Below are 57,671 nucleotides of genomic sequence, written 5' to 3' on the forward strand. Positions count from 1 at the left end.
TTACTTCGTAACTCTGCTTTGAGCTTATAAGAAGCAAATCAGAGTTTATTTACAAGCAAAAAAACTATTAAATTAAGCAAGAAGCCAACTAAAATACCAGATAAACCCATAAGAAAATTATATTGCTCGGCGGATATACCCAAATCAATCATTTAGATTTTTCCTTACGATATCTATACCAAGCGATATAAGCTTATAGGCAACAAAGGCTGAAAAGGTAGGAGCAAAGAAAGAAATCAAAAACTTTAACATCTTTGAAACTTCTATAAACTCATACATATTCAGCCTTGAGCCAAAGTTAAATTAGCCTGCTTTTTTAACCATTCTAAACGCTATCGTCAAAACAGCGATAGTGGCAAGAGCGGCAAAAACAGCAGCGCCAATCTTATAAACGTTTGCTAAATCAAACGTTCCAGAAACAACGCCTTGGTCAGACATTGTCAAAGTGTCAGCAAGGGCAACAGAACCTAGAGCAAAAAGGCTAAGAACTTTAGCTTTTAAGCCAGAAAGAAACTTAGGCATGATAGCCTCCTTTAAGAAATTTAAGACAGATAAACTGCTTATATAAAAGCTCTTAAAGCTCTTAAATAAGAAGTTAGAGCAGGCTTATCCTGCTCTATTCACGAATTAGATTTTTTAAAATTTGGGTCTTTCTTGTGAGTGTCGGTATCAGGCAAGAAATATTCAACCGGATTAATAAGAGTAACTACATTGTTATTGTCAGGCAATCCACCTAAGCAAAGAATAGGTTTTTTAAGTTTAAATTGCTCTCTGAAATACTTACCGACTTTACCAGCTGTAAGATCATCAGGACAAGAAATTTTAAAAGATACAACCTGCTTGACATCGTTAGTAAATTGTGTTTTTTCGTTTTCAACTTCGTATGTATTAGTGCAAGTAACACGAACGGAAGAACCATAAGCTTTGCCGTTTTGTAAAACACCTGCAGCAGTAGCCTTTACATCGCCATCTGTAATTTCATAAGTTACAGAGAATTGAGATTTGACAAGTTCCATCGATACACCTTTGTATTAAGATAAGGATACAAATTAACCCCCGCAAAGGTGTATCCAAGACCAAAACAGGGGAAACAGTTTAAAGCCATGTTTAGGGCAAAATTAAACAAATTTGTTATAATAAACACAAATTTTGAATAATTCTAAAAGCACATTTGAATTATTACAAAATAGAACTTAAATTTAAATAAAATTAATTGGAATATTCAAATGGATAAAAAAGAAATAGCAAAAATAATCAAAAAAGATATAACAACATTATACAATTGGGAAAAAAGAAACCCCGAATTATACAAAGCAGTATATGAATACTTTAACGGAATTCAATTAAATAATGATGAAAAAGAAATACTAGAATTATTCAAAAAATTGAATAAAACAGAAAAAGAGTATTATATTACAGATATAAAATTAAGAATTTTAAAAAAAGAATTAGGCTAATAAAAACTACAAGCAGGCGATGAATTACGATTATAAGTAAATTTTGTTTGTAATTTACCCTTACTATCATAAATTTTAAAATTTAATCTTATATTTGAATGTAAAGAAGCTTTAAAAACTGGGTCTTTGCAAATAGTTTTATTTATAGCATTTTCAGTCTGATTAACAAATTTAGTTAATTTTTTATAATTTTTTATGTCAATATCATCTGAATACGGTCTAAAATCAATGAAATAATTTTCGTTACTACAAGAATAAGTATATCTAAAACCATGATTAAAAAAATCATGATAAGGAGTATTTCTTTTTGTATGCAAGCAAACAAATTCAACAACTTTATCAGGAGTCATATTTAAAAATCTTTTTTTAAGATAATCAAATCTTTTATTAAAATCAGAAGCTTGAGAAATAGAAAAAATTAATATTAAATAAAATATAAATCTAACCATAATGAGAATTATATCAGAAAAATTAATTAAAATCAGTATTTTTTAAATAAACGAGAGTGAGAGCCTATACGAGCTAGTTCTATGTAGTTATCGTCTTTTCTGTAGATTACAATGCAATCAGGCTTTAAATGACAATCAAAAAAGCCTTTATAATCACCTTTTAAAGAGTGGTTTTTATATATTGCAGGCAATGGAATTTCATCAATAAGCTTTAAATGCTCTAAAAAGTCAATAAGTAAATTATCATCAAAACCTTGCTTTTTAAGTAGTTTATAATCAGTCTTAAATTGATTTAGAAATTTTATTTCAATCATTTAAGGCTTTCATCAAATCATCTAAGTTATTAAAAGGTCCGATTAAATTTTTACCTTCTTCGATATCCTTAATAGCCTTTAATGTTTCTTCGTTCGGCTCATACTCTTCATAAAGCTTAATATCTTTATTAAAGGCTAAAAGGGCTTTAATGACATTAAGCATTTCATAATTAACGTTTGTTAATGTAATAGTCATGTTTCATCCTTTAAAATTTAATGATTCGATTATACAAGAAAACAAAAATAAAAGCAAAATAGCGTTAAATACGAGTTTTTAAAGATATTTTTATGACTTTAAAAATATCTTTCAGGGTTCAAATCCCTCTCTGTCCGCCACTAAGCCCTAAACTACGGCATTTCAAAGCACTTTTTTAAAAACAAAAAATCCCTCTGCCTATGCCCCAGGTCAATATTATGTATATATGCTTATATCTCGATTAAAGTCATCTAAGTTTTGGTTAAGGTAATTTACATAGACATCATAAATCATTTTTGTGCTTGAATGACCTAATAAATTTGCGAGTTTAACCGGAGTAGCTAAAAAGTAATTAATTTTTTAAGAAATAAAGCTAAAAATTAATCATTTCCTAATTCTATATTTTTTCTTTTTAAAATGCTGATAATTATTATCTAAATTAAAATAATATGCTATAATTTTTGGAAATTTTATTTACAAAGGATTAAAATGAAAGAAAAAGTAAAATCTCTAATCGAGAAAAATCCAAAAATTTCACTAGGTGAGATAGGTAAAGAGCTTGAGCTTAAAGAGATGGAAGTGCTTTTGAATTTGCCTTGTGAGTTTTGCAAAGTCGCCGGCGGAGATAAATTTGATGAAATTATCGGCGAGATAGGCAATTGGGGAGAGGTTTTGTTTGTTAAAAACACACCTTCTTTCATAATAGAGTTCAAAACAAAAATTCCAAGCGGGCAGCACGCTCAGGGATATTATAATTTTAGTATGAAAGAGTCAAATTTCGGCGGACATTTAAAAGCAAGCGATATAGATAAGATATTTTTCGTGACTCAAACATTTATGGGTATGCTCTCAAAATCGGTTCAATTTTACGATAAAAACGGAGAAAATATCTTCAAGCTTTATATCGCAAGAGATGAAAAAAGAAATCTTTTAGAATGCCAAGAGAAGGCTTTTGAAGATTTAAAAGCAAAATTTTAGATTTTAAATTCTTTTGTTTTGCTGTATTGGCGGTAAGAATTTTGTTAAAATTTACCGCCAAATACTCCTAGCCACTCTTTAAAATAAGTCAAATTTAAAGAAGTGATATTCTCAATAAATTAAGTTTGATTCATTAGCCTAAAAAGTTTGTGCATAATTTAAAATTTATACTTAGGCGATAAAGCCACTTTTTAAATACAAAATAGCTTAATGATAATAAATTATTCCTACTATATTTATCTATGAAAGCTTTGTGTAAATAGTCATGTTGTGACTTAAGCTTAAATTTATTAAACAAATATTTACCGGCTTTAGAGCTTTTAACCCCTTTTTAAGCACTGTTTATATATTGTTTTATAAAATAAATTTTTAAAAATTATTTTTAATATTTTTTTAAATTTATAAGTTATTTATTATGTCTAAGAATGCCAATCATATTTATATATAGGAGAATACTATGAAAAAAGCTTTGCTTTTAAGCAGTTCAAGTTACAAGGATACAGGATACTTAAATCACTGCAGACCTTGGATAAATGAGTTTTTGCAAGAGTCCGGAGTAGCCGATGAGGAGATACTTTTCATACCTTATGCGGGAGTAAGACGCACAAACGATGAATATGAGCTAAAGGTTCAAGACTGCTTGCAAAACAAAAAAGTAAAATCAATCCACAAATTTAGCGATCTAAAACAAGCCGTAAAAGATGCTAAAGTGATATCTATAGGCGGAGGAAATACCTTTGTTTTACTTCACTACCTTTATAAATTTGACCTAGTCGATGCGATAAGAGAAAGAGTTGAGGCGGGAGTGCCTTACTTTGGCTGGTCTGCAGGCGCAAATGTGGCGGGAAGCACGATAATGACAACAAATGATATGCCTATCATCATGCCAAAGCTATTTGACGCACTAAATTTGTTCCCTCATCAGATAAATCCTCACTTCATAAGCGGCAAGATTGCGGGACATAACGGCGAAAGCAGAGAAGAGAGACTGGAAGAATTTTTAATCGTAAATCAGCAAAGCACCATATATGCTCTTCCTGAAGGCGTTGCGCTTAAGATAGCCGGCAATAGTGCAACCGTTATGGGAAATGATGCCGTCTTAAAGATGATGTATAAAAAAGATACAGAAAGTATCGCAGTGGGAAATAGTTTTACATTTTAAATAGATTTTAATTTTTATTTAAATTTATGGTGAATATAATCAAACAATAGATAAATTACAAAAAGACAAAATTTACAAGAAAGGTTGAATATGGCTACTTTTAAGCTAATATGCGCCGTTTTAGGTCTAGTTGCAGTTGTTTATCTGCTTATTAAAAAGCGAGAGACTAAAACCGTTTTGATCGGTGTAGGTCTTACCCTTTGCGTTATTTGTTTGACGCCGCTTGACGCGCTTGCACAATTTACCAAGTCGATGACTTCGGCTGGACTCATTAAGGCTATTTGTGCCAGTATGGGTTTTGCTTACGTTATGAAGGTTACTAAGTGTGATCAGCATCTTGTAGTGTTGCTTACAAAACCTATGAAAAACATAGGCTTTTTGCTTATTCCTATTACTTTTGTTATTACGTTTTTCGTTAATATTGCCATCCCTTCTGCGGCCGGTTGTTCTGCTGCGGTTGGCGCTACGATGATACCTCTTCTTATGGCCTCAGGTGTTCGTCCTGCGATGGCGGGAGCTGCTGTGTTTGCAGGAACTTTTGGAGGTGTTTTAAGTCCCGGTTCGGCTCACAACGCATACGTTTCAGAGATGGCTAAGGTAACTATTCCTGATGTTATCAAGGTTCAGTTTCCAAATGCAATGGCGGCATTTATAGTGGTTTTGGTTATATTAAGCATAACCGCACTGCTCTTTAAAGACTACCAAAAGGGTCAGGACTTTTCGCATAAGGCAAACGACGGCGTAGTCGCAGAGCCTATCAAAGTAAATTTGCTATACGCTCTTATGCCTTTAGTGCCGCTTGTCATCTTGATCATCGGCGGAACTGATCTGCATAAAATTTCATTTTTAACTTGGACTAAGATGGGTGTTGCCGAGGCGATGCTTCTTGGCGCGATTTTGGCGGTATTTGTTACTTGGACAAGCCCTGAAAAGATCACAACCGAGTTCTTTAAGGGCATGGGAAGCGCATATGCTGAAGTTATCGGTATCATTATCGCAGCGGGCGTTTTCGTCGCAGGTCTTAAAGCTTGCGGGGCGATAGATGCTATAACCGAGGTCTTAAAACACTCAGAAGAGTTCGTGAGACTGGGCGGAACGTTCATACCTTATCTAATGGCGGTAGTTACGGGATCGGGAGATGCTGCTACTATGGCGTTTAACGGCGCTATAACAGTGCATGCACAAGATCTTGGATTTGAGCAAACCAAATTAGGTATGGCTGCTGCTATCGCAGGCGCTCTTGGTCGCTCGTCATCTCCTATAGCCGGTGCTGCTATAGTTTGTGCCGGTCTTGCCATGGTAAGTCCTGTTGAGATTGCGAAAAGAACGGCTCCTGCTATGGCCGTAGCTGTTTGTATAATAGCGTTTTTTATGATTTAGTATTCAAAAGGTCGCATCTTGCGACCTTTGCTTTATAAATTTTTTAATTTCTCGCTCTAATCAAATTTACACATCAATACAAACAAGAAATTTTAACTAATTTACTTATGGACGCTTTTATATCGGGATTTGGTATAGGATTATCGCTGGTTTTGGCTACCAAAACTCTTTTGTGCTAAAGCAAGGCATCAAAAAGCAATATGTATTTTTAGTCTGTATCATTTGCGACGTTTCGGATGCCGTTTTGATCTTTGCGGGAGTTATGGGATTTGGGTATCTGGTATATAAATATAGCTATCTTTAATACATAGCCAGATGCGGTGGAGCGGCATTTTTGCTCTTTTACGCTATAAAGAGCTTTTATACGGCTTACACTATGAACCATGCGCTAATCTTAAAATAGCTTGCCACGCCATCTTTGGCTAAAACAGCCCTTTTGACGCTTGCCTTTGCTTGGCTAAATCCTCACGTCTATCTTGATACGGTCATCTTGATAGGGTCGGTTTCTACTAAATTTGGTGCCGATGCTTATGTTTTTGGCTTTGGAGCCATGAGCGCTTCTTTTGTGTTTTTCTTTTCTTTGGGATATGCTTCAAGGCTTCTTGCTCCTATATTTCAAAAAGCCGTAGCGTAGAAAATTTTAGAAATCGTAGTAGGTATTATCATGCTACTTCTAGCCGCTAAGTTGATTTTTGCTTAAATTTAAAGGAGAAATTCCCGCAAATTTATAGCGGGAATTTGTAAATTATTTGGCTAAAATTTTGATTATCTCTTTAACCACGTCGCTTGAAGCGCGCAGTGATTTTACGGGCAGATATTCGTAAATCGAGTGGAAATTGTGAGCTCCGGTAAATAAATTCGGACAAGGAATGCCTTTTTCTGAGATTACCGCTCCGTCATAGCCGCCTCTCATAGGTATGACTTTAGGCTCTATTCCTAAATTTTTGTAAGCCTCTTTCGCAGCTTGTATAGGCAGGCTATTTTCGCCGTCTTTTAGGTAGTTAAAGACGTTTTTGTATCTGTCGGCAAGCTTTATTGTTACTCTGTTTTCGCCCCACAATTTAGCGCATGCGTCTGTTAAATCCTGTAAAAATTGCATACGCTCTTCGTATTTTTTCTCGTTAAATTCTCTTATATCAAGCTTTAAGATAGTCTTTGCGCTGTTTCCGCTAAGCTCTTTTACCCAGTAGTATCCTTCGCGATTTTCGGTGTATTCGGGAGCTTCGCCGCCAGGCAGCATGGATATAAATTTATGCGCCATTAAAAGCGAGTTTATAAGCTTGCCTTTAGCGTTCATCGGGTGAGCCGATTGTCCAGTAAATGTCACTATAGCGTCTCCTGCATTCCAGTTTTCATAGATAAATTCGCCTATACCGCAGCAGTCTAAACAGTAGCCAAAATCGGCATTTATCTCGCTTGCTACAAGCGCTTTTGCACCTCTTAGTCCTTGCTCTTCATCTGGTAAAAATCCTACGATGATATCGCCATGCTCTACGCTTGGGTTATCTACGAAATATTTTACCGCATTCATTATGCTTGCGATCGCCGCTTTATCATCGGCTCCAAGCAGGCTTGTTCCGTCCGTTACGATTATATCGTCATCCACATAGTTTTTAAGCTCGGGGAATTCGCTCTCTTTCATGACGATATTTAACTCTTTGTTTAGCGTTATATCTCCGCCTTTGTAGGTGATTATTTGAGCTTTTGTGTCGTTTGTCTGCTCCGCGCTTGTGTCAAGGTGGGCAAAAAACGCAACCGAAGGAATTTTTTTACTTGAATTTGACGGCAAAATCGCAGTTGTTATCGAATTTTCGCGTCTTTTGATATTGCTTAATCCAAGCTCTTTTAGCTCGCTTTCAAGAAGCTTTGCAAGCTCCATTTCTACGGGATTTGAAGGCATGATGCCAGCGGCACCCGCTTCTCTATTTGTCGTAGTATTGATCTTAGTGTATCGTAAAAACCTATCTACTATATCCATATTAAGCCTCCTAGAATTGCTAATTTGATCATAAAATTATAGTGCAATAAAAATTAAAAAGTATTTAGTAAATTTAAGGATAGCCAAACTTTAAAATATCTGCTTATGGTTATGAGGCGTTTGTGAAATTTAATGCCCATTATCAAGTTTTTAAGGAGTTTTTATATTTTAACTGTAATAAATTTAAGAGTAAAGATAGTATTTTAGGGGCTAAATTCAAATTTAGTCAGCAAATTTTAGGCGGAAAATTCTCTAAGTAGAGTAGTAAGGTTATATAAATTTAGGCTTAAATTTAATGCTTCATGTAACGCTTTGATACGAAATCGATATAAATTTTTAAATTTATTTATGTCACATTTGTCTTTTTTACGATTTTAAAGAAAACAAAGATACAATAAAATTTGATTAAATGAAAATAAGGAGAGGGTATGCCTGATAAAAAAGGTATTTTAGACTTTTATTTTAAAAGCAATTTGCTTTTACGTATCCTTATCGGACTTGTTTTAGGTGCGATATTTGGTATGATTTTTCAAAACGCAGGCAGTGCGATAGAGATATTAAAGCCATTTGGAGATCTGTTTATCAGGCTACTTAAGATGATAGTTTTGCCTGTCATAGTCTGTACGCTAATCGTTGGAGCTAGCTCGATATCTCCTTCTCATCTTGGCAAGGTGGGTGTAAAAGTCATCGCTTTTTACATGTTTACTTCGCTTTGTGCCATTGTCATAGGACTTGCCGTTGGTTCCATCCTTCAGCCGGGTGTAGGTTTAGAGCTAGCTGCAAACGTAGCAAGTGCAGGAAAGGAGGCTAAAGCTCCGGGACTTATAGACATCTTGCTAAATATCATTCCGACAAATCCTTTTGAGGCTATAGCCAAGGGAGAGGTTTTGCCTACTATATGTTTTTGTCTATTTTTCGGGATTGCGCTTGCGTTTAGTCTTGATAGCGAAAATGAGCAGGTTAGAAATTCTGCCAAAATCGTATTTTCGTTTTTTGAAGGCATGAATAGCATAATGTTTAAAGTGGTTCATTGGGTTATGCAATATGCTCCTATAGGCGTTTTTGCTCTTATTTTTATCGTATTTTCAAAGAGCGGAGCCGAGGCGTTTGGGCCGCTTATAAATGTTACGGTAAGTGTTTATGTCGGATTAATTTTGCAAATTTTGCTTGTTTATTGTGTCATTTGTGTTTTTATTAGGCTTAGCCCTATTAAATTTTTATCCAAAGTCCGCCCGCCGATGATTACTGCGTTTGTTACCAGATCTTCAGGTGCTACTTTGCCTATTTCTATGGAGACGGCTGAAAAGGATATGGGTGTGCCAAGAGGTGTGTATGGATTTACTTTGCCCGTGGGCGCAACCATAAATATGGACGGAACGACTATCTATCTTGGCGTTTGTGCGATATTTGTAGCCAATGTCGTGGGTATGCCGCTTGATTTCTCTCAACAACTAACCGTAGTTATCACGGCAGTTCTAGCTTCCATAGGAACGGCCGGAGTGCCGGGTGCCGGAGCCATAATGCTTCTTATGGTTCTTGAGTCCGTCGGGTTAAAAGTAGAAGCAGGAAGCGTTATAGCCATAGCCTACGGTATGATTTTAGGAATTGACGCCGTGCTTGATATGGGAAGAACGTCTATGAACGTCGTTGGCGATATGATGGGTGCGGTATTTGTCGCAAAAAGTGAAAAAGAGCTTGATGAAAAGCTTTGGGAGTAGAATTAAAATTCAAAGAGAGCAAAAACTCTCTTTGAATTAGTAATGAACTTTTTTGTATAAAATTTACGCATGAAAATTAAACTCTTCGGGATGATTAAGAGCGTAATTAAATTTTTCCATATCCACCTTTTTATCCCATATTGAGATTATTAAGCATCCTACGGCATTTCCGCAAAGATTTCCTACTGCACGCATTTCAGACATAAATTTATCAACCCCTAACAATACCGCTACGGTAACTACGGGAATTCCTGCGCTTGGAAGAGCGGCTAGGGTTCCTGCAAGCACGATAAAACCGGAGCCCGTTACTCCGACTGCGCCTTTGCTGGTAACCATAAGGATGATTAAAATTTGTATGAGATGCTCTATGCTAAGCGGAATTCCAAACGCTTGAGCCAAGAATATTACGCTTAAGCTTAGATATATGTTGGTGCAGTCAAGATTAAACGAATATCCAGTAGGTATGATAAGACCCACGGCTCCGCGATGAATTCCTGCTGCTTCTAGCTTTTGCATAAGAGGAGCAAGAGCTGTTTCGCTGGAGCTTGTGGCAAATACCACTAAAACCTCTTTGGCTATAAAGCGCATAAATTTAAAGATATTAACCTTTACGAGATAGCATATCAGCCCAAGAACGCCGAATATAAAAAATAAGCTTGCTGCAGCCATTACAAAAAGCAATTCAAGCATACCAAGTAAAGAGTCTATGCCGAATTTTCCTATCAGAAACGCCATGGCGGAAAATGCAGCCACCGGACTAAATAGCATCAAAATCGTAAGCAGCTTTAAGACCCAATGCTGAACCACCTCAAGCGGCTTTAAAATTTTCTTTTTATGTTCGTGCTTTAAAAACGATATGATCACGGCCGTAACTATCGCCATAAATAGCACTTGAAGGGTGTTTGAAGTAAGAAACGGAGTGATAGGATCGCTTGGAACGGCACTTTTTAAGATAGCCCAAACCGAGCCCACATCTTTATCTATGTGAGTGTATTTTTCGACACTTCCCGGATCTAGCGTGGTGTAGTCAAGATGCATGTTATGACCCGGCTTTAAAACTTCTCCAAATAAAATTCCCACCGCAAGCGCGATTGTGCTTACTATTTCAAAATATATAAAGCCTTTAAGTCCTATACTTCCAAGCTCTTTCATGCTTTCAAGCCCGATTATGCCTGAAACTATAGTAAGAAAAATAATCGGTCCTATTAGTGCTTTTAAAGCCTTTATGAACCAATCAATTCCAGGTTTGCTCGCTACGCCTATATCAGGCAAAGCCATGCCTACTGCTATGCCTGCAGCTATACCCAAAACCACCCAAAAGGCGAGACTGGTAATGATTTTTGTGAATTTGCTTTTAGATTTTGGTTGAATTAGATGAGCTTCTGACAAGAAACCTCCTTTTTTCTTAAATACTTTCAAGGTGCTTATTTTATCAGAAACAATATTAAAAATAAAATTAAATTTTAAAAATTATAAAATTTTAAAGTAGTAGAAAGAGGGAGAAATTCTCCCTTTAAATAAGTATTATAAACTCTCTTTTATCTCGATAGATTCGATCTTGTCGCCGCCTCTTACGCTGTCAAGTACCTTTAGGCTGTCTTCGTCTATCGCTTGCCCAAAAACCGTATGAACTCCGTCAAGATGAGGTTGTGCGCTATGACATACGAAAAACTGGCTCCCTCCCGTATCAGGACCTGCGTGCGCCATAGATAGGCTTCCGCGTTTATGCTTGCTCTTTTGACCTCTGCATTCGCATTTTATCCTCCAGCCCGGACCGCCCGTGCCTGTTCCGTAAGGACAGCCGCCTTGGATAACGAAATTCGGTATAACGCGGTGGAAGTTTAGCCCGTCATAAAATCCGTCATTTGCCAAAGTGGCGAAATTCATAACCGTTTGAGGCGTTTCTTTGCCAAAAAGCTCAAGTTTTATATCGCCTTTTTCGGTATGGATAACGGCAAATTTAAATTTTGCCAACTCGTCTTGATTTATCTCGTAAATTTTTAACTCGTCATTTCTCATTTTTTTCCTTTATTCTATATTTGTATAAACGGCTTGCACGTCATCATCGTCTTCAAGCTTGTCAAGAAGCTTTTCTACTTCTTGCATCTCTTCTTCACTTAAGCTTATCGGCGAATTTGCTATGTATTGCAAGCTTGCCTTTTTGCTCTCAAGCCCAAGCTTTTCTATACCCTCGTGAAGCGTGCCAAAGCTTGTATAATCTCCGTATATGTAAAGCGTATCGCCTTCGCTTTCAAGCTCGGTAAGTCCGAAATCAATTAGTTCTAGCTCAATCTCGTCAGGCTCGATTTGAGGCATGTCTAGCTCAAAGACGCTCTTTCTGGTAAACATAAAGCTTAAACTTCCGCTTGGAAGCACCTCTCCACCGTTTTTGCTAAATATCGCCTTGACGTTTGCTACGGTTCTGGTAGGATTATCAGTGGCGCATTCTACGATTATTTGCACTCCGTGAGCGGCTTTTCCGTCGTAAAATATAGTCTTGATATCGGCGCTATCTTTGCCGTTTGCTCTTTTTATCGCCGCGTCGATGTTGTCTTTTGGCATATTTTCGCTCTTTGCGGCTGCTATCGCTGCGCGAAGCTTAGGATTCATATCAGGATCAACTCCGCCCTCTTTAGCGGCTACGGTTATAGCCTTGGCCAGTTTTGGAAATACCTTACTCATCTTGTCCCAGCGAGCCTCTTTGGCCGCTCTTCGGTATTCAAATGCTCTTCCCATAAATTTTCCTTAAAAAAATTTTGGAAATTATAGCCAAAAAAGATTATTATCTTTTTAAAATTTAAGAGGTTTTATCCGTTGTTAGCTTAAAATTTATAGTTAAAATACTATAATTACCAAATGATTACACAAGCTACCAAACAAGACGCTTTGCGTTGTATCGAACTACTGAATTTAGCTATGGATGATATCGCTTTTGCACTTAGCGGAACTACTGACAAGTTAAAAAGTAACGAAATTCTAACCTCTTTTTTTGTTCAGGATATTAACAGATTAAGCTATAAAAACGTTTATGTTTTTAAACATGAAAAAGATATAGTCGCAGCTATTTGCGCCTACTACGGAGGAGATGCAAATAGTCTTGACGCTCCTATTTTAGAACATCTTAAGAAATTTAATCCGGCCGCTAAAGTAGAAAAAGAGTGCCTTGAGGATGAGTTTTATATCGATAGTATAGCTGTTGATGAGAGATTTAGGGGGCAGGGAATTGCAGGAAAGCTAATAAAATTTATATTTGAAGTGGCTAAACTCAAAGAGTATAAAAAAGTATCTTTGATAGTAGATCAAGATAAGGTAAAAGAGAGAGAATTTTACCAGAGACTAGGCTTTGTAATCAATCAGGAAATGACGATAAATTCGCATAAATATTATCACATGATAAAGGAAATTCTATGAAACATTTTAAAGTTGCCAATGTGCATTGTCAAAACTGCGCAAATACCATAAAAAGCGCGCTTGAAGATGAATTTGGAACGATTGAAGTTGATTTAAGTCGTGAGCCAAAAGTGGTTAGTGCAAATTTAGACGATAAAGATGTAGGTAAATTTATATCCGAGCTTGATGATCTTGGATTTGAAGTAATAGAGCAGATTTAGCTATGTCAAAAACTATCAAGCTCAATATCGCGGGCATGACCTGCGTGAATTGTTCAAACGCTATAGAAAGAGTCGCTAAAAAGATGGATGGCGTAGAGGACGCTAAGGTTAGCTTTGCTAATGCTACGGGCGAATTTATAGTAGCTAGTGAAGAAGTAAGAACCAAGCTTGAAGAAAAGATCAAAAAGCTGGGCTACGAGATCGCTAAGGATATGAGCGAATTTGAGAAAAAAAGAGCTAGTCATATCAAAAATTTGCGTAACAACTTCATCGCTGCAGCCGTTATCAGCGCTGTGATAATGTGGCTTGAGATGACCGGAAGTATGAGCGAGCCAAAGGCGTTTGTGATGCTCTTTTTGGCTTTTATCGCGCTTGCGGTTTGCGGTAAGGAGTTTTTCGTGCACGCTTATGGTGCGCTTAAAAACAAAAACTACGACATGAACGTGCTTGTGGCTCTTGGAACCTCTATGGCGTTTCTTTACTCGGTGTTTGTCTTTTTAGCCCCAAATTTGATGCCTGAAAATATGCGCCATATGTATGTTTCAGGCTCTGCGATGATTATTACTTTTATCCTGCTTGGCAAATTTCTTGAGGAGCGCTCAAAGGCTAGGGCGGGAGATTATCTAAAAAGCCTTATGGATCTTTCTCCTAAGGTAGCTTTAGTGCTAAAGCCTGACGGACAAGCCGTAGAAACGGATGTGCAAAACCTAAAAATAGGCGACATTGTAATGGTAAAAGCGGGCTTTCACGTGCCTTGCGACGGAGTTATTATAAACGGCGGAGCCGAGCTTGACATGTCTATGCTTACGGGCGAGAGCCTGCCTGTGTATAAAAAAACGGGCGATGAAGTAAATGCCGGCACCATAAACACAAACGGCTATCTGAATGTAAAAGTTACAAAGCCGTCAAATCAAACTTTGCTAGCTCAAATTTTACATCTATTAAGCGATGCTAGCACGAAAAAAATGCCGATTAGTCGATTTGCCGATAGGGTTGCAAATATCTTTGTGCCGGCCGTTATTATTATAGCCGTGGTTACGTTTTTGATCTGGTTTGCAGCTACCGGAAATGCTATGCAAGGCGTTTTAAGTGCGATTTGCGTACTTATCATATCTTGCCCTTGCGCGCTTGGACTTGCTACGCCTATTGCTATCATTTCATCACTTTCTTTGGGGGCTAAAAACGGAATTTTGATAAAAAATCCCGAAGTCATAGAGGTGCTTCACACCGCTAAATACGCGATATTTGATAAAACCGGCACTCTTACAAAAGGTGAAATTTCGGTTAATTTTACCGATATAAACGAAGATGATTTGGCTCTAATTGCAGCTCTTGAAGCAAAAAGCTCGCACCCTATATCAAAAGCGATTGTTGAGTATGCAAACGAGCTTGATCTTAAAATTTTAGGCAACGATAGCGGTTTTGAAAATATTGCAGGAAAAGGCATAAGAAGCCTTGATGAAAGCGAGATAGTCGTGGGCAATGAAGGCTTTTTGAAAGAATTTGGCATAGAGATTCCTGATTCTTCAAAAGAGCAAATTTTAAAGATGCAAAATGACGGAAACGGCGTGGTTTTGGCTGCGATAAAGAAAAAATTCGTAGGATTTATAAGTCTTAGCGATACCTTAAAGGAAAATGCTAAAGAGATTATAGACGAGCTAAAGAATAAAAATATAATTCCTGTGATGCTAACGGGGGATAATGTTTTTACGGCTAAAAACGTAGCGCTGAAGATCGGCATCGAAAAGGTCTTTGCGGGAGTTTTGCCTAATGAAAAATTTGAGATTATCAAAGAGCTTCAAAAGGACGCCAAGGTCGTGTTTATAGGAGACGGCATAAACGATTCGCCTTCGCTTAAGCAAGCTGATGTAGGTATAGCTATGAGTAGTGGTGCAGATATCGCAAAGGATGCCGGAGATATAGTGCTCATTCAAAACGATTTAAAAAGTGTGGTTAAAGCGATAAATTTGGCTAAAGATACTATGAAAACGATCAAGGGAAATTTGTTCTGGGCATTTATCTATAATCTCATTTGCATTCCAGTGGCTGCAGGTGCGCTCTATCCGGTATTTAAGATAGTTTTAACTCCTGTTTATGGAGCGATTGCAATGTGCTTTAGCTCGGTAACCGTTGTTTTAAATTCGATTCGCCTAAGGTTTAAGAAAATTTAAATTTAGTAAAATCACAAAAATTTAAAAGGACTATGATGAAGCTTGGCGAATTTTATTCGGTTGTGTGTAGAGTTTTTGCTGTCGGTTTTTCAAATTCGTTAAATGACAAAATTTTTGAACAGATCAAGAAAAACGGCGAGTGGTTTTTGCAAAATGATACCGAAGCCAATAATAAAGGAAGATCTCTTTATAAAGAAGCGATTGAGAGCGAGGATATAAAGGATATAGAGGCTGACTTTAAGAATTTACAAAAGTATTTTCTCGCTACATATTTTTTCAAAGGCGATGATGAAAGGCTTGCTAAGCTTTATCAAATTTGCGGATTTGAGCCGAATTTAAAATCATTAAAGATAGATAGCATAAGCAATCAGCTATCGTTTTTATCGGCTATCTTAAAGCTTGAAGCCAATGAAAAAACAGAGGAAATTTTAGGCGTGTTTTTAAGCTCATATCTGCTTCCTTATGCTGCAAAACTCGCTCCTACGATTCAAAAAGAGGCAAAAAGCAAATTTTACCGCGGACTTGGATATCTTTTTGAAGATTTTGCAGGCGGACTTGAAAAGACTCTTAAGATAAGGGTCGTTCCTAGATGAGTTGGTGGAACGAAATTTACAATAACTTTGATCCCGTAGCTTTTAAAATTTTCGGTATAAGTGTTCATTGGTACGGGCTGATGTATGTTTTGGCTCTGCTTGTTGCACTGGGCGTGGCTAAATTTATCGTTAAATTTGATAAGGTTAATATCTCAAATTCGCTTCTTGATAATTACTTTTTCTGGGTTGAGATAGGCGTTATTTTAGGTGCTAGAGTCGGATATATACTCATTTACGATCCAAATACATTTTATTATATAACTCAGCCTTGGCAAATTTTTAATCCTTTTTACAACGGAGAATTTGTAGGAATTCGCGGCATGAGTTATCATGGTGCGGTAGTTGGATTTTTGCTTGCTACGTGGGCGTTTTGTAAAAAATACAAGCAAAATACTTGGGCTTTACTTGATCTGGTTGCGCTAAGTATCCCGCTTGGATATTTTTTCGGACGAATAGGAAATTTCTTAAATCAAGAGCTCTTTGGCAGAGTTACGGACGTGCCTTGGGGGATATATGTAGCAGGTATGCTTAGACACCCTTCTCAAATTTATGAGGCGGTTTTAGAAGGCGTTGTGATATTTTTAATTTTATTTACTTATCGAAAATTTAAGAAATTTGACGGCGAACTCATAGCTTTATATGCTATTTTATATACCATAGCAAGATTTGTATGCGAGTTTTACAGAGAGCCTGATTTCGGGCTTGGCTTTGTATTTTTAGGTCTTTCGATGGGTCAAATTTTATCTCTTGCGATGCTTCTTGCAGGAGTGCTTGCTTATCTGTTTTTAAGAAAAAACGCTCAACATTTTAAATCTATTTAAAGTTGCTTTGTGTTAAGATAACAATTAAATTTTAAATTTATAATTTAAAATTATTATAAGTTATTAATAACAAATTTCAATATAGGAGTGCTCATGAGTGGGCTAATCGAAGGTTTCTTGGGGAGGCAGGCGGACTGCAAAAAGAGTCGTTTGCCGGCGGTTTGGGACAGATGGCAGAGCATCACGGGATTTATTCTTGCCTGTTTTATTCTTTGCCATATGGTTTTTACATCAACTATCTTGCTTGGCAAGGACGCTTTTAATGCGGTTGTCGGTTTTGCCGAGGCTAAATTTCTGTTTGGTGAATCCACTTGGTGGATTACAAACGTAATAGCGGCTATAATTTTTGTAGTTTTTATCGCTCATGCGTTTTTGGCTATGCGAAAATTTCCTGCGAATTTTAGACAGTATTTGATGTTTAGAGGACACAAAGATCGCATCAGACACCTAGATACTACACTTTGGTGGTTTCAGTTTTTAACCGGATTCGCGCTATTTTTCGCGGCAAGCGGACACTTAGTGGATATAGTTTTTGGCGGACATATCACTGCCGATAGCTCTGCTTTAAATTTTGCCAGACTTGAGTTTTTCTACCTTGCTTTACTTGCCTTCATGGTTGTTCATGCCGGTGTAGGTATGTATAGACTATATGTAAAATGGGTAAGTATAGAGGGTGTTAATAGAGCCGAAATGCTAGCTAAGAGAAATAAGGCTAGAACAGTTATATTTGCGGTTTTTGGCGGACTAGCCGTGATCGCTTTGATTGCGGACTTTGTCTGGATCAGCCTTAGTTAGTAGATAGGAGCTAGTAATGAATATAAAATATTGTGATGCATTAGTTATAGGCGGCGGACTTGCAGGACTTAGAGCCGCGGTTGCCGCAGGAGAAAAGGGACTTAGCACTATCGTTTTGAGTTTAATTCCTGTTAAGAGATCTCACTCTGCGGCTGCTCAAGGCGGTATGCAAGCGAGCCTTGGAAATTCTAAAATGAGTGAAGGCGATAATGAGGATGTGCACTTTGCCGATACGGTAAAAGGAAGCGACTGGGGTTGCGATCAAGAAGTGGCTAGAATGTTTTGTCAAACAGCTCCAAAAGCTATCCGCGAGCTTGCCGCCTGGGGTGTGCCTTGGACGAGAATTACCAAAGGCGAAAGAAGCGCTATTATCAACGCTCAAAAGACAACCATAATAGAAAAAGAAGAGGTTCACGGACTTATTCACAGCCGCGACTTTGGCGGTACTAAAAAATGGAGAACCTGCTATACGGCTGACGCTACGGGTCATACTATGCTTTTTGCCGTGGCGAACGAGGCATTAAAACATAACGTTGAAATTCACGATAGAAAAGAAGCTATAGCTCTAATCCACCAAAACAACCGCTGCTACGGCGCTATCGTAAGAGATCTTGTAAATGGCGAGATCACTGCTTACGTTTCAAAAGGCACCTTGATAGCAACAGGCGGATACGGAAGAGTATATAAACATACGACAAATGCCGTAGTTTGCGAAGGTATCGGTGCTGCGATCGCTCTTGAAACAGGTATCGCACAGCTTGGCAATATGGAAGCGGTTCAGTTTCACCCGACACCGATCGTTCCAAGCGGAATTTTATTAACGGAAGGTTGTCGCGGTGACGGCGGAATTTTGCGTGATGTGGACGGATACCGCTTTATGCCTGATTATGAGCCTGAGAAAAAAGAGCTTGCAAGCCGTGACGTCGTAAGTCGTCGTATCATGGAGCATATAAGAAAAGGCAAAGGCGTAAAAAGCCCTTACGGCGAGCACGTGTGGCTTGATATAAGCATACTTGGCCGTGAGCATATCGAGAAAAATTTACGCGACGTTCAAGAAATTTGCGAGATATTTAACGGCATAGATCCTGCAGATACCGAACTTGATGAAAACGGAATCGGTAAAGGATGGGCGCCGATACTTCCTATGCAGCATTATTCAATGGGTGGTATTAAAACAAAACCAAACGGCGAAAGCCCGACATTGGCAGGCTTATTTAGCGCCGGCGAGGCTGCTTGCTGGGATATGCACGGATTTAACCGCCTTGGCGGAAACTCTGTTTCCGAAACGGTTGTTGCGGGTATGATTGTGGGTGATTATTTTGCCGATTACTGCAAGAGCCACGATATAGAGATAAATACAAAAGATATAGAAAAATTCGTAAAATCTCAAAACGACTATCTGCAAGGACTTCTTGATAAAGAGGGTAAATTTAACGTATTTGAGATCAAAAACAAGATGAAAGACATCATGTGGGATTATGTTGCGATCTTTAGAACGGGTGAAGGGCTCGAGACAGCCGTAAGAGAGCTTGAAGAGCTTTATAAGCACTCGCTTGACGTAAAAGTTGCAAATAAAAATCTATTTGGCAATCCTGAGCTTGAAGAGGCTTACCGTGTACCAAAGATGCTAAAACTTGCTCTTTGTGTAGCTTACGGCGCGCTTCTTAGAACCGAAAGCCGCGGCGCTCACAGTAGGGAAGACTATCCGAAAAGAGATGATGCAAACTGGCTAAACAGAACTCTAACAAGCTGGAAAGAGGGCGCTACGATGCCAACTGTAGAATATGAGCCGCTTGATATAATGAAGATGGAAATTCCACCTGCATTTAGAGGATACGGAGCCAAAGGAAATATCATCGAGCACCCAGATAGCGCAGTTCGCCAAAAAGAAGTTGATGAAATTCGCGCTAAAATGGAAGCAGAAGGCAAGGGCAGATATGAAATTCAAGATGCGCTTATGCCTTATGAATTACAACCAAAATATAAAGCACCAAATGAAAGAGCAGGTATAGGATATGAGTAGAAAAATTACGATAAAAGCTTTTAAATATAATCCATTAAGCAAAATTTCAAAGCCGCATTTTGCGACTTATGAGCTTGAGGAGACACCGGGTATGTCGCTATTTATCGCGCTTAATCAAATTCGTGAGAAATTTGATCCTGATCTTAGCTTTGACTTTGTGTGTCGCGCGGGAATTTGCGGAAGTTGCGCAATGCTGGTAAACGGTAAGCCTGTGCTTGCTTGCAGAACTCTTACTAAAGATTTTGAAAGCGGAGTTATCGAGCTTATGCCGCTTCCTGTGTTTAAGCTTTTAAAAGATCTAAGCGTAGATACGGGCAACTGGATGAACGCTATGAGTAAGCGCGTAGAAAGCTGGATACATACCGATCACGAGACCGATATAAGCAAGCTTGAAGAAAAAGTCGAGCCTGAAGTGGCGCAAGAGGTTTTTGAGCTTGATAGATGTATAGAGTGCGGAATTTGCGTAGCCGCTTGTGGAACTGCGATAATGAGACCTGATTTTATCGGTGCCGTGGGGCTTAACCGCGTTGCTAGATTTAAGATTGATGCACTTGATAAGAGAACCGATGAGGACTTTTACGAGCTTATAGGCGATGATGACGGAGTGTTTGGTTGTATGACCTTGCTAGCGTGCGAGGATAACTGCCCAAAACACCTTCCGCTTCAAAGCAAAATCGCTTATATGCGTAGAAAGATGGCTGTAATAAAGTAGCCAGAGGGAGATGAAAATCTCCCTTAAAATTTACTCCGATAGTTTCTATCATCGTTTTTTAGATGCTTCAAATAAAATTTCTTGCTTTTTACTTTATGTATAAAGGAAAAAGTTTAAATATTCGCAATCGTTTTGTTAAATATAAATCAAGACTTTAAGTTCGGTTAAATTTGGCAGAGGAAGTATTTTGAATCAAATTTATAATTAATAAAGCGGACTTTATTTATAAAAGCCCGCTTTGATTATCTATTCTACAAAGTATTTTTTAGCATATTGCGCATCTTCGTATAAAGCTGTTCCGAATTTTTGCTTGCCGTAGTTTTTAAATATCTCTTGAGCCTCGTTGCCTTTTAAAAATTCTATAAACTCATCAGCCACTTTAGGAGCGTCTTTCGCGCTCATTGCCGCATAGACGTTTATAAGCACTTCATCACCGGAAAATAAAACATCGCTATTTTTTAGCTCATTTTTTATCATCTTATAAGTGCTTGAATCGCTCATAAAATACCCCTTAGTTTCGTCTGCTTTGCGTAGAGTCGCCATCATAAAGTCTCGATTTGGCTTGTACCACTCTCCGTTTGGCTCGATGTTTGCTAGCTTCCATATACTAAGCTCTTTTACGTGCGTTCCGCTTTTATCATCTCTTGTGTAAAACAAAGCTTTTGCGTTTGCTATCTTTGCATATGCTTCAGAGGCCGTTTTTGCCGTTTTTATGCCCGCCGGATCTTCCTTGGGTCCTATGATATAAAATTCATTTGAGCCGATTAGAGTGCGGTTTTTGGCTAGTCCTTGTGACATCAGAGCCTTTTCTTCTTTTGGCGAGTGGGTCATAGAGATATCTACCTTGCCCTCTTTGAGTAAGCTTAATCCTTTGCCGCTACCTGCTTTTATCCAGCAAATTTTAGTATCGTTTTTAGCGTTAAATTTCTGCGCTAATTCCTCTACTAAACCAAGTTCTCCCGGACTTCCTGTGGCTAGCTTAAGCTCATTTGCCCCGTCTCCGTAAATTTTTGTGCACTCTAGTGCATAAAAATTTGACACCAAAATAGCACCGAGTAACAAAAGCTTTTTCATAATATCTCCTTTGTGATAAATTATGAAATTTTAGCATATCTAAGATAACAAAAGGCGTTTAAATTTTAAGGAGAAAGGGGCGGTTATACGCCCCGAGGTGTCAAAAATTAATTTAGCAGATCAAATTTATATCCAAGTTGTAGCCAAAGCTCGTTTTGATCGGTTTTTGTAACCTTGTTTGCAGCGTCGTAGTTCTCTCTTTCAAGCTCGACATAGGTTACCGATGCGGACAAGCCTTTAACTTGAGGAATGTTATAGCTTGCTATTGCAGCCCAGCCTTCTATATCCATTCTTTCACCTTTTTTAGTCGCTCCAGCATTTACGTTAGGAGCGTCTTGTTCGCCTTTTACGTATTGAAACGAGGTTTTAAGTCCATCCAAGCCGATAGCTGAGAAGTTATACCCAAGCGTAAATTTGTGTGTATCCATTCCTGCAAAGCCTGTAAAGACAAAAGGTCCGCGAATAGGCAAGAAAGTGTATGATCCAGGACCGTTTCCAACACCAAAGAGTAAAGCGTCATCATCACTTACCGTTGTGTATGCGTAGCTCGCGTTAAATCCTGCCAGATCGTAAATTCCCGCTCTAAATCCAAGCATGTCGCCTTCGTAGTTTAAATTATCAAGCGTATCGGTTGTGCGAGAGCCTTTGTAGTTTGCATCAATACCTAAGCTAAATAGCTCAAGAGGGAATTTTAGATTCATTTCGGCTAAAAATAAATTTATATCGCCCTTTGCGCTTGGTTTTGCTTCTAGATCAGTTACTCTTGCATAAGCGCCTGTTAATTTCATATTTTCCATAGGCTCGTTTATGATAGCGCCTGTAAAGATGTTATCAAATTTAAACGCTACCGGTCCCATGCCGCCTATGATGGTTTTATCCTTAAATTTAGGCGCATGACCATTTTTGTGCCCTGAAACTACAGCACTTCTGCCTTGAAATTTATAATACCAACCGCCTATTAAAGTCGTATTTGGAAGCGATTTATCTTTTATAGTAAGACCCTCAAACGCCTCTTTAAACGCACGAGTGTAGTTACCTGCTACAAGCGGAGTGGTAACGTACTGGCGACCGAATTTTATATCGGTTTGATTAAGCATATAGCCGATGTATGCTTCAGATAGCGTAAAACCCTCTGTTCTCCACTCTTTGTCATACATTGTGTTGTTCTTTTTTTTCTCGTTAATCGGCAGTAAATTCGCCTGCCCCGTAACGCCTAATCTAAAGCCGTAAAATGAACCCGTAGTATAACCAAGCTCAAACTGCACACCAAGAAGCTCTTCGTCATGCACACTGCTTCTTTCATCTTTTTGATCTACGTATGTGGCTTGAACCTTGCCGTTTAATTTGCCGCCCGTAAGAGCGTCTACAAGCGAATCAGAAGCGTTTGCAACACCAAAGCAACCTATAACTGCCGCCGCCAAACTAAGTTTAAGTAATCTCATACGAACTCCTTGTAAAAATATTTAATATAATTAATATTAAAATATAATATTAAATTTTCTGCTTAAATTATATCATACTAAAAGCTTAAAATTTACTTTTTTAAGCCTAATTTAATATATTTTTAGTCGATAAAATCGGATTTTTGATTTTTTATAGGTATAAATTTATATTTAAGTTTAAGGTGAGTTTTGTATGAAATTTTATTGTTAATATAAATAGCTAAGATGTAAAATTTTATAAATCTTTAGCCGAATTTTAAGTCGGCTAAAGATAAAATTTAGACCACCGACCGCTCTTTAAGTAAGACGTAAAGCTTGATAGTCGATAAGAAAAAGGTAACTATCGCAGGTCCAAGGATAATGCCCCAAAACCCAAACGTCGTAATTCCGGCAATCATTGCAAAAAAGATAAGCATCTCGTTTATCTTGGTCGGAATTCTCACCAAGCGATCGTTTATAAATTTTATTATAAGAGGTTTTAAAAGCGTATCGGCAACGATGGAGATAACCACGATGTTATAAACCGCAATAACGATAGCGCCGCTTAAGTTGCCGTTGGCAAATTCATAAATACTAATCGGTCCCCAAACCAAAAATCCGCCCACAATCGGTACAAGCGTGGCAAATCCAAACAAAATTCCCATTAAAAATCCGCTATATCCGTAAATCATTGCGATGATGGCGAACAAAAATCCTTGAAAAATAGTATTTATGATTATCGAGTAAAAAACTACGCTCATCACGTTAGCCACTTCGCTTAGGATGTATTCGGTGTCTTCAGGTTTCATAGGAACGGCTTTTTTTAAGTATTTGATAAGATCGCTTCCGTATAGAATAGAAAAAAAGAAAAATATAATAATCATCACCATATCGACTAAAAAATTTGCGCTAAATTTGCCAATTTCTGCTAAATTTGAGATGATTTTAGCCGAGATCACTTTAAAGTCGATTTCCGTAATTAGCTCTTTAAATTTAGGCTCTAGGAACTCAATTGGCGCAGGTGGCGCAAAATCATAGTTTTTAATGTAATCAATCGTATTGCTTACATAATCCATGTTAAAGCTTGCCGCGTGCTTTGCCAGCGCGATGACGGCGTAAAGAAAGGGCGCAATAAATAGCAAAAATAAAATCGCCGTAGTAAGGGCCGCGGATAGCGTTTCTCTGTGCTTTGTAAGCTTTAAAAATTTTACATTTATGTTTGATGTCGCAACCGCCAATAGCATCGCGATAAAGATGTTTAGCAAAAACGGCTTAAAAAGATAAAGCAGCAAGCAAAGCGCGAAAAATACAAATATACCAAAGAAAATTTTACTATTTTTAACCATCCATATCCTCTTTACATAAAATTTGCAAGAATTTTTAGCCGATAATTAGCCATATCGGCTAAATCAGAGCAATTTTAAATTTTCTTAGCATTTTAATATATAAATTCAAATTTAAACGACAAAACAAACTCGCCAGTTAAAATTTTAGATTATTTGAGATAATTTCTCATAAATTTAGCCCTATAACGCAGATAAATTTATCCGTCAAAAAGCCCTTTTTCATCTTTAAATTTAAACTTAAACGTATCGTAGCATTTTCCGCTTGCGATGCGACCTTTTGCGGTGCGCTCGATAAAGCCGTTTGCCAGCAAATAAGGCTCTATAACGTCTTCTATCGTGCCTTCATCCTCGCTAAGTGCCGCGGCTATAGTATTTAGCCCTAAAGGCTTGCGTTTGGCGTCAAGCAGAATTTCAAGATACTTTATATCCATTTCATCAAAGCCGATCTCATTTACTCCAAGCGCGTCAAGAGCTTCTTTGGCACGTTTTTGCGAGATGATGAGCTCATCATTTACTTCGGCGAAATCCCGAATCCGCTTTAGTAGCCTAAGTGCGATTCTAGGAGTTGCACGCGCCCTTCTTGCGACTTCAAGAGCGGCACTTTTTTCGCACTCTTTGCCAAGCTTTACCGAGGCTATTTGAACGATTCTGGCTAGCTCCTCATGGCTATAAAATTGCAGTCTAAAATCCATCCCGAAGCGATCTCTAAGCGGAGCTGAAATCATACCCGCTCGCGTCGTAGCACCGATAAGCGTAAATTTCGGCAGGTCGATCTTGATCGTTTGCGCCGCAGGTCCTGAGCCTATGATGATATCAAGCCTAAAGTCCTCCATCGCAGGGTAAAGCACCTCTTCGATAGCAGAGCTTAGGCGGTGAATTTCATCGATAAATAGCACATCACCTTCTTGTAAATTTGTAAGCACGGCCGCTAGATCGCCACTCTTTTCTATCATCGGAGCCGCCGTCATCTTGATACTTACACCCATTTCGTTTGAGATGATGTGCGCAAGAGTGGTCTTTCCAAGCCCCGGAGGTCCGTAAAAAAGCACGTGATCAAGACACTCTCCGCGTTTTTTGGCAGCCTTGATAAACACATCTAAATTTTGCTTTATCTTTTCTTGTCCGATGTAATCTTCAAATTTTGCAGGGCGAAGCGATGTTTCAAATTCGCTTTCAAAGCTTACTTTTTCTATTTCTACGATTCTGTCCATATTTTAACTTTTTAAATTTATTAAGGTGATTTTACATTAAATTTGCTTTAAGTTGTCAAAAGGATTAAATTTTAATCTTTTCATGCAAATTTGGATATAAAATATCCGCTTCATCAAATTTATGTCACGCCAAAACAAATGAATTTGCGATATAAAAGCCGCCCGGGTAGAGTAAGTCTGATTTATCACGCAAATATAGCTAAAATTTAGCCAAACGCTCCTTGATAATCTCGCACGAATTCTTATCTCCAAGCTTGCAGGCTTCTGCTTCGGATTCGTATTTATCGTAAGTTGTTTTGTCGATTTTGCCGTTTTTAAATTCTATGCCTATTGCCGCGCATGCGTCGCTGTTTAGCATCTTGCAAGCCGTAGAGTAAGAGTCGTAGGCGTAATACACATTTGACTCCACGCCATATCCGTGCTCATACATCACGCCAAGTGCGTGGCAAGCATGGGGGCTCTTGATGTAGCAAGCTTTGTCAAAAAATTTAAATGCCTTTTTATCGTCTTTTGGGACGTTTTTGCCCTCGTAATACATCAATGCGAAGTTATAGCACCCTACCGCGTTGTTTAGATGACAAGCCTTGTAGTATAGATCTTTAGCCTTTTTGTGATCTTTTTCTACAGCTTCGCCCTTATCATACATAAGCCCTAAATTTGCACAAGCACTATCTTCTTTAAGCTCGCACGCCTTTGTATAAAGTTCGGCGATTTTTTTGAAATCGCGTTTTAGGAGCTCGCCTTTTTTATAAATAAGCGCAAGATCAAAACATCCTGTGCCGTTATCAAGATCGCAAGCTTTACTAAAAAGCTCGTAAGCTAAATTTTGATCTTTTGCAACTCCGATAGCGTTGTAGTGCATGTTTGCAAGTGCAGCACAGCTATATCCGTCGTTTTTATCGCAAAGTTCTTTTAAAATTTCACCAGCTTTTATGTAGTCTTTTTTGTCAAAAGCCTCTTTGGCCTCGTTTTTTAAGTTTGTAGTAGCAAAAACTTGAGCGCCTAACAATACAGTCAAAAATAAAATTTTTATAATTTTCAATTTCTCTCCTTTTGCTATTAAATTTAGCTTTTATATTCAAATTCTTCACTTGGAAAAGCTCTTGCCTTAACCTCGTTTGCATAAGCTTTAACCGCTTCTTTTACTAAATTCGCTCCATTTAGATATCTTTTTACGAATTTTGGCTTGAACTCCTCAAAAAACCCAAGCATATCGGAAAATACAAGAACTTGCCCATCGACATCAACTCCCGAGCCTATGCCGATTACAGGCACATTTACGCTATTTGCTATCTCTTTTGCCACGTCGCTAAGAGTGCCTTCTGCTACGATCGCAAATACTCCCGCTTCTTCAAGAGCCTTTGCGTCTTTTATCAAATTTTTCGCTTCGTCTTCCTTGCGACCCTTTATCCTGTATCCGCCCTCATACCTAACCTGCTGAGGCATAAGACCTATGTGTCCCATGACGCTTATGCCGTTTTCACAAAGCTTTTTTATGATAGTCGCCATATTTCTGCCGCCTTCAAGCTTTACTGCATCAACTCCGCTTTTTTGGATAAATTTGATGGCGTTTTTAAGAGCTGTTCTTTCATCAGTATAGCTACCAAAAGGCATATCGGCTACCGTCAATGCTCTTTTTGTCCCGTTTGCTACAGCCGTAGCGTGGTATAGCATCATATCCATCGTAGCGCTTAGGGTGTCTTTTTTGCCGTTAAAGCTCATGTTTAAGCTATCGCCTATGAGTATGATATCCACATACTCGTCAAACAGCTTGGCAAATAGCGCATCATAAGCCGTAATCATAACTACAGGTTCTAAATTTTTCTTATTTTTTATATTATTTACGTTAATTTTTTGCTCTTTTTGGCTCATTTTCCCTGCCTTTTGCGTTTATACTTGATTAATTTTATCAAAAAAATGATACAATTGCCCTGAATATTTAAGGATGGAAGTATGGGCATATTAAAAAATCTTGAGATTGACTACTCTTATGATATTGTTGAAGAATTCCTATCTCACTACTCTTTAATGTGTGATTTGATGGAGCCTTTGATCATAGGACTTACAAGACAAGATAAATTTAAAAATAATATTGAAGAGCTATTTAGAATTTTTCATAATATAAAATCCGCAGCATCATTTATGAAGGTTGAACCTATTTTAAAGCTAGCCTCTCTTAGTGAAGAGGTTTGTTCTGAAGCAAGAGATCTTACTAAGCCTGCAAATGATGAATTTGTTGATTGGCTCTTGATCGTAAGTGATCAGTTTGGTAAATATCGCGATGATATAGAGTCGGATTCTGAATTTTTTAGCGTTTTAAATCCTTTGGTTGTAAAAATTCCATCAAAGCTTGATGTTTGACAAAAAAATAAAAATAAACTAAAATACGCGACTTTCTATGGGAGCGACTTGGCTTCGACAGGAGCAGAGCGGTCATGGTGGCACGTCGCTTTGAGCAAAGCGTAAAAAGCTCAAATTAAAATTAAACGCAAATAACGTTAAATTCGCTCCTGCTTACGCTAAAGCTGCGTAAGTTCAGTTGAGCCTTGCTTGTTTTGATACTATCTAAAAACATAAGCGAGTAACCCTAGATAGAGTAGGTTTGTAGTTTGACAAGCTTCAAGCTGAAATTTTGTCTTAGTCTAGCTTTTGGTTTTGGAAAGTGAGCCTTGCTGGATGAAAATTTCACTTTTGCTAAGCGTGTAGAGGCTGTGGTTGTTTTGTTTTTGGACAGGGGTTCGATCCCCCTCGCTTCCACCAAATTTTATTCCCCAATTTATTTCTTATATTTAATAAATTTTAAAGATAATTGCTAGATTTTATTATACAAATGTTACAAATTTACACTGATTATAAATATTTTCATTTTTAACATTTTAGTTTTTGTTTCTACTTTTGTTTTAAAAAGTTAGTATAAAGTTTTATATCTTAATGATTTTAAGATGTCTTTTTAAACTATAAATAATAATATAAATCACTATCTAAGTTAATTAAACAAAACTAAATAATAAATTAATTGATTTTAATCAATTTAAACTCAGCTTTTGTAAGCTAATATCTAAAATATAAAATAAAATTTTAAGAAAAAACTTAAAAAATTTAAGGAGAAAAGATGGATCGACGAGATTTTATTAAGAGTGCCGCTGCAAGTGCCGCTTGTGCTAGTGCCGGTATAGCGATGCCTGCTAATCTAATGGCAAATTCAAATGCCGAAAAAGGTTGGCGCTGGGATAAGGCTGCATGTCGTTTTTGCGGAACGGGATGCGGTATTATGGTTGCAACCAAGGACGGCAAAATAGTAGCCGTTAAAGGAGATCCGGCTGCTCCTGTAAACAGAGGCTTAAACTGTATCAAAGGATATTTTAACGCCAAGATCATGTACGGAGAGGATCGTATCACTCATCCGCTTCTTCGCGTAAATGAAAAGGGCGAATTTGATAAAAAGGGCAAATTTAAGCAAGTAAGCTGGCAAAAAGCGTTTGACGTAATGACCGAGCAGTTTAAAAAAGCTTATAACGAGCTTGGACCTCACGGTATAGGTGTGTTTGGCTCGGGTCAATATACCGTAATGGAAGGCGTTGCAGCCGTTAAGCTTATAAAGGCCGGTTTTAGAAGTAACGCTATCGATCCAAACGCTCGCCACTGTATGGCATCTGCGGTTGTTGCGTTTATGCAGACATTTGGTATAGATGAGCCTTCTGGCTGTTTTGACGATATCGAGCTAACCGACACGGTAGTGTGCTGGGGCGCAAATATGGCGGAGATGCACCCTGTGCTTTGGGCGAGAGTTAGCGATAGAAAGCTAGCCGATCCTGAAAGAGTAAAAGTAGTAAATTTAAGTACGTATTCTACCAGAACTTCGCACTTAGCCGATATCGAGATCATATTTACGCCATCAACCGACCTTGCGATATTTAACTACATAGCTCGCGAGATAGTTTATAACCACCCTGAGATGATAGATGAAGAATTTGTTAAAAAACACTGTATATTTACAACAGGTCCTGCCGACATCGGATATGGCTTAAGAAATAACCCCAACCATCCGAAATACACAAATGAAAAAGACATATTAGAAACAGAGCTTAAGAAAAAACTAAGTGATAATGAGGGCGTAACCCTTGCTTATCTTGGACTAAAAGCCGGTGATGTTATGGAAAATAAAAACAATGCCAAGGCCGGAAATCACTGGGAGATAAGCTTTGAGGAGTTTAAAAAGGCTCTTGCTCCTTATACTCTTGACTTCGTTGCTAAACTTGCAAAAGGCGATCCGAACGAGGATTTAGAGGAATTTAAAGCGAAGTTAAAAACTCTAGCCGAGCTATATATAGAAAAACAAAGAAAGGTCGTAAGCTTCTGGACTATGGGTATGAACCAACACCAAAGAGGCACATGGGTAAACGAGCAAGCTTACATGATCCACTTCTTGCTTGGCAAGCAAGCGCTTCCGGGATCCGGAGCATTCTCGCTAACAGGACAGCCTTCAGCTTGCGGAACTGCTAGAGAGGTTGGAACTTTTGCTCACCGCTTGCCTGCGGATATGGTTGTAGCAAACCCTAAACACCGCGAAATTTCAGAAAAAATTTGGAAGCTTCCAAAAGGCACTATAAATCCTAAGCCGGGTCCTCACTACATGCAAATCATGCGTGATCTAGAAGACGGCAAAATTAAGTGGGCTTGGGTTCACGTAAATAACCCGTGGCACAACACTGCAAACGCAAACCACTGGATAAAAGCGGCTCGCGAGATGGATAACTTTATCGTCGTTTCAGATCCGTATCCGGGAATTTCGGCTAAAGTAGGCGATCTTATCCTTCCAACTGCGATGATATATGAAAAATGGGGCGCATACGGTAACGCGGAGCGTAGAACTCAGCACTGGAGACAACAAGTTCTTCCTGTGGGCGAAGCGATGACTGATACATGGCAGATGCTTGAATTTTCAAAACGCTTTAAGCTAAAAGAGGTATGGAAAGAGCAAAAAGTAGATGATAAATTAACTCTTCCAAACGTGCTTGAAGAGGCTAAAGCGATGGGATATAGCGAAGAAGATACGCTATTTGACGTGCTATTTGCAAACAAAGAGGCAAGAAGTTATAGCGCAAAAGATCCTATCATGGAAGATTATGATAACACCGAAGTATTTGGAGATAGCAGAAAAGTAGTAGGAAGCGACGGCAAGGTGTTTGAGGGATATGGCTTCTTCATCCAAAAATACCTCTGGGAAGACTACCGTAAATTTGGACTAGGGCATGGACATGACTTGGCTGATTTTGATACATATCACAGAGTTCGCGGACTAAGATGGCCTGTGGTTGACGGTAAAGAGACGCAATGGAGATTTAATACGAAATTTGACCCTTATGCTAAAAAAGCCGATCCGACGGCTAAATTTGCATTCTACGGCAACAAAGACGCAAAACTTCCAAGAGGAGACCTAATCAAAGCGACAAGCGGAGATGAGAAATTCTCGCTTCATAACAAGGCTAAAATTTTCTTCCGCCCTTATATGGATCCGTGCGAAATGCCTGATAACACATATCCGCTTTGGCTATGTACGGGTCGTGTTCTTGAGCACTGGCATACAGGAACTATGACAATGCGCGTTCCTGAGCTATACCGTGCGGTGCCTGAAGCGCTTTGCTATATGAATGAAGAAGATGCACAGAAATTTGGTGTAATGCAAAACGAGATCATTTGGGTTGAGTCTCGCCGCGGTAAAGTTAAAGCAAGAGTAGAGCTAAGAGGACGTAACAAGCCGCCTGTAGGACTTGTATATGTGCCGTTTTTTGACGAGAACGTATTTATAAATAAAGTCTGCCTTGATGCAACTTGCCCGATATCAAAAGAGACCGATTTCAAAAAATGCGCGGTTAAAATTTACAAGGCATAGATATGAAAGATAGGCGCGAAGTACTCAAATTTGGCTTAAAGGCGATTAGCTTAGTAATCGCCGGAGGCTTTACTTGGAGTACGCAGACTAATCTTAAGGCTCAAACTCTCATCCTTCGTCCGCCCGGAGCAAGGGATGAAAAGGGCTTTATGGCTAGTTGTATAAGATGCGGGCTTTGCGTGGAGGCGTGTCCTTTTGATACGTTAAGCCTAGCAAAGCTTGGCGATAATATAAGCTTTGGAACGCCTTATTTTACGCCAAGAGAGGTGCCTTGCTACATGTGTACCGATATCCCTTGTACGGTCGCCTGTCCGACGGACGCTCTTGACGTGAAGCTTGTTAGCACTGACGATAAGCTTGATATCAACAAATCTCGCATGGGTATAGCCGTGCTTGACCCTTACAGCTGTATAGCCTTTGCGGGAATTCAGTGCGACGCCTGTTATAGAGCTTGTCCGCTTATAGATAAGGCTCTGGTGCTTGAGTATAAAAGAAACGAACGAACCGAAAAGCACGCATTCTTACTTCCCGTGGTGGATGCAAACTACTGCACGGGTTGCGGAAAATGCGAAAACGCTTGCGTAACGAAAAAAGCGGCGATTTTCGTGCTTCCAAGAGAGATAGGGCTTGGCGAAGTGAATGACAACTACGTTAAAGGCTGGATAGAAGGCGATGATACGAGACTAAAAGATATAGACACCAAGATCAAGCTTGATCAAAACAAAGTCAAAGACTACCTTAATAGCGGAGAGATATGATGAAATACTTACTGCTTAGAAGAATAACTCAAATTTCCATTTTGACTCTGTTTTTGATTAGTAATCTTTACGGACTTAAAATTCTGCAAGGAAATTTAAGCTCGTCTATGATTTTTGGCACTATCCCGCTTAGCGATCCGTTTGCGGTGTTGCAGCTGTTTTTAGCTAGTTTTACACTTGCCAGCTCTGCTGCGCTTGGGGCTTTGATAGTAGTGTTGATATACGCTCTTATAGCGCCTCGTGCATTTTGCGCTTGGGTGTGTCCGGTAAATATAATAACCGATTTTGCAAGATTTGTTAGAGTGAAATTTGGCTACGACAAAGATAAAAAGGTAGTCGTGTTTTCTAAGAGCTTTCGCTACTACATACTTGCCTTTGTGCTTTTTATGTCCGTTGTTATGCAAACGCCTGCATTTGAGGGAGTAAGCTTTATCGGCATAATTCAGCGCGGTATCATATACGGCGGCACGCTTTGGATATTTGTGGCTTTTGGCGTGTTTGCCATAGACGCTTTTGTAGGCGATAGGCTGATATGCTCAAAGCTTTGTCCTCTTGGCGCTTTTTATGCGACGATTGGCAAATTTGCGTTTATCCGCGTAGAGCATGATAGTCAAAACTGCACAAAATGCATGAAGTGCAAAGTGATATGCCCTGAAAGCCAAGTACTAGGAATAATCGGAAAAGAAAGCGGACTAATAACTTCTAGCGAGTGTATTAGCTGCGGGCGCTGTATAGACGTTTGTGGCGATGACGCGTTAAAATTTAGCATAAGAAATTTAAGGAGAAAATGAATGAAAACTTTTAGGTTTGCACTTGGTGCAATGGCTGCGGCAATCATCCTTGCAGGGTGCAATGCGCCGTCGGTCGCGGACAACAAGCCAAAGGATTTGGGCGGATTAAGAAGCTCTGATGTGATGGATGAAAATTCAGTCAAGCTACTGGAGTATCAATACTCAACCGATCCTGCAGGAAGCGCTAAAAATATAGAGCGCGCATTTGAAAACGCTCCTCCGATGATCCCTCACGATCTAGAAGGGCTTATCCCTATCACCAAAGATATGAATATGTGCGTAACCTGCCATATGCCTGATGTCGCCAAAGACGCCGGAGCTACGCCTCTGCCTAAATCACACTTTTATAGTATCAGAAACAACAAAGACTTAGCAGATAAGCTAAGCGATGATAGGTTTAACTGTACTCAGTGCCACGCTCCTCAAGCAAACGTGACCGTGCCGTTTAAAAATAACTTCAAACCTGAGTTTAGAACTAAAGACGGCGCAGAGAGGTCAAACCTGCTTGATATACTAAATGACGGTGTGAGGTAAGATTGCAAGAGGCGAATAATCTTTCAAGACGAAGACTTTTTACAAAAATTTTAGGCGCCAAAGAGCAGGCGCCTAATTTTATCGCTCCGCCGTATTTTTGCGGAGAATTTGACTGTGTAAATTGTCACGCTCCTTGTGTAAAGGCTTGCGGGCGCGAGCTTTTGAGATTTGAAAATCAAAGAGTCGTTTTTGAGTTTAAAAATTTAGGTTGCAACTTCTGCAAGGATTGTGCCATAGCTTGTGAAGAGATCGGCAAAGAGGTTTTAAGTCTAAAATTCTCAGCCAAAATAGAGGCAAAGGTTAGCATAGACGTAGATTCTTGTTTAGCGTGGAATAATACGATTTGCTATAATTGCCAAGATATATGCAAATTTAGAGCGATTGACTTTTTTGGTGTTTTTCGCCCTGTTGTAAACGAACGCTGCACGGGATGTGCGCAGTGTCTTGAGGTGTGTTTTAAAAATTCTATCAAAATGGAGGCTTTATGAAAATTATACTCGCTTTTTTAGCGCTTTTAAATTTGGCTTTTTCTCTTGATATCAAAGAGCCTTACAAGATCATAGAAGCGCACTCTAACGTTATAAGTTCCTCGCTTTTAAACGACAAACTTTATCTTGGTACCGATAGCGGTCAGGTAAATATCTACGATATGAAGAGCGAGGAGTTTTTAGAGCCTATAGTTTTACCAAAGATAAAGACGCATTTTACCGATGATGAGTTTGCAAAGGTATTTAGCATAGATGAGCTTAACGGCGTGCTGATGGTGCTAAGTGAGACGAGTTACGGCAAAAGACTTTTACATGTTTATGGGATGATTGACGGTAAAAGAGTAGAGACTAAGACTATAAATTTAAATAACGAATCAATCAAAAAGGCTCTGTTTTTAAATCCTAAAACAGCTATTATCGGCTCACTTAGTAATGAAATTTACTTTTTAAATTTAGAAACGGGCAATATCGACTTTAGCAAAAAATTTTCTATAGCGTCGCTATCTGACTTTGAGCTTAGCGAAGATAGAAGCAAGATAGCGGTGGGGTGTGAAAGCGGGATAGTTTATATATTTGACGCTAAAGAGCGCAAAGTGCTAAACGAGTTTGGCTTTCATAAAGATAATATGTATGATATAGAGTATAAAAACGGCGCTATCGTTACAGGCGGAGTGGATAGACACGCAGGAGTTTATAGTGGCGGCAGTATCGGCATGATGAGGTCAAATTTTTTAGTCTATGCGGTAGGTCTTAGCGATGACGGCAAACTTGGAGCATTTATGAGTGATGATCTAAGCGATATAGATGTGTTTGAAGTAAACAGCAAGAGAATTTTAGCAAGGCTAAAAACTATGCAAAGCACCATAAACGGCATACATTTTTTAGATGATAGTTCTCTCATAAGTGTTGCTTACGAGAAAAAAGTAAAATTTTGGAGATTTAGATGAATATTTCAAGTGTTATAGTGCATGTAAAAGATGAAAATTTGATAGATGATATCTTAAATTCGCTTCGTAAAATGAGCCAGTGTGAAGTTATTGCTTATGAAAATGCAAAAATAGTAGCGCTTATAAGCGTAGATAATTTTGAAGACGAGCTTGAGACTTTTAAGGCTATGGAGCGTATAAACGGAGTTGCGGGCGTTGCGATGGTGTATAGCTATCAAGAGGACTTAGAGGGGGATTTACAGAGGCTAAAAGAGAGCGGCAAACTCAGCGAAGTGCTTACAAATGACGATATGCAAGCTCGTGATATAGTTTATAGCGGTAGCGTTCATCATAAGGTTAAATAGCTTAAATTTAACCTTCTTTTTATTCAAATCTCTACTAAAATCAAAAAATCTAACCTCAAATTCAACGCAAACTATATAAAATATTAGAAAATAAAATTTTAGGAGCTTATAATGGGCGTGAATTTGAGTAGATTAAAAGATCTTTTTATAGAGATTAATTCTATAAACGATTATAGTTTCGGCGACGGAATGAGCCGACTTGCTTACACTTCTCAGGATAAAACCGCGCGCAAACTCTTTATAAAGCGCTGTCAGGAAGCGGGTCTTAGCGTAAGAGTGGATGCGATAGGCAATATCTTTGCAAGGCGCGAAGGGAGCGAGCCGAATTTACCTGCAATCGCCTTTGGATCCCACCTTGATACGGTTATAAACGGCGGACAGTTTGACGGAATTTTAGGCGTGCTTGGCGGACTTGAAGTAATTCGCTCATTAAATGATGAAAATATCAAAACAAAACACTCTCTTGAGTTAATCGTGTTTGAGTGTGAGGAGTCAAGCAGGTTTAATATCGCAACTCTTGGCAGCAAGGTAATGTGCGGTAAGCTAGGATATGAGAAGCTAAAGGATGTTAAAGACTTTACGGGACGTGAAATAGGCGAAATTTTTAGCGAATTCGGAATAGATATAAAAAGGATCGAAGAGGCTAAAAATTTAGAACCTAACTACAAAAGCTTTTTTGAAATTCATATCGAGCAAGGGCCGCTTCTTGATAATGAAAAAATTCAAATCGGCGTAGTTAGTGCCATCGCTGCGCCTCATAGATTTAGCGTGCGAGTTATCGGGCAGCCTCAGCACTCCGGAACTACTGCTATGAAATACCGAAATGACGCACTTTGTGCGGCGGCTGAGATAATACTGGCAGTTGAAAAGATAGCAAAAGATAATTCTCAAAATAGCGTAGTGGCAACTACGGGTAATTGCTCCGTAAAACCGGGCGTGATGAACGTAGTGCCGGGAGAGACGATGTTGCTCATTGATCTAAGGGGTATAAATTTGCAAACCCGTGAAGATGCCTACGCTCAGATAATCTCGCATATAAACAAAATAGAAGAGAAACGAGGCGTAAAATGCGAGATAAAGCAACTCGGTTTTGATACTCCATGCAGACTTGACGAGAGGCTTATAAATTTGATAGCTTCAGAGGCTAAGGGGTTAAATTTAAGCTATGAGATAATGCCAAGCGGAGCTGGACATGACGCGATGCATATGGCTGAAATTTGTCCTACTGCGATGATATTTATCCCTTCAAAAGACGGAATCAGCCATAATCCTTCAGAATTTTCGAAATGGGACGATATAGAAAACGGGCTTAATTTATTAAAAAATGTAATTTTAAATGAGTCTCTTTAAACTTAATTTAAAAAAGCATAGTAAAATTGATGAAAATAAAGGAGAATAAATGCAGATAAATTCGAATTTTAATAACTCAAATCCTTATAATTTAAGTAGTAAAGAAAACATTGAAAAATTTAGAGAAAATTTTACAAATTTAAATGCTAAAGAGCTTACAAACGGCTATTTCTTAGAGTTTCAAAATAAAGCCTTTAATCACACCAGTATAAATTTCGATACCCAATCAGCTCTTAGCTTGTTTGATCCTCAGGATATAAATTCTAAAAATTTGATGCAGATATTAAACAAGATTGATTATAGATCGATTGGTTATGACGGCAAAGACATAACATCTCTAAATCAAGACGAAGCAAAGGTGCTTATAGGCGAAGACGGATTTTTCGGTATCACAAATACGGCAAATAGAATCGCAGACTTCGTACTTAACGGCGCAGGAGATGATCTTGAGATGTTGAAAGCGGGCAGAGAAGGTGTCGTTAATGGCTTTAAAGAAGCCGAGCGCCTTTGGGGAGGAAATTTACCTGAAATTTCGCAACAAACTATCCAAAAAACTCTAGAAAAGATAGATGAACGCATAGCAAAACTAGGTGGAAATATCATAAATGTCGAAGCTTAAGCTTATTTGTATTTTGAGTTTTGCGACTTTATTTACGGGATGTTTTGACCTTTTTAACCAAACTCCAAATTTGCCAAGTCGCAGCACGATAAATCAGCCTGTTGTCAAAAAAGAACAAAGCATACGCGGCGTTATAGAGGATATTAGCTATACCGAAAATGGCTGGTGCTATGATATAAGAAGTGTTGATACGAGTAACGATAAGCTATCAAGCGGTAAATTTTGTGCCGATAAGCATTATTTTAATGCTGGCGATTTGATCTATGCAACTATTTTTGATACCAAAATAAAAAATATGTATCTTATACAGCAAGGCTACGTAAGCCCTAAAAAATCGTATAAAAATTTAAATACAAGCACAAAAGTTCAACAAACCAAACGTGCAACAAATAAAAAACAAGTTATACAACTGCCTAAAGATGAGAAGATCAACTTTGATTAGCCGTTGATTTACCGATGTGATTTATAATTTCATCAAGCAATCAAAGTTAGAACTCCTTTTAAGGGGGCGAGGCAAAGCTCCCTTTTTATTCTTTTAATAAATTATCTAAAATTTACTTTTAAGATTTTTGTTCAAAATTTATTAAAATTTTGATTTTTTAAGTGAAATTCGCTGATTTTAAAGGTTAAGCTTTTAAGCAAAACTTCTCAAAAATATAAAATTATAAAAACCGTTATCATAACTTTTTTGGAATGTATTTGGCTTTGTGTATTTAAAATCTTGATATTCTAATATTTTGTGAAAAAAATTAACACCAGATAACACAATATAAGCCATTAAAAAATGATTTAAGTTATTTTCCTTTTTAGTTATGGTAATATTTGCTTTATACGGTTTAACCAAACTCAATAAGGAGACAATATGAAACTAGCTAAGATTAGTTTGGCGACTTTGGTTGCTTTAGGTGCTTTCTCAAGCGTTGCAAGCGCAACTCCACTTGAAGAAGCGATTAAAAATGTAGATCTTTCAGGATATGCAAGATATAGATACACAAACGACCTTACTGACGTAAAAGGTGTAAAAAACGAGAACGGAAGACACCAGTTTAAGTCTATATTCTCTTTTAAAGCCGCACTTGATGATAACTTCTTCGGTGTTTTGAGTCTTAGATATAGCTCTAACGATAGTAGCTCAGGATATGCTAATACTGCAGACATAACTGATACAACAAGTACATTCGGTGTTCAAGAGTTCTATCTTGGATACAAAAGAGGTGCTACAACTGTAACCGCAGGTAAGCAAGTTATGGGGACATACTTCACTGACGATTTGGCTGGCACAGGTATTAAAATCGTAAATTCTGACATACAAGGTCTAACTCTTGCTGCAGTTGCATTTGATGCGATTGAGACAGGTGGTGATTTTGACGGTGAATTACAAAATACTCTTCCTCAAATTCCAAATGTGTATGGGTTAGCTGCTATGGGTAGTTATAATCCAGTTGACTTTAAACTATGGTGGACAAATTTAGAAAATATAGCTAATTTATATGCTGCGGATGCTGCTTTAAAATTTGATTTAGAAGCTGTAAAATTAGGCTTACAAGGACAGTATGTTCATAACCAAGCAAAACATGACTTGTATAGTAATGCTAACTTTTTTGCCGCTAAAGCAGACTTGGGTGTAGCAGGATTTGGAATTAATGCCGGATATATAAGCTTTAAGGCAAAAGATAATAAATTGTCATTTGTAACTATAGAAGATAACGGCAAGTTGATTAATCCTGGCAAACTAGTTAATAGCGTAATGAATGGCGGTAAGCAATACTACAATAATATTATGGACGATAATAAATATTGGTTTGTGGGAGCTAGCTATAAAGCTGATAAATTTGGAGCCTATGCTAACTATATAGATGGTGAAGGTTATAGTCATGCTGCTGGATTTGGTAAGGATACCGATCGAAAAGAATGGAATGTTGGCGGTAACTATAGATACAGCAAAAAGCTTAATTTCTCAACATTCTATGCCGCAGCAAAAGATAAAAAAGACGGTCAGTCTAATAAAAGAGATAGAATTAGATTTGAAACTAGATGGAACTTCTAATCTAATTTAGAATAAAATAAATATGCTATAATCCCAAGTGAGATTTTCTTGCTTGGGATTTTTAAATTTATAAGATAAGGGTTTTTATGCACTTTATAAAATTTGTATTTTTAGTATCTTTTGTATTTTGTTTTACTTTAAATAGTGATGAGCCAAGCTATGTGTTTGAGGCTAGGGGAGAATTTGCTAAAGAATTAAAGTCTTTAGTCGAAAAATATTCAAAAGATGAAAATATTAGTATAAATGTGTATGAAAAAAAAGCCCAAGATAATGATGGTAAATTTTTGAATATAGGTGTTGACAATAGTAGGAAATACAGTGTTGAAAAAGGACGTGAATTGTATATCAAAAATTGTGCGTCTTGTCATGGCAGTGACGGCAACAAAAGAGTTCATGGTTCAGAAAAATTAACAAAACTAAGTGCGGAAGATATAGAAATTGCATTTTCTGGATATTTAAACGATCCTTCTTATGGAGGAAGCGCAAGGGAGCTTATGAAAATGGTTGCGGCAAGAACTACATATAAAGATTTAGGCTCTATTATTGTCTTTTTGAAAGGTAAAGATGCACTTGACTATAAATATAATTCACAAGAAAACTCAGATGTTTCTACGAAACCTACGCAAGGAAGTTATTTAAAGTAGTTTGACTACTTGAAGTATAAAGCATTAATAATTGGTCAATATTTCTTGAAAGTTTTATTTTAAATACCACTTTTTAGTAAACGATCAGTAACAATTATGATAAATTTAATATAATTTAGTTAATTTTAAGCGAATTAAATATCTTTTTATGTTACTATTTCAAGGTATTTCTGATTGAAGGAGTTTAAATGAAACTAGCAAAGATTAGTTTGGCGACTTTAGTTGCTTTAGGTGCTTTCTCAAGCGTTGCAAGCGCAACCCCGCTTGAAGAAGCCATTAAAAATGTAGATCTTTCAGGATTTGCAAGATATAGATATACGACTACAAAAACAACAGATCCATTAAGTGTTAAAAATACTGAAGCTGGACATCAGTTTAAGTCTATCTTCTCGTTTAAAGCTGCACTGGATGATAACTTCTTTGGTGTTTTAAGCTTAAGATACAATGCTACAGATGGCTCTGCAGGCTATGCTGATACAGCTGATACTACAAATACAACAAGCACATTCGGTGTTCAAGAATTCTATCTTGGTTACATGGTTGGAAATACTACAATTACAGCTGGTAAACAAGTTATCGGAACGTATTTCACAGATGATGAGGCTGGAACAGGTATAAAAGTAGTAAATACAGATATAGCTGGATTGACTCTTGCCGCCCTTGCTTTCGATGCTCTTGAATATGGTAGCGAAACAGATTCGGCTATAGTTAAAGCTGCTTTTGAAAAAAATCTTTACGGCGTAGCTGCTGTTGGTTCATATGATCCTGTAAGCTTCCAACTATGGTATGCCAGCCTTGTTGATGTTGCAAATCTTATAGCTGCCGATGTTGCATTTAATTTTGATGTTAATGACGACGTAGGATTTGGTTTGCAAGCTCAATATGGACATACTGATGTAGATGATAAAGTAGTTGCTACTTATAAAGATACTGATTTTTATGCTGCCGAATTAGGCGTGGGACTTTTTGGAGCTGATTTGTCTGCCGGATATATTGGCTGGAAAGTAAAAGACAGAGCCGACGGTTTTTCAACTCTTGAAGATCAAGGCGAATTCATAAGCCCTGCTGAGCAATATCTTGATTATACAGCTCTTAATGGAAAAGGAAATTTCTGGTTCTTAACTGCAGGATATATGTTTGATAAGTTTGGTATCGGAGCTGATTACTTAAAAGGTAATGTAAAAGATAACGTAGATCAAAAAACAAAAGTTGAAGAGTATGTAGGTAGACTATCTTATGATTACAGCTCAAAACTAACATTTGAGAGCTGGTATTCTCATTTAACAACAAAAGTTAACACCGATAAAGAAAAATCTGAGAAATTTAGATTTCAAGCTAAATACTCATTCTAATTTTTCTTATGATACCTTGAGCGAATTATTTCGCTCAAGGCTGTTTTAAAATCACATATTTATTACAATTTTTTGTATCTACAGTAGAAAATATATCAAGCAATTAAATTATTTTTGTAAAAATTCATCTGGCTTTATTTAAAAGCATAAGCTATTGAGTTGCTATGTAAATATTGCTAATTTAATTTTTATGGTTAATTCCATCTATTAACCTACATACTATATAATATATTAAACAAAAATACAAATAATAAAAATTATTATTTAAAAATAATTTTTATTTAAGAATATTTTGCTATAATTCCTCATATAAAATTTAAAACAAGGAGACAATATGTCAAAAGTTATCGAACAACTAAACCAAATTCAGGCTGATGCTCATGCATTATTTATCAAATTTCACGACTATCATTGGAATGTAAAAGGTATTCAATTTTTTAGCATTCATGAGTATACAGAAAAAGCATATGATGAATTTGCTGAAATTTTTGACGAAATGGCAGAAAGAGCTATTCAATTAGGCGGCAAAGCTATAACATGCCCTGAAGAGTTAAATAAACGCTCACATATTAAGCCTGAGGGCAAAGATAGCTATACTCCGACAGAAGTACTAAAAGGAGTTTTAGCTGATTATAAACACTTGCTTGGCGAATTTAAAAAACTTGCAGAAGTTGCAGATGGTGATAGCACGACAGTTGCAATCGCAGAAGACAATATAGCAAAATACGAAAAAGCTATTTGGATGCTTGAAGCTACTTTAGCTTAATAAATCTTCAATTTAAGGGGCTCAACACCCCTTAAATTTTTATTATTTTTTCTTTAATCTTTTAACTTTTATTATATAGGTAAAGCCTAAGTTAAGGCATCTAGTCAGTGTTTAATTCTAAAGTATCTTTTTTGGTTCCAAATAAAATAAAGGCTTGACCAAAATATTTTTAAGAGTTCGGTATGCTTAAAACCCTTGCATAATCTCTAAAATTTATAAAGCAAAACAAGACTACGTATGCAAATTTATCTTCCAAGCATGGTTTTTAAAATTCTTTTTCCTACTTCAACACCAGGCTGATCATAAGTGTTTATTCCAAGCATTATTCCGGTTGCTGAAGTTAGAAGCTCGTAGTAGTATATCAGGTATCCTGCGTGCCATTCATCAAGCTTGCTTACAGTGATCATATCTACACTTATACCCTCTTGTATGAGTGCGTGAGTTGTAGCATCGCATTGTGCGTTTATGAGGGAATTTAAGCTGATATTGTTTGCAAAATCACACTCTTCGAGGTGTTTTAGGCTCAAATTCGGCGTTATCGCCATGCTATTTTGATCCTCAACTTTGATAAAAGTTACTGTTTTATCTTTAACTCCGTCCATTATGAGTTGCAAAAACGAGTGTTGATCGCGTGATCCGATAAGCCCCACAGGTGTTAGTCCATATCGCTTAAATCCCTTTTTCTTGCCTAAGCTTTCCGCCCAAAGCTGCACATACCAGTCATTAAATGCGAGCAATCTATCCGAATAGCTAAATATCACGTTTATTTTAGCGCTTTTATGCGTTGCGTAGTGATATGCTTTATGCATTAAAGTATCGTCTTTATCGCTTAAAAATTGCTTTTTACACTCTCTTGCGCCTTCAAGCAGGGCTTTTATGTCATATCCGCATAGGCTTAGAGGTACTAGTCCTATCGCGCTTAGCACGCTAAAGCGCCCACCTACGTTTTTTGGGATATTAAAATAAGTTATTTGATTTTCTTTAGCATATATTTCAAGCGGAGAGCTTGGATCTGTGATGATAAGAAAATTTTGGCTTAAATTTTCAGGCTTAAAGCGCTGCAAAATACACTTAAAAAGTGTGATAGTTTCTATGGTCGTGCCTGATTTTGACGATATGATAAACAGACTTTTTTTAAATTCTATCCTCTCCATAAGTTTTTCAAAGCTAAATCCGTCTACATTATCAAGAAAGTAAAGCTCTCTTGAGCCATCTTTTTTTTCTGCTTTTAGCATCTGCTTGAGCGCTTTTACCCCAAGAGAGCTACCGCCTATGCCTACTAGCACGACATTGTTTATATCGGCGAATTTACTTTCGATATCTTTTATTAAAGCTATCATGTCGTTTCCAAGCTCCGGTAGGTGATAGTATCCTATATCCCCACTTTCCAGCTCGTCATTCATGCGCTTGGCGTATGAGGTTATCGTTTCTAGCGGTGTTTTTTTAAAGTAGAGGTTATTTTTTACCATCTTTTTGCAACTTTTCATAGAAGAAATTCGTAGCCTCGACAAATCCCGCCACGCTTCCGCAGTCAAAGCGTCTGCCTTTAAATTTATAAGCTAGTACCATGCCGTCTTTTGCTTGCTGCATAAGAGCGTCGGTTATCTGCACTTCGCCATTTTTTCCCGGTTTTGTCTGCTCTAAGATAGCAAAAATATCAGGTGTTAGTATGTATCTTCCGATGATGGCTAAATTTGTAGGAGCCTCTTCTACGCTTGGTTTTTCGATCATATCATCAACCATTATCAAGTCGTCTTCTATATATCTTCCGTTTATTATGCCATAACTGCTGACTTGCTCTTTTGGCACTTCCATGACGGCTACGATGGAGCAGCGATATTTTTCATAAATTCTTACCATCTGCGTAAGTACGCCAATGCCTTGTTCGTTGATACAAAGATCATCCGCAAGTATAACGCCAAAGGGCTCGTCTCTTACGAGGGTTTTGCCTGTGTGTATGGCGTTGCCAAGCCCTCGCATACTCTCTTGGCGCGTAAATGAAAATGTGCATTTTGCCATGAGATCGCGAATTTCGGTTAGCAGATACTCTTTATTTGTGCCTGAAATTTGATGCTCAAGCTCGTAGCTTATATCAAAATAATCCTCAAGCGCTCGTTTGCCGCGCCCTGTTATAAATGCCATATTTTTCATGCCGGCTTCCAAAGCTTCATCAACGCCGTAGTGAATAAGTGGCTTAGTAAGTATCGGCAGCATCTCTTTTGGAAGGGATTTTGTCGCAGGCAAAAATCTAGTACCGTAGCCCGCAGCAGGGAAAAGGCATGTTTGTATCATAAAATTTCCTTTTTTAGGGTATTTTAACCAAGCCTTACTAAATGCCAAATTAAGAGTATTAAATTTAATTGTCAAAATTTCGCCTCAAATTCCTACTCAAAGCCAAATTTTATCTTTCATCTTTTGCATTGATGATATAAGGCTTTAAATTTTACAAAATAGAGAGTAGGGCGGAGAGTTAATTTTGTTAGCCGTAAGCTAAAGATATTTACTTGCAGGTTGGCAAATTTGGCTTTATTTGGATTTTTTATTTACTTGTATAAATTAAGCGGTAAAATTTGTATAATTTGTTTTTGATTTCAATGGCGATTTAGCCGCGTAAGATAATAAAAATGAGCTAGCTTGAGCTATTTTAGAACCTCTTATTTGCTTAAATTTAGCAGTCTTGCTAGCGGTAAGAGATAAATTAGCACATCAAAAAGGAGAAGGGTCTTAAACCCCTCTAAAAGCCGCCTTTGCATTAGCGATATCTTTTTCATCAGGATGGCTTGCCGCAGCCGCCCATCTTGCTTCACGCTCCGGAGTGATAGGATGAAGCGCCTTATCTCCCGCTTTGGCAGCCATTTCTCGCATCTGCTCTATCAGTTTTGGATCGATTGCGCCTTGACAGATAAATTCTCGCATGATTTTATTTCCGTTTTGCTCTAAAATTTCTCTGCCTACCTCAAGCATTTTGATGCCGTGCTCGCCTTCAGGTTCGGCTCCAAGAGTTATGAAAAGCCCGACATTTTTGTTTTTGATTTTTTCTTTTATGTAGCGTTTAAAATGCGCATCGGGACCGCCCTTATCGACGTAAAATCCAACTCCCACGAAGTCAAATTCGCTTAAGTCCTTCACTCTCTCATCTTCAAAGCTAACCGCTTCACAGCCGATCTCTTGCGCTATCGCTTCGCCTACTTTTCGTGTATTTCCGGTTAGCGAACTATAAACTACAATTTTTTTCATTCAAAATCCTTTCTTGCTATTGTCGATATCTCTTTTGAGATTGTATTTCCCCAAAATACGCCGTCTATGCTTAATTTTATACCCTCTTCATCTACGCTCATATATCCTTGCTCTTCGCATTTTTTAAATAGCTCTTTAAGCTCGCCAAGAGTTTCGTCGCCGATATAACGGCTTATGTCGTTAAATTTTACGCTTGGATACTGAAACATACTCATAAATTTACCGAATTTTCTTTGATTTTCGGTTGTTCTGGATATCATTTTGCGCTCTTTATTCATCGCAAACATGCTAAATTCGCCGATCTTTCCGCCCGCTCCAAAACCGATAGGCAAGATATCCGTGCCTTTGTGCGAAAGACGGATATATTTATACTCGTCTCTGTTTTTTCGGTTTATCTTAGTGTGTTCTAAAACTTCGTAATCTCCACTTTCAAGAAGTGAATTTGCAAAAGCGTGATGAAGCTTTTTATCGGTTTGCAAGTCATAGTAGTCAGACGAAATTTCCTTAGACAGCACGGAGCCTTCATGAAACATCAGCGAATAAAAACTTGAGCTATCTATCTTAAGCTCTTTTATAAGGCGTGCGTCTTCAAGCACTTCATCTACTGTTTGATTCGGGTAGTTATAAATGATGTCTATACAGACGAATTTGTCGAAATTTTGGCGAATTTCGCTAAGTCTTTTTATAGCGTCATCTTTTCCGTAAACTCTATTTAGAAGCTTTCTTCCCTTGTCGCTAAAGGTTTGAATGCCTATACTAAAGCGATTTACTCCAAGGCTATCAAGCAGCTTGAGTTTTTTTAGATTTAAGTTGTGCAGGGTGCTCTCAAGGCTGAATTCGCAGGTGGAAGAAATTTTAAAATTTTTATGAATAGCGTTTATGATAGGCTCTAAATGGCGCTCTTTTAATGTCGTCGGAGTGCCTCCGCCAAAATAAACCGACTCTATGCTTTTTTCTTTCAGATATGGGAATTTTCCGTATTTTTCGATTTCGCTTAGCAAAAATTCCGTATAAGTATCAAGTTCGCCGTCAAGTTTGCTGCGATTCATCGAGCAAAACGAACAGATATTATCGCAAAACGGGATATGAAAGTATATCACGCCTTCTTTTTGCTTGGGAGATCCTTGTAAAAATGCAAAAAGCTCCTCCTCGCTTGCGGGTATCGGTCTGCCTCCGCCTCCCGTGTGATGTCCTTTTACGCGCTCTTTAAACATTTTAATCCTTTATTTTGAATTCGTAAGGTTTGGTTATGATGCAGTGATTGATATCTTTTAGTACCGATATTTGCATTTCTTTTGTGATTTTTGCCGCCTCGTCGTTAAAAATTTTATTTTTTCCTCTTACGGAAACTATCTGGATATCGCCGTTTGTAACCTTAAAATCAACTTCAACATAAAAAGTATCTTTAAGTCTAAGCATAATCGCCTTTTTAGGATAATCCGCTCTTGGCTCTTTTAAGACCTTAAAGCCGATATTTTCTTTACAATAGCTCTCTTTGTCTATATTTGATTCTTTGGCTTGAGGCACATACAAGGGCTGTGGCTGCTCTACTGGTGGCGCAGGCTCTTGTATCGCAGGTGTCTTAGTAAGCTCTTTTATCTCTTCTACTATCTTTTTTTCAGGTTTTTTGATCTGCTTTTTAGGCTTTGGCTTTTTTATATCTTTTGGTTTTTCAGCCTTTTTGATTTCGGGATTTGGTTTAGGCGTGATCTCAGGCTCTATAACGGGCTCAGGCAAAATTTCAGGTTCCACAATAGGTTCAGGCTCTATAATGGGTTCCGGTAAAATTTCAGGCTCAAGAATTTCAGGTTGCGGCTGTGGTTGCTCGGGCAAAATTTCAGCCTGTTTTGGTTGTTCTTTTTGTAAATTTAGCACTACTTTTATCTCTTTATTTTCCTCGGTTTTTTTTGAAAGAATTTCATCCGATTTTAGCGGAATAAACAAAATAGCGATATTAATCGCCAAAGAGATTATAAAGTAGCGCATAATTACTCTTCTTTTTTATTTTGTAAGCATATCATAAAGCTTTTCTATGCCTTCTCCTATGCGAGGCGTTCCGCGAAGCAAGAGCGAAGAAGGAACTGTTATGACTTTATTGTTTTTAGCCGCATTTGTTTTAGCAAGCACGGGATTTGTTTTTAAGAAGTCGCTATCCCCGCCCATTCCGCCTATGATGACTATAAAATCAGGATTTGAAGATAGTATAAATTCAGGCGAAATTACAGGAGTTGCGCCTTCTAGTCCGTCAGCTACATTTACAAAACCAAGCTGTTTGAGCATATCTCCTGCTAGAGTTTTTGACGTAAATGCCATCATCGGAGTTGAAGAAAATAGCGAAACTACCTTTTTGTCTTTTAAATTCGGATCTTCAAAGCTTTTAAATTTAGCTTTTATGCCTTCGATTACCTCTTTTGCTTTTGCCTCTTTGCCTGTTATTTTACCCATTTCCTCGATATTGCGATAGATGTCATTAACGCTATCTGCTTTTAGAGTAATGGTTTGTAAATTTAGCTTTTTAAGGCTATCTTGTATATCTACCGAGTGAAAACTAACGATAACAAGATCAGGCTTTAGCTCGACTATCTTTTCTAAATTCGGCTTTGTGTAAGTGCCTACCGTTTTTAGTTTGGAAGTCTTTTCTTCGGGCCAAATTTTTGACATAGATAAATTTGAGATAGCGGCTATCTGATCTTCGGCTTCAAGCATATAAATGATCTCAACAACGGCAGGGTCGAGTACGACCAACTTTTTGGCGTTTATGAAGCTTGCCAATATAGCTAAAACTACAAATATTTTTTTCATATTAATCCTTTAATGCAACCACAAACGGGTTATTTTGATATTCGATTACATCACAGTTAAGACCGTAAATTTCTTTTAAAATTTCTTTCGTATAAAGCTCTTTTGGAGCGCCTTTATATCTTACTTTTCCATCTTTTAGCATCAAAATTTCATCGCAAAACATCGATGCTAAATTCAGATCGTGCAAAACCATTATAGATAGTAAATTTAGCTCTTTAGTAAGCTTGGTGCAAATTTTCATAATCTCAATTGCGTAGTTTAGATCAAGTGCCGAAGTAGGCTCGTCTAAAAGTAAAATTTTCGGCTCGCTTACAAGTGCACGCGCCAGCAAAACTCTTTGAAATTCTCCGCCGCTTAAAGAGTGAGCGATACGTTTTGCAAAGTGCGATATATCAAGCAGATCCATTACTTCTTCAACCTTCTTTTTATCCTCTTTGCCGTATCCTGAAAATTGGCTTTTAAGATGACAAAAACGCCCCATAAGCAAGATATCTTCAACCAAAAGAGGCATTGAGAGAACGGACTTTTGAGGAACGAACCCAAGAGTCTTGGCAAGCTCTTTAAGCGAGTAGTCTTTAAGGGCTTTGTTGCTGATTTGCACTATGCCGCTTTTTGGTGCAAGTACTCTTAAAATGTTTTTTAAAAGAGTTGATTTGCCGCATCCGTTTGGACCTAAAATTCCTATAAATTCGCCATTTTTAGCACTTAAGCTTATATCTTTTAGTATCTCTTTGGTGCCGTAAGTAAAATTTAAATTCTCAACAACCACACTCATCAGACTATACCTTGCTTTGATTTAATCGCTAAAAATAGAAAAAACGGTGCACCGAAAAACGCAGTTACAACTCCTATGGGAATTTCGATAGGATTTAGCACGCTTTTGCCTATCGTGTCGCATGCCAAAAGAAAAAACGCGCCCGTAAACGCTGAAGCCGGGATTAAGACTGCGTTGCTTGAAGTTTTTAGCAGCATTCTTAATATGTGAGGAATGATAAGCCCTACAAAGCCTATCATGCCGGTAAATGCAACAGAAAATGCAACTGCAAGAGAAGATACTATAAGTAGATGTTTTTTGGTTTTTTCTACATCTACTCCTAGGCTTTGAGCCTCTTCGTCTCCGCTTAAAATCACGTTTAATTCAAATCTCTTTATGTAAAAATACGCTATTGAAAACACAAGCGGAACTATTAGATAAGCTATCTTTTGCCAGGTAGCACCGCTTAGATGTCCCATCATCCACGCTACTATCCTAAAGCTATCTTCTCCGATCAAGTAAGTAGCAAAGGATGTAAAAGCGCCTAAAAAAGAGGAGAAGGCTATGCCTATGATTAAAAGAGTGGCTATTGATTTGCCTTTTTTGGATAGTTTAAAAATTACTATCGACAACACTGCCGAGCTAAAAAAAGCAAAAATTCCGTAATATATGTCAGGCAGCTTAAAAAGATAGGCTATAACCGCTCCAAATACGGCGCTAGCAGCTATTCCTATGATGTATGGATCCGCAAGCGGGTTTAAAAATACGCTTTGAACGACTACGCCTGAGCTTGCAAGAAGCATGCCTATTAAAAGCGCCATAATCAAGCGAGGAAGCCTAAGTTCTACTAATATAGTCTGCTTGATCTCGTCTATCTCTTTGCCAAGAAAGAAATTTATGATATCGCTTTGGCTGATATCGGCTCCGCCTATGCTTAGTGATATGATACAAAGAATAAGGGTGAGTATCGCAAGAACGATACTCATCTTGGTTTTAGTAAGCATATTTGAACTCTAAATAGTAGTTTCTCTCGGGAGCAGGCACATAAGCATCTGCCAATTTACTTTCAAAGTCATTATATTTTTCGTTAAATAGATTTTTTATTCCGCCTGCGATTGAAAAGCCGTTTTGCAGCTTATATCTTAATCCAAAATCAACTACTGTTTTAGCATCAATCTTGTCATAAGAGCTGCTAAATTGACTTGAGTAGTATTTTAAGTCGGTTAAGATACTGAAATTTTTAATAGGCTCATAATTTACACCGAATACAAATTTATTTTTTGATACGTAAGGTACGCGTTTTCCCGAATTTTTACCTTTTTTGATTTTGGCATCTATATATGAAAACGTTTGGCTTAATTTTAAGCCATCAAATAAATTTTGTTCCGAGTAAATTTCAAATCCGGAACGTCTAGTTTCATCTACGTTATAAAATCTCCAAGATGTTGAGTGACCTCCCGTCATTTCATTTACAATCTCGTCTTTTGTGTTTGTAATGAAAGCCGTTGCGCTAAAATATTGTCCAAAAACAAGATCTCTTAAACCAAGTTCGTAAGTGTGGAAAATTTCAGATTTCAGATTGTTTAGTTTGTATTCAGGTGCCCCGCCTATGCTTACTTTGTCTGTTAGCTGAGTAGGCGATGGTGAGATATATCCGCGTTCAAATTTAAAATAAACGTTACCTGTATCTGAGTATTTAAAGCTTGGAGTGATCTCAAATGCATGATTATTCATGTTTTTATCTGTGTCTATACTGTCAATTATATTCATAGGTCTTGTCATAGGAGGTCTAGGTGGCATTGTTAGCTTTGAATATCTGTTTATATCATATATGGCTTTTTCAAATCTATATCCTCCGGTTAATGAAAACGCTTGGGTAAAATTATGTTTTTCAAAGAAATAAAGCGTATGGGTTTGTTTTTTAAGATCTACAAGCGTGTAGCTATGCATTCCTCCAAATTTTCTATCTCGCTCTCTTATGCCTTTATTTTGTAAGTAATCATACCCTGATATAAATTCGCCGCTTCCATAGTCATATCTGGTTTTTAAATTTGCACCTAGCTTTTTGTCCGTAAAATCGCTTGTAGCCCCTCGCATACTTATCTCTTGATAATAAGGCATAAAGTTTAGTTTAAATTTATCGCTAAAGGCTATAGCGTATTCGGCGCTTATGTCGGCTTTTTTATGCGTTAGCTGCTCCATAGGCTCGCCCGCTTGTTTTCTGTTGGCTTCTAGTTGAGCTTTGGTTATAGAATCCGTCGTGTCAATTTTAGTTTTATAGTAGCTTGGATTGATTGCTAGGGTTTGATTGTCCGAAATTTGATAATTTATCCCAAGACTTGTATAAAATCCTCTTTGCTTATCTCCGTTTCTATAACCCTTTTCGTCAAAAGCCTTAAAATTTCCTTTTAGAAATAGTTTTTCGCTAGCCATTCCTCCTAAGCCTAAATTAAGATCCTTGTAAGAGTATGAAGCAAGCTTGGTTGATACGTTTGCATAAAAATCTCTAGGCTTTTGCTTTGTGATTATATTTACTACGCCGCCGCTTGTGCCGTTACCGTATAAAACAGCACCACCGCCTGGTATGATCTCGATCTGTTCTATATCCTCAATAGCTAAGAAATTTAGAGGCACAAACGCATGCGAGCTGTCAAGCATATTTAAAGCCATGCCGTTTAATAGAACTTTAACCGATGTGTTTGCTTTTGTTCCTTGCCCTCTTAGATCAATTGTCTTGCCAAAACCCGAGTTTATGAAATTTACCCCGGGAGCTTTTTCTAAAATTTCCTCTACATCTTTATATCCGCGACTTTCAATCTCTTCTGACGTTATTATATAGACGTTTTTAACCTCGTCTTTAAGCGGGCTTTCAAAACCTGTCGCCGTGATAACGGTCTTGTCAAGCTTTGTTGAATTATCCGCCGCGTATAAACTAACGGCTGCCGCAATGCTGATAATAGCAATATTTTTAAACATTTTTTCTCCTTTTTGATCAGTTTTTCTTTTTGATATTAAGCTCTACGTTTTGGACGTTTGCGTCTTTTAAATTTGATATCACATCAACTACTTTGCCGTAGTTTATAGCCTCGTCCGCATTTAAAGTTATGTTTTTCTTTTGAGAAGGGCTTAAATTCGAGATCTCTTCTTTTAAATTTTCGTGATTTAGCGTTTTTTCGACCTCATTTATCTTAAGTATCAAGCTCTCGTCAAGTAAGTAAAATAATTGAACCACATCATCTTTATTTTCTTCCAAATTCGAGTTTGTTTGAGGCAGAGCTATGTCTATATGAGCAAATTTGTTAAAAGTGGTCGTTACCATAAAAAACAAAAGCAAGACAAATATGACATCAATCAAATTTAGCATCGAAATGCTTGCGCTTTTGTGTCTGTTACGACGGACAAACTTCACAGCATTTCCTTTCACAGCATCTGCCAAATAAGCTTATGAGCCTGTTTAAATCATTTAGTATAAAATCAATCTTTTTATTTATCATTAGATGAAAGACTAGCGAAGGAATTCCCACTATAAGTCCCGCCGCAGTCGTATAAAGCGCTTCTGATATGCCTATGGCTACGAGTGGAGCATTTACGCTTGAGCTAAGTCCTTCAAATGCCTTTATCATGCCTACAACCGTTCCTAGTAGTCCAAGCTGAGGGCTTGCGCTTGCACAAAGTCCTAATATCCAGCTTCTTTTTTCTAAATTTGAAAGCTCTACGGTCACGGCTTCTTCTATGATATATTCGACTTGAGTTTTGTTTGTGGAGTTTAAATTTTTTATATTATCAAGAACTAATATAGTTGTTTTTGCAAGTGAATTTTTGTAATTTTTGCAAAATTCCCTTATCTTTTCGGTATCGCCTTCTAGTATGAGATTGCTAAGTTTCATCTTAAATGTGCTTGTCGCGTCTATCTCCACAAAGGTGAAGTAAAAAGCCTTCTCAAGCAATACGGCAACAGCCAAAACGCATAGAAAAAATATAGGCCACATAAATATGCCGCCTGTTTGTAAATACTCAATCATAGTTCCCCATTCTTTGTTTTATGAAATTTACGAAAAAATTGTATCATCAAATTTATTAAGCGATAATTAAAATCAATATGCTATAGATATATAGTAAAATTTAAGCGAGCAAGGCAAGCTCGCTTAAATTCGTTAGTAGTTGTATTTAAACTCTACGTAGTAATTTCGCTCAGGAGCAGGGTCGTAAGAGTTGTTTTGTTTGCTTTGAGTATAATTATATTTTTCATTAAATAAATTTTTTATACCCGCAGACACTAAAATTCCTTTTGTAAATTTATAGCTTAAACCCACGTCAACAATTTTTCTACTGTCTATCTTGTCATAGTTCGCATCAAGAGAGCTTGATAGATATTTAAAGTCGGTTGAAAAATTTAAGTTTTTAATAGGCTCATACTCAGCCCCTATTACAAATTTACTACTTTCTACTAAAGGAACTTTGCGTCCTGAATTTTTGCCTGTTTTAATCTTTGCATTTACATACGAAAAGCTCTCTTTTAGCTTAAATTTTCCAAATTCTTGTTCTGAATAAATTTCGGTTCCATATCTTCTAGTTTTGTCTATATTTTTAAAATTCCATCCGTCGCTAACATTTCTTCCAAGAGAAACTGTTAAAATTTCATCTTTAGTATCCGTTAAAAAAAGAGTCGCGCTAAAGAAATTTCCAAATACAAGATCTTTAAGTCCAAGCTCATATCCATGATATGTTTCTGATTTAAGATTGTTTAAGACATAAGGTCCGTTTGGCCCAAGCTTATCTATAAGTTGATTTGGTCCCGGAGATATATATCCGCGCTCAAATTTAAAATAAATACTTCCGCTATCTGAATATTTAAAATTCGGTGTTATCTCATAGGCGTAGTTGTTTTTATCGTCTCCTACTTTTAAGTAGTCTTTTGTATTTATAGTTCTTCCGCCTGCGGTCATAGCTACACTAACATCTCTTATTACATCATAATCTGCTCTTTCAAACCTCGCTCCTGCGCTTAGAGAAAAGATGTCGGTGAAGTTATGTTTCTCAAGCAGATATAAAGAGTGGGTTTGCTTTTGCATATCAAATATGGTCAGTTGATTTCTTGAAAACATAGGCGTTTTAACATTGACGTTTATCATCCTGTAGCCTTCGTTATTTAAGTAATCATAACCTGTTATAAGTTCGCCGCTACCGTAGTTATATCTTGTTTTTACGTTTGCTCCGGTTTTTTTATCTTTCATATGAAAATCGTCTTGAATAATTTTCACGTCTTGATAATAAGGCATAATGTGCATATCGAATTTATCATTAAATCTAATCGCATAGTCTGCATCAAAATTTAGTCTTTTGCTTGTGGTTAGGGTCGGTTCCCCGCCCGCTTGTCGCCTGTTTATATCCATCTCTTCTGCGGATAAAGTCGGCACTCCGTAAGTTTTAGCCTTAAAATAGCTTGGGTTAAAAACTATGCTTTGATTATCTGAAATTTTGTAATTTAATCCAAAAGAGGCGTAGTGACCTTTGTTTTTCTCGTCATATCTATAGCCCTTTTCATCAAATGCCTTGGCGGTAGCTTTTAAAAACAGATCTTGCGTTACGTTCCCACCAACGCCTAAATTTAGATCTTTGTATGAGTATGAGGCTATTTTGGTAGATATGTTTGCGTATGGTTTTACGGCTTTTTGTTTTGTTATGATATTGATAACTCCTCCGCTAGTTCCGCTTCCGTATAGCACGGCTCCACCGCCCGGTATGATTTCTATTTGTTCTATATCTTCTATCGGAACGAGATCTATAGGTATAGTCGTAGGGGTAGTATCTATCATATTCATCGCAACACCGTTTAAAAGCACCTTAACAGATGTGTTTGCTTTGCTTCCTTGACCTCTAAGATCTACAGTTTTGCCGTTGAAGCTAACTCCGGGAGCTTTTTCTAAAATTTCTTTTAAATTTTTATAGCCTCTGTTTTCTATCTCTTGGGAGGTTATTATCGATACGTTTCTTACCTCATCCTTTAAAGGACTCTCAAAGCCAGTAGCCGTGATAACGGTCTTATCAAGTCTTGTATTTGCATCAGAGCCGTAAAGAGCGGCTACCGCGACAATACTAATGGTTGTGATTTTTTTAAACACCTTTCTCTCCTTGTCTATTTTGAATTGTTTTTATCTGCTTTTATTTTTATATATTCAATATCGCGAAAGATATGTTAAACACACGCTTTATAGTTGTGGTTTTGTTGTCTTAAATTCTTTTTTGTAAAATTTACGGAAAAATTGTATCATCAAATTTATTAATCGATAATTAAAATCAATATTTTAATTATTTTATAAAGAGAGTTTAGGCGAGCCGTTTTACTCGCCTAAATTTGTTAGTAGTTATATTTAAACTCTACGTAGTAATTTCGTTCCGGAGCAGGGTAGTAAATGCCTCTTCCTCTTTCTGCGGTAGTGTCATAGTATATGTAGTGTTTTTTATCAAATAGATTTTTAATACCGCCTACTAATGAAAAATTCTTTGTAAAATTATATCTTGCCGATACATCTACTAGCGTTTTTGAACTCATTTTTTCACCGCTATTATTTAAAATTTTTGAAAGATATTTTACGTCGGCATATAAATTTAAATTCTTAATAGGCGCATAATCAACTCCAAATATGAATTTTTGCTTGGCTATGTTTGGAAGTTCTTCTTTTACGGTTATCGTTTGGCCTGTTCTTGGGTTTTCTCTTTTAAATGTAGCTTTGGCGGTTACACGACTGTATGACTGAGTGAGCTTTAGCTTGTTTTCTATTAAAGATTGCTCCGAATAAAGCTCAAGTCCATATCTTTTAGCCTTATCTAGATTTATATATTTTCTTTCCCAGTTAATGTTTGGATTCATAGGATTGCCGTGCGGTTGAGTCCATTTGGCAAATATCATGTCCGTAGTATCCGTATAAAACAGTGCTGCACTAAAGAACTGATCAAAAATCATATCTTTTAATCCGACTTCATATGTATAGAAGGTTTCTGGCTTTAAGTTGTTAAATTGATACTCGTATCCGCCGGGAATTTTGATATTGTCCACAAGTTCTTGCGGAGAAGGCGATACAAAGCCTTTTTCAAATTTCACATAAGTATTTCCCGTATCTGAATACTTAAAATTCGGAGTTATCTCAAATGCGTAAGAATTTGTATTTTTGCTAGCATGAAACATAGGTCTTTTTATGGCACCTTTGCTTTCGGGTCTTTTTACGTCATAAGAGGCTCTTTCGTATCTTCCACCCAAATTTAAAGATAGTATATCTGTAAAATTATGCTTTTCTAAAAAATATACCGAGTGAATCTCTTTTCCTAATTCGTCTTTTTGAGATAGCTTGTCATATATATCTTCGTAGTTGTACCCGAAAATAAACTCACCTCTGTCGTAAGTAAGTCTATTTTTTAAATTCGCACCTATTTTTTTATCCGAAAATTTGATTATATTTTTTCCGTTTTGCTCAAATTTGGTGTGCAAATAGTAAGGCATAAAGTTGATTTCGTAGTTATCGCTAAGTTTTAAAGAGTAATCAAGCGTGATATCAAATTTTTTATAAGTTTGCGGAGCCTCAGGCCTACTTGACTGGCGGCGATCCTGCTCTACTTGCTGTTTTGTAAGAGCTCCGCTTTGATTTTCATATTTTTGAGAGTAAAAGCTAGGAGTTATCGAGATGCTTTGATTATCGTTTATCTGGTAAGTGATGCCGCCGTTTAGATAGTATCCGTTTGTCTCTTCGCCTCTTTTATATCTTTTGGAATCAAAGCCTTTTGCGCTAAATTTTAAAAACAGATCTTCGTTTACAAGTCCACCTATACCGATAACTGCATCTTTATAGTTGTATGAAGCGATTTTAGATGAGGCGTTAGCGTAAAAATCTCTAGGTTTTTTCTTTGTGATAATGTTTATAACGCCACCGGCCGTTCCTCCTCCGTATAGAACTGCTCCGCCTCCTGGTATTATCTCGATCTTTTCTATATCCTCGACCGCTATTAAATTTAACGGCGTAGCTATGCTTCCATGTCCCGCTTTTAGAGTATTTAGGTTTACTCCGTTAATTAGCGTTTTGACATTGGTTTTTGCATAAGGTCCTTGACCTCTCATATCTATCTCTTCTTCGCCAAATATTCCTGCATTTGATATATACACTCCGGGCGCTCTTTCAAGTACTTCGGATACGCTTGTATACCCTCTATCCTTGATCTCTTCGGCTGTGATGATGTATGCATTTTTTACCTCGTCTTTGAGTTGGGTTTCAAAGCCTGTTGAGGTTACGATAGTCTTGTTTAGCTTCGTAGTTTGTTCGCCCGAGCCATATAAGCTTATCGTAGCCACAAAAGACGTGATGATCGCCGCTTTTACTAAACCTACCTCTTTTTTGCCATACATTTTTACTCCTTATTGTGTAATTAGTATTTTAAAATATAGTTATTTTATTTAGAACAAATATAAAATTTAGTAGTAATCTTATAACTTTATTACTTAATCGATAATTAAAATCAATATTGTATTATGAAAAAAGTATAGTTTTTGAATAATTAATATTTTATAAATTTTATTAAATTTAAAAACTAGGCCGAAAGAGATATAGTCGCCAAATTTAGCGACTATATTTTATAGAAAGTGATTTTTAGTGTTGTCTTTGGTGTGGATTATGTCCGCCGTGCGGATTGTGTCCGTGCGGATTTTTTTGGTGAGGATTGCTCTCTCCTGCGGCTTGGCTTAGTTTAAGACCGTTTGAATTATACGCTGCGCCAAATCCTTTTACATATCTGCCTTCTTTTAGATCAACTTTTATGATATAAAAATCTGCCATATTTCTAAGCTGTTTTATAGCAGATTCTTTTGGATTTTTCTCGGCAAGTTTATCAAAAATTTCGTTTCTAAGTGCTTCGTCTTCTACAAATTTAGCTTCACCTTTTATGCTTA

58 protein-coding genes, 1 other RNA gene and 1 pseudogene (1 of these 60 cut by a window edge) are annotated in these 57,671 nt (G+C 37.5%); 30 read left to right on the forward strand and 30 right to left on the reverse strand.

Features of this window, described 5'->3' with window-relative positions; translation table 11 throughout:
• Positions 1-144: 144 nt before the first annotated feature.
• From CDOM15925_RS10135 to CDOM15925_RS00900, 3 genes are all read right to left on the reverse strand, one after another.
• The gene (locus tag CDOM15925_RS10135; protein WP_283956661.1) at positions 145-279 is read right to left on the reverse strand and encodes a hypothetical protein; all 135 of its coding nucleotides are present in this window, start codon (positions 277-279) and stop codon (positions 145-147) included.
• A gap of 24 nt (positions 280-303) precedes the next feature.
• Positions 304-522, reverse strand: a complete 219-nt coding sequence (locus CDOM15925_RS00895; RefSeq protein WP_169940136.1) for a hypothetical protein — start codon at positions 520-522, stop codon at positions 304-306.
• A 98-nt stretch (positions 523-620) separates the two neighbouring features.
• Complete coding sequence (locus tag CDOM15925_RS00900; protein WP_169940138.1) at positions 621-1,016, reverse strand: hypothetical protein; 396 nt, start codon at positions 1,014-1,016, stop codon at positions 621-623.
• 210 nt (positions 1,017-1,226) lie between these two features.
• On the opposite strand from CDOM15925_RS00900, the gene CDOM15925_RS00905 reads away from it, so the two are divergent.
• Entirely contained in the window at positions 1,227-1,457 is a 231-nt protein-coding gene (locus tag CDOM15925_RS00905; RefSeq protein WP_169940140.1) for a TetR/AcrR family transcriptional regulator, read from the forward strand.
• Here the strand turns inward: CDOM15925_RS00905 and CDOM15925_RS00910 are convergent.
• The 3 genes from CDOM15925_RS00910 to CDOM15925_RS00920 are packed head-to-tail and all read right to left on the reverse strand — an operon-like array spanning position 1,454 to position 2,416.
• Entirely contained in the window at positions 1,454-1,906 is a 453-nt protein-coding gene (locus CDOM15925_RS00910; RefSeq protein ID WP_169940142.1) for a hypothetical protein, read from the reverse strand. The two genes, CDOM15925_RS00905 and CDOM15925_RS00910, sit on opposite strands and share 4 nt — an antisense overlap.
• A gap of 32 nt (positions 1,907-1,938) precedes the next feature.
• Positions 1,939-2,220 (reverse strand): type II toxin-antitoxin system YafQ family toxin, encoded by a 282-nt coding sequence (locus tag CDOM15925_RS00915; RefSeq protein WP_169940143.1) that lies wholly within the window; start codon positions 2,218-2,220, stop codon positions 1,939-1,941.
• Positions 2,213-2,416 (reverse strand): hypothetical protein, encoded by a 204-nt coding sequence (locus CDOM15925_RS00920; protein WP_169940144.1) that lies wholly within the window; start codon positions 2,414-2,416, stop codon positions 2,213-2,215. The genes CDOM15925_RS00915 and CDOM15925_RS00920 overlap by 8 nt, the downstream gene beginning before the upstream one ends.
• A 489-nt stretch (positions 2,417-2,905) precedes the next feature.
• On the opposite strand from CDOM15925_RS00920, the gene hutX reads away from it, so the two are divergent.
• From hutX to CDOM15925_RS00940, 4 genes and pseudogenes are all read left to right on the forward strand, one after another.
• Positions 2,906-3,394: a heme utilization cystosolic carrier protein HutX gene (gene hutX / locus CDOM15925_RS00925; protein ID WP_169940145.1), complete on the forward strand. Its 489-nt coding sequence runs from the start codon at positions 2,906-2,908 to the stop codon at positions 3,392-3,394.
• A 457-nt stretch (positions 3,395-3,851) separates the two neighbouring features.
• Positions 3,852-4,556, forward strand: a complete 705-nt coding sequence (gene pepE, locus CDOM15925_RS00930; protein ID WP_169940146.1) for a dipeptidase PepE — start codon at positions 3,852-3,854, stop codon at positions 4,554-4,556.
• A gap of 90 nt (positions 4,557-4,646) precedes the next feature.
• Positions 4,647-5,936 carry a C4-dicarboxylate transporter DcuC gene (gene dcuC / locus CDOM15925_RS00935; RefSeq protein WP_169940147.1) on the forward strand — a complete coding sequence of 430 codons (1,290 nt, stop codon included), beginning with the start codon at positions 4,647-4,649 and terminating at the stop codon, positions 5,934-5,936.
• Positions 5,937-6,108: 172 nt separating this feature from the next.
• Positions 6,109-6,570, forward strand: a pseudogene (locus tag CDOM15925_RS00940) (LysE/ArgO family amino acid transporter).
• A 111-nt stretch (positions 6,571-6,681) separates the two neighbouring features.
• Here CDOM15925_RS00940 and pepT read toward each other — a convergent pair.
• Positions 6,682-7,914, reverse strand: a complete 1,233-nt coding sequence (gene pepT / locus CDOM15925_RS00945) for a peptidase T (protein WP_169940148.1) — start codon at positions 7,912-7,914, stop codon at positions 6,682-6,684.
• 428 nt (positions 7,915-8,342) lie between these two features.
• On the opposite strand from pepT, the gene CDOM15925_RS00950 reads away from it, so the two are divergent.
• Complete coding sequence (locus tag CDOM15925_RS00950) at positions 8,343-9,632, forward strand: dicarboxylate/amino acid:cation symporter (RefSeq protein ID WP_169940149.1); 1,290 nt, start codon at positions 8,343-8,345, stop codon at positions 9,630-9,632.
• A 63-nt stretch (positions 9,633-9,695) separates the two neighbouring features.
• On the opposite strand, the gene CDOM15925_RS00955 is transcribed toward CDOM15925_RS00950, so the two are convergent.
• The 3 genes from CDOM15925_RS00955 to CDOM15925_RS00965 form a co-directional block, all read right to left on the reverse strand.
• Entirely contained in the window at positions 9,696-11,021 is a 1,326-nt protein-coding gene (locus tag CDOM15925_RS00955) for a cation:dicarboxylate symporter family transporter (RefSeq protein WP_169940150.1), read from the reverse strand.
• A gap of 135 nt (positions 11,022-11,156) precedes the next feature.
• Positions 11,157-11,651, reverse strand: coding sequence for a peptidylprolyl isomerase (locus CDOM15925_RS00960; protein WP_169940151.1), 495 nt, complete (start codon positions 11,649-11,651; stop codon positions 11,157-11,159).
• A gap of 9 nt (positions 11,652-11,660) precedes the next feature.
• Positions 11,661-12,368, reverse strand: a complete 708-nt coding sequence (locus CDOM15925_RS00965) for a YebC/PmpR family DNA-binding transcriptional regulator (protein WP_169940153.1) — start codon at positions 12,366-12,368, stop codon at positions 11,661-11,663.
• Between the two features lie 120 nt (positions 12,369-12,488).
• Between CDOM15925_RS00965 and CDOM15925_RS00970 the strand changes: the two genes are divergently transcribed.
• From CDOM15925_RS00970 to CDOM15925_RS01005, 8 genes are all read left to right on the forward strand, one after another.
• Positions 12,489-13,043 carry a GNAT family N-acetyltransferase gene (locus tag CDOM15925_RS00970; RefSeq protein WP_169940155.1) on the forward strand — a complete coding sequence of 185 codons (555 nt, stop codon included), beginning with the start codon at positions 12,489-12,491 and terminating at the stop codon, positions 13,041-13,043.
• Positions 13,040-13,243, forward strand: a complete 204-nt coding sequence (locus CDOM15925_RS00975) for a heavy-metal-associated domain-containing protein (protein WP_169940157.1) — start codon at positions 13,040-13,042, stop codon at positions 13,241-13,243. The genes CDOM15925_RS00970 and CDOM15925_RS00975 overlap by 4 nt, the downstream gene beginning before the upstream one ends.
• A gap of 2 nt (positions 13,244-13,245) precedes the next feature.
• A complete protein-coding gene (locus CDOM15925_RS00980) occupies positions 13,246-15,414 on the forward strand; it encodes a heavy metal translocating P-type ATPase (protein WP_169940159.1) in 2,169 nt (722 codons plus the stop codon).
• Between the two features lie 35 nt (positions 15,415-15,449).
• Positions 15,450-16,007, forward strand: a complete 558-nt coding sequence (locus tag CDOM15925_RS00985) for a hypothetical protein (protein ID WP_169940161.1) — start codon at positions 15,450-15,452, stop codon at positions 16,005-16,007.
• On the forward strand, positions 16,004-16,828 hold the full coding sequence (gene lgt / locus CDOM15925_RS00990) for a prolipoprotein diacylglyceryl transferase (protein WP_169940163.1): 825 nt from the start codon (positions 16,004-16,006) through the stop codon (positions 16,826-16,828). The genes CDOM15925_RS00985 and lgt overlap by 4 nt, the downstream gene beginning before the upstream one ends.
• A gap of 93 nt (positions 16,829-16,921) precedes the next feature.
• Positions 16,922-17,623: a fumarate reductase cytochrome b subunit gene (locus CDOM15925_RS00995; protein WP_169940165.1), complete on the forward strand. Its 702-nt coding sequence runs from the start codon at positions 16,922-16,924 to the stop codon at positions 17,621-17,623.
• A 16-nt stretch (positions 17,624-17,639) separates the two neighbouring features.
• On the forward strand, positions 17,640-19,646 hold the full coding sequence (locus tag CDOM15925_RS01000; protein WP_169940167.1) for a fumarate reductase flavoprotein subunit: 2,007 nt from the start codon (positions 17,640-17,642) through the stop codon (positions 19,644-19,646).
• The gene (locus CDOM15925_RS01005) at positions 19,639-20,358 is read left to right on the forward strand and encodes a fumarate reductase iron-sulfur subunit (protein WP_169940168.1); all 720 of its coding nucleotides are present in this window, start codon (positions 19,639-19,641) and stop codon (positions 20,356-20,358) included. Before CDOM15925_RS01000 ends, CDOM15925_RS01005 begins: the two co-directional genes overlap by 8 nt.
• Positions 20,359-20,604: 246 nt before the next feature.
• On the opposite strand, the gene CDOM15925_RS01010 is transcribed toward CDOM15925_RS01005, so the two are convergent.
• The 6 genes from CDOM15925_RS01010 to panB all read right to left on the reverse strand — a co-directional run bounded on the left by CDOM15925_RS01010 (position 20,605) and on the right by panB (position 27,282).
• Positions 20,605-21,432, reverse strand: a complete 828-nt coding sequence (locus CDOM15925_RS01010; protein WP_169940169.1) for an ABC transporter substrate-binding protein — start codon at positions 21,430-21,432, stop codon at positions 20,605-20,607.
• A 107-nt stretch (positions 21,433-21,539) separates the two neighbouring features.
• A complete protein-coding gene (locus CDOM15925_RS01015) occupies positions 21,540-22,874 on the reverse strand; it encodes an OprD family outer membrane porin (RefSeq protein ID WP_169940170.1) in 1,335 nt (444 codons plus the stop codon).
• Between the two features lie 278 nt (positions 22,875-23,152).
• Complete coding sequence (locus CDOM15925_RS01020) at positions 23,153-24,199, reverse strand: AI-2E family transporter (protein WP_169940171.1); 1,047 nt, start codon at positions 24,197-24,199, stop codon at positions 23,153-23,155.
• 197 nt (positions 24,200-24,396) lie between these two features.
• The gene (gene ruvB, locus CDOM15925_RS01025) at positions 24,397-25,410 is read right to left on the reverse strand and encodes a Holliday junction branch migration DNA helicase RuvB (protein ID WP_169940172.1); all 1,014 of its coding nucleotides are present in this window, start codon (positions 25,408-25,410) and stop codon (positions 24,397-24,399) included.
• Positions 25,411-25,609: 199 nt separating this feature from the next.
• On the reverse strand, positions 25,610-26,452 hold the full coding sequence (locus tag CDOM15925_RS01030) for a tetratricopeptide repeat protein (protein ID WP_169940173.1): 843 nt from the start codon (positions 26,450-26,452) through the stop codon (positions 25,610-25,612).
• A gap of 23 nt (positions 26,453-26,475) precedes the next feature.
• Positions 26,476-27,282 carry a 3-methyl-2-oxobutanoate hydroxymethyltransferase gene (panB, locus tag CDOM15925_RS01035; protein WP_169940174.1) on the reverse strand — a complete coding sequence of 269 codons (807 nt, stop codon included), beginning with the start codon at positions 27,280-27,282 and terminating at the stop codon, positions 26,476-26,478.
• Between the two features lie 81 nt (positions 27,283-27,363).
• Here panB and CDOM15925_RS01040 point away from each other — a divergent pair, with 81 nt between their 5' ends.
• From CDOM15925_RS01040 to CDOM15925_RS01115, 16 genes are all read left to right on the forward strand, one after another.
• A complete protein-coding gene (locus tag CDOM15925_RS01040) occupies positions 27,364-27,771 on the forward strand; it encodes an Hpt domain-containing protein (RefSeq protein ID WP_169940175.1) in 408 nt (135 codons plus the stop codon).
• A gap of 39 nt (positions 27,772-27,810) precedes the next feature.
• Positions 27,811-28,170: a transfer-messenger RNA gene (ssrA, locus tag CDOM15925_RS01045) on the forward strand.
• A gap of 352 nt (positions 28,171-28,522) precedes the next feature.
• Positions 28,523-31,303, forward strand: coding sequence for a nitrate reductase catalytic subunit NapA (gene napA, locus CDOM15925_RS01050; RefSeq protein ID WP_169940176.1), 2,781 nt, complete (start codon positions 28,523-28,525; stop codon positions 31,301-31,303).
• A 2-nt stretch (positions 31,304-31,305) separates the two neighbouring features.
• Entirely contained in the window at positions 31,306-32,061 is a 756-nt protein-coding gene (gene napG / locus CDOM15925_RS01055; RefSeq protein WP_169940178.1) for a ferredoxin-type protein NapG, read from the forward strand.
• The gene (gene napH / locus CDOM15925_RS01060; RefSeq protein WP_169940330.1) at positions 32,061-32,852 is read left to right on the forward strand and encodes a quinol dehydrogenase ferredoxin subunit NapH; all 792 of its coding nucleotides are present in this window, start codon (positions 32,061-32,063) and stop codon (positions 32,850-32,852) included. The genes napG and napH overlap by 1 nt, the downstream gene beginning before the upstream one ends.
• Positions 32,853-33,386, forward strand: a complete 534-nt coding sequence (locus tag CDOM15925_RS01065) for a nitrate reductase cytochrome c-type subunit (protein ID WP_169940180.1) — start codon at positions 32,853-32,855, stop codon at positions 33,384-33,386.
• A 2-nt stretch (positions 33,387-33,388) separates the two neighbouring features.
• Positions 33,389-33,874, forward strand: a complete 486-nt coding sequence (locus tag CDOM15925_RS01070) for a 4Fe-4S dicluster domain-containing protein (RefSeq protein ID WP_169940182.1) — start codon at positions 33,389-33,391, stop codon at positions 33,872-33,874.
• On the forward strand, positions 33,871-34,821 hold the full coding sequence (locus CDOM15925_RS01075) for a WD40 repeat domain-containing protein (RefSeq protein WP_169940184.1): 951 nt from the start codon (positions 33,871-33,873) through the stop codon (positions 34,819-34,821). The genes CDOM15925_RS01070 and CDOM15925_RS01075 overlap by 4 nt, the downstream gene beginning before the upstream one ends.
• Positions 34,818-35,165, forward strand: a complete 348-nt coding sequence (locus tag CDOM15925_RS01080; RefSeq protein WP_169940186.1) for a chaperone NapD — start codon at positions 34,818-34,820, stop codon at positions 35,163-35,165. The genes CDOM15925_RS01075 and CDOM15925_RS01080 overlap by 4 nt, the downstream gene beginning before the upstream one ends.
• 117 nt (positions 35,166-35,282) lie before the next feature.
• On the forward strand, positions 35,283-36,515 hold the full coding sequence (locus CDOM15925_RS01085) for a Zn-dependent hydrolase (RefSeq protein ID WP_349644303.1): 1,233 nt from the start codon (positions 35,283-35,285) through the stop codon (positions 36,513-36,515).
• 49 nt (positions 36,516-36,564) lie between these two features.
• Entirely contained in the window at positions 36,565-37,134 is a 570-nt protein-coding gene (locus tag CDOM15925_RS01090) for a hydrogenase-4 component G (RefSeq protein ID WP_169940190.1), read from the forward strand.
• Positions 37,121-37,576 carry a hypothetical protein gene (locus tag CDOM15925_RS01095; protein WP_169940192.1) on the forward strand — a complete coding sequence of 152 codons (456 nt, stop codon included), beginning with the start codon at positions 37,121-37,123 and terminating at the stop codon, positions 37,574-37,576. Before CDOM15925_RS01090 ends, CDOM15925_RS01095 begins: the two co-directional genes overlap by 14 nt.
• Positions 37,577-37,996: 420 nt before the next feature.
• Positions 37,997-39,181 carry a major outer membrane protein gene (locus CDOM15925_RS01100; RefSeq protein ID WP_169940194.1) on the forward strand — a complete coding sequence of 395 codons (1,185 nt, stop codon included), beginning with the start codon at positions 37,997-37,999 and terminating at the stop codon, positions 39,179-39,181.
• Between the two features lie 86 nt (positions 39,182-39,267).
• Entirely contained in the window at positions 39,268-39,825 is a 558-nt protein-coding gene (locus tag CDOM15925_RS01105; RefSeq protein ID WP_169940196.1) for a c-type cytochrome, read from the forward strand.
• Between the two features lie 188 nt (positions 39,826-40,013).
• A complete protein-coding gene (locus CDOM15925_RS01110; RefSeq protein WP_169940198.1) occupies positions 40,014-41,177 on the forward strand; it encodes a major outer membrane protein in 1,164 nt (387 codons plus the stop codon).
• 334 nt (positions 41,178-41,511) lie between these two features.
• A complete protein-coding gene (locus CDOM15925_RS01115) occupies positions 41,512-41,943 on the forward strand; it encodes a Dps family protein (protein WP_169940200.1) in 432 nt (143 codons plus the stop codon).
• Between the two features lie 245 nt (positions 41,944-42,188).
• Here the strand turns inward: CDOM15925_RS01115 and CDOM15925_RS01120 are convergent, their stop codons facing one another.
• From CDOM15925_RS01120 to CDOM15925_RS01185, 14 genes are all read right to left on the reverse strand, one after another.
• Positions 42,189-43,412 (reverse strand): glucose-6-phosphate isomerase, encoded by a 1,224-nt coding sequence (locus tag CDOM15925_RS01120; RefSeq protein ID WP_169940332.1) that lies wholly within the window; start codon positions 43,410-43,412, stop codon positions 42,189-42,191.
• The gene (gene galU, locus CDOM15925_RS01125) at positions 43,399-44,235 is read right to left on the reverse strand and encodes a UTP--glucose-1-phosphate uridylyltransferase GalU (protein ID WP_169940202.1); all 837 of its coding nucleotides are present in this window, start codon (positions 44,233-44,235) and stop codon (positions 43,399-43,401) included. The genes CDOM15925_RS01120 and galU overlap by 14 nt, the downstream gene beginning before the upstream one ends.
• A gap of 432 nt (positions 44,236-44,667) precedes the next feature.
• Positions 44,668-45,180: a flavodoxin family protein gene (locus CDOM15925_RS01130; RefSeq protein WP_169940204.1), complete on the reverse strand. Its 513-nt coding sequence runs from the start codon at positions 45,178-45,180 to the stop codon at positions 44,668-44,670.
• Positions 45,177-46,394, reverse strand: coding sequence for a radical SAM protein (locus CDOM15925_RS01135; protein ID WP_169940206.1), 1,218 nt, complete (start codon positions 46,392-46,394; stop codon positions 45,177-45,179). The genes CDOM15925_RS01130 and CDOM15925_RS01135 overlap by 4 nt, the downstream gene beginning before the upstream one ends.
• A gap of 1 nt (position 46,395) precedes the next feature.
• Positions 46,396-47,166: an energy transducer TonB gene (locus CDOM15925_RS01140; protein WP_169940208.1), complete on the reverse strand. Its 771-nt coding sequence runs from the start codon at positions 47,164-47,166 to the stop codon at positions 46,396-46,398.
• 15 nt (positions 47,167-47,181) lie between these two features.
• Positions 47,182-47,982 carry an ABC transporter substrate-binding protein gene (locus CDOM15925_RS01145; RefSeq protein ID WP_169940210.1) on the reverse strand — a complete coding sequence of 267 codons (801 nt, stop codon included), beginning with the start codon at positions 47,980-47,982 and terminating at the stop codon, positions 47,182-47,184.
• Position 47,983: 1 nt separating this feature from the next.
• Complete coding sequence (locus tag CDOM15925_RS01150) at positions 47,984-48,757, reverse strand: ABC transporter ATP-binding protein (protein WP_169940212.1); 774 nt, start codon at positions 48,755-48,757, stop codon at positions 47,984-47,986.
• Positions 48,757-49,740 carry a FecCD family ABC transporter permease gene (locus tag CDOM15925_RS01155; protein ID WP_169940214.1) on the reverse strand — a complete coding sequence of 328 codons (984 nt, stop codon included), beginning with the start codon at positions 49,738-49,740 and terminating at the stop codon, positions 48,757-48,759. Before CDOM15925_RS01155 ends, CDOM15925_RS01150 begins: the two co-directional genes overlap by 1 nt.
• On the reverse strand, positions 49,730-51,712 hold the full coding sequence (locus tag CDOM15925_RS01160; RefSeq protein WP_169940216.1) for a TonB-dependent receptor: 1,983 nt from the start codon (positions 51,710-51,712) through the stop codon (positions 49,730-49,732). Before CDOM15925_RS01160 ends, CDOM15925_RS01155 begins: the two co-directional genes overlap by 11 nt.
• A gap of 16 nt (positions 51,713-51,728) precedes the next feature.
• A complete protein-coding gene (locus CDOM15925_RS01165; protein WP_169940218.1) occupies positions 51,729-52,145 on the reverse strand; it encodes an ExbD/TolR family protein in 417 nt (138 codons plus the stop codon).
• Positions 52,126-52,758, reverse strand: a complete 633-nt coding sequence (locus CDOM15925_RS01170) for a MotA/TolQ/ExbB proton channel family protein (RefSeq protein WP_169940220.1) — start codon at positions 52,756-52,758, stop codon at positions 52,126-52,128. The genes CDOM15925_RS01165 and CDOM15925_RS01170 overlap by 20 nt, the downstream gene beginning before the upstream one ends.
• Before the next feature lie 132 nt (positions 52,759-52,890).
• A complete protein-coding gene (locus CDOM15925_RS01175) occupies positions 52,891-54,858 on the reverse strand; it encodes a TonB-dependent receptor (RefSeq protein WP_349644297.1) in 1,968 nt (655 codons plus the stop codon).
• 236 nt (positions 54,859-55,094) lie between these two features.
• Positions 55,095-57,131: a TonB-dependent receptor gene (locus tag CDOM15925_RS01180; RefSeq protein ID WP_169940222.1), complete on the reverse strand. Its 2,037-nt coding sequence runs from the start codon at positions 57,129-57,131 to the stop codon at positions 55,095-55,097.
• Positions 57,132-57,372: 241 nt separating this feature from the next.
• Positions 57,373-57,671: the final stretch of a HugZ family heme oxygenase gene (locus CDOM15925_RS01185; RefSeq protein ID WP_169940224.1), read on the reverse strand. It continues 493 nt past the right edge of the window; the window shows 299 of its 792 coding nt (coding positions 494-792); its start codon lies beyond the right edge, outside the window; the stop codon is at positions 57,373-57,375.

The sequence above is a fragment of the Campylobacter sp. RM15925 genome (assembly GCF_012978775.1).
Classification (GTDB): Bacteria; Campylobacterota; Campylobacteria; order Campylobacterales; family Campylobacteraceae; genus Campylobacter_A; species Campylobacter_A canis.

Bases quoted from the DNA above. Each gene is read 5' to 3' on its own strand.
- CDOM15925_RS01110 (WP_169940198.1), top strand. From the start codon at position 40,014: ATGAAACTAGCAAAGATTAGTTTGGCGACTTTAGTTGCTTTAGGTGCT.
- pepE (WP_169940146.1), top strand. From the start codon at position 3,852: ATGAAAAAAGCTTTGCTTTTAAGCAGTTCAAGTTACAAGGATACAGGA.
- CDOM15925_RS01140 (WP_169940208.1), bottom strand. From the start codon at position 47,166: ATGCGCTACTTTATAATCTCTTTGGCGATTAATATCGCTATTTTGTTT.
- CDOM15925_RS00910 (WP_169940142.1), bottom strand. From the start codon at position 1,906: ATGGTTAGATTTATATTTTATTTAATATTAATTTTTTCTATTTCTCAA.
- CDOM15925_RS01095 (WP_169940192.1), top strand. From the start codon at position 37,121: ATGTCGAAGCTTAAGCTTATTTGTATTTTGAGTTTTGCGACTTTATTT.
- CDOM15925_RS00905 (WP_169940140.1), top strand. From the start codon at position 1,227: ATGGATAAAAAAGAAATAGCAAAAATAATCAAAAAAGATATAACAACA.
- CDOM15925_RS01065 (WP_169940180.1), top strand. From the start codon at position 32,853: ATGAAAACTTTTAGGTTTGCACTTGGTGCAATGGCTGCGGCAATCATC.
- CDOM15925_RS01020 (WP_169940171.1), bottom strand. From the start codon at position 24,199: ATGGTTAAAAATAGTAAAATTTTCTTTGGTATATTTGTATTTTTCGCG.
- CDOM15925_RS01080 (WP_169940186.1), top strand. From the start codon at position 34,818: ATGAATATTTCAAGTGTTATAGTGCATGTAAAAGATGAAAATTTGATA.
- CDOM15925_RS00995 (WP_169940165.1), top strand. From the start codon at position 16,922: ATGAGTGGGCTAATCGAAGGTTTCTTGGGGAGGCAGGCGGACTGCAAA.
- CDOM15925_RS01010 (WP_169940169.1), bottom strand. From the start codon at position 21,432: ATGAAAAAGCTTTTGTTACTCGGTGCTATTTTGGTGTCAAATTTTTAT.
- CDOM15925_RS01145 (WP_169940210.1), bottom strand. From the start codon at position 47,982: ATGAAAAAAATATTTGTAGTTTTAGCTATATTGGCAAGCTTCATAAAC.
- CDOM15925_RS01005 (WP_169940168.1), top strand. From the start codon at position 19,639: ATGAGTAGAAAAATTACGATAAAAGCTTTTAAATATAATCCATTAAGC.
- CDOM15925_RS00895 (WP_169940136.1), bottom strand. From the start codon at position 522: ATGCCTAAGTTTCTTTCTGGCTTAAAAGCTAAAGTTCTTAGCCTTTTT.
- CDOM15925_RS01040 (WP_169940175.1), top strand. From the start codon at position 27,364: ATGGGCATATTAAAAAATCTTGAGATTGACTACTCTTATGATATTGTT.
- lgt (WP_169940163.1), top strand. From the start codon at position 16,004: ATGAGTTGGTGGAACGAAATTTACAATAACTTTGATCCCGTAGCTTTT.
- CDOM15925_RS01180 (WP_169940222.1), bottom strand. From the start codon at position 57,131: ATGTATGGCAAAAAAGAGGTAGGTTTAGTAAAAGCGGCGATCATCACG.
- CDOM15925_RS01090 (WP_169940190.1), top strand. From the start codon at position 36,565: ATGCAGATAAATTCGAATTTTAATAACTCAAATCCTTATAATTTAAGT.
- ruvB (WP_169940172.1), bottom strand. From the start codon at position 25,410: ATGGACAGAATCGTAGAAATAGAAAAAGTAAGCTTTGAAAGCGAATTT.
- CDOM15925_RS01105 (WP_169940196.1), top strand. From the start codon at position 39,268: ATGCACTTTATAAAATTTGTATTTTTAGTATCTTTTGTATTTTGTTTT.
- CDOM15925_RS10135 (WP_283956661.1), bottom strand. From the start codon at position 279: ATGTATGAGTTTATAGAAGTTTCAAAGATGTTAAAGTTTTTGATTTCT.
- CDOM15925_RS00900 (WP_169940138.1), bottom strand. From the start codon at position 1,016: ATGGAACTTGTCAAATCTCAATTCTCTGTAACTTATGAAATTACAGAT.
- galU (WP_169940202.1), bottom strand. From the start codon at position 44,235: ATGATACAAACATGCCTTTTCCCTGCTGCGGGCTACGGTACTAGATTT.
- CDOM15925_RS01000 (WP_169940167.1), top strand. From the start codon at position 17,640: ATGAATATAAAATATTGTGATGCATTAGTTATAGGCGGCGGACTTGCA.
- CDOM15925_RS01170 (WP_169940220.1), bottom strand. From the start codon at position 52,758: ATGATTGAGTATTTACAAACAGGCGGCATATTTATGTGGCCTATATTT.
- CDOM15925_RS01015 (WP_169940170.1), bottom strand. From the start codon at position 22,874: ATGAGATTACTTAAACTTAGTTTGGCGGCGGCAGTTATAGGTTGCTTT.
- hutX (WP_169940145.1), top strand. From the start codon at position 2,906: ATGAAAGAAAAAGTAAAATCTCTAATCGAGAAAAATCCAAAAATTTCA.
- CDOM15925_RS00980 (WP_169940159.1), top strand. From the start codon at position 13,246: ATGTCAAAAACTATCAAGCTCAATATCGCGGGCATGACCTGCGTGAAT.
- CDOM15925_RS00975 (WP_169940157.1), top strand. From the start codon at position 13,040: ATGAAACATTTTAAAGTTGCCAATGTGCATTGTCAAAACTGCGCAAAT.
- CDOM15925_RS01135 (WP_169940206.1), bottom strand. From the start codon at position 46,394: ATGTTTAAAGAGCGCGTAAAAGGACATCACACGGGAGGCGGAGGCAGA.
- dcuC (WP_169940147.1), top strand. From the start codon at position 4,647: ATGGCTACTTTTAAGCTAATATGCGCCGTTTTAGGTCTAGTTGCAGTT.
- napH (WP_169940330.1), top strand. From the start codon at position 32,061: ATGAAATACTTACTGCTTAGAAGAATAACTCAAATTTCCATTTTGACT.
- pepT (WP_169940148.1), bottom strand. From the start codon at position 7,914: ATGGATATAGTAGATAGGTTTTTACGATACACTAAGATCAATACTACG.
- napG (WP_169940178.1), top strand. From the start codon at position 31,306: ATGAAAGATAGGCGCGAAGTACTCAAATTTGGCTTAAAGGCGATTAGC.
- CDOM15925_RS01100 (WP_169940194.1), top strand. From the start codon at position 37,997: ATGAAACTAGCTAAGATTAGTTTGGCGACTTTGGTTGCTTTAGGTGCT.
- CDOM15925_RS00970 (WP_169940155.1), top strand. From the start codon at position 12,489: ATGATTACACAAGCTACCAAACAAGACGCTTTGCGTTGTATCGAACTA.
- CDOM15925_RS00985 (WP_169940161.1), top strand. From the start codon at position 15,450: ATGAAGCTTGGCGAATTTTATTCGGTTGTGTGTAGAGTTTTTGCTGTC.
- CDOM15925_RS00960 (WP_169940151.1), bottom strand. From the start codon at position 11,651: ATGAGAAATGACGAGTTAAAAATTTACGAGATAAATCAAGACGAGTTG.
- CDOM15925_RS00965 (WP_169940153.1), bottom strand. From the start codon at position 12,368: ATGGGAAGAGCATTTGAATACCGAAGAGCGGCCAAAGAGGCTCGCTGG.
- napA (WP_169940176.1), top strand. From the start codon at position 28,523: ATGGATCGACGAGATTTTATTAAGAGTGCCGCTGCAAGTGCCGCTTGT.
- CDOM15925_RS00915 (WP_169940143.1), bottom strand. From the start codon at position 2,220: ATGATTGAAATAAAATTTCTAAATCAATTTAAGACTGATTATAAACTA.
- CDOM15925_RS00950 (WP_169940149.1), top strand. From the start codon at position 8,343: ATGCCTGATAAAAAAGGTATTTTAGACTTTTATTTTAAAAGCAATTTG.
- CDOM15925_RS01130 (WP_169940204.1), bottom strand. From the start codon at position 45,180: ATGAAAAAAATTGTAGTTTATAGTTCGCTAACCGGAAATACACGAAAA.
- CDOM15925_RS01160 (WP_169940216.1), bottom strand. From the start codon at position 51,712: ATGTTTAAAAATATTGCTATTATCAGCATTGCGGCAGCCGTTAGTTTA.
- CDOM15925_RS01150 (WP_169940212.1), bottom strand. From the start codon at position 48,757: ATGAGTGTGGTTGTTGAGAATTTAAATTTTACTTACGGCACCAAAGAG.
- panB (WP_169940174.1), bottom strand. From the start codon at position 27,282: ATGAGCCAAAAAGAGCAAAAAATTAACGTAAATAATATAAAAAATAAG.
- CDOM15925_RS01120 (WP_169940332.1), bottom strand. From the start codon at position 43,412: ATGGTAAAAAATAACCTCTACTTTAAAAAAACACCGCTAGAAACGATA.
- CDOM15925_RS01075 (WP_169940184.1), top strand. From the start codon at position 33,871: ATGAAAATTATACTCGCTTTTTTAGCGCTTTTAAATTTGGCTTTTTCT.
- CDOM15925_RS01155 (WP_169940214.1), bottom strand. From the start codon at position 49,740: ATGCTTACTAAAACCAAGATGAGTATCGTTCTTGCGATACTCACCCTT.
- CDOM15925_RS01115 (WP_169940200.1), top strand. From the start codon at position 41,512: ATGTCAAAAGTTATCGAACAACTAAACCAAATTCAGGCTGATGCTCAT.
- CDOM15925_RS00920 (WP_169940144.1), bottom strand. From the start codon at position 2,416: ATGACTATTACATTAACAAACGTTAATTATGAAATGCTTAATGTCATT.